Origin of the sequence: Halomonas sp. G11 (assembly GCF_001663515.1) — a bacterium.
GTDB lineage: Bacteria > Pseudomonadota > Gammaproteobacteria > Pseudomonadales > Halomonadaceae > Vreelandella.
This window is the reverse complement of record NZ_LYXG01000040.1, coordinates 1-57,671: the sequence shown is the minus strand read 5'-3', so window position 1 is coordinate 57,671 and position 57,671 is coordinate 1. Positions and strand designations below refer to the sequence as shown.

54 protein-coding genes (1 of these 54 running past the window's edge) are annotated in these 57,671 nt (G+C 59.1%); 45 read left to right on the top strand and 9 right to left on the bottom strand.

The genetic code is table 11. The features are described from left to right. Both ftsZ and lpxC read left to right on the top strand, forming a co-directional pair. Positions 1–509, top strand: partial view of a cell division protein FtsZ gene (gene ftsZ / locus ADS46_RS14005; protein ID WP_066321058.1) — the end only. Its footprint begins 664 nt before the window's first position; only the last 509 of its 1,173 coding nucleotides appear in the window; its start codon lies off the left edge, out of view; it ends in the stop codon at positions 507–509. A 136-nt stretch (positions 510–645) separates the two neighbouring features. Then, complete coding sequence (gene lpxC / locus ADS46_RS14000; protein WP_066321057.1) at positions 646–1,557, top strand: UDP-3-O-acyl-N-acetylglucosamine deacetylase; 912 nt, start codon at positions 646–648, stop codon at positions 1,555–1,557. Between the two features lie 75 nt (positions 1,558–1,632). Here the strand turns inward: lpxC and ADS46_RS13995 are convergent, their stop codons facing one another. Continuing rightward, positions 1,633–3,645, bottom strand: a complete 2,013-nt coding sequence (locus ADS46_RS13995; RefSeq protein WP_199825244.1) for a CocE/NonD family hydrolase — start codon at positions 3,643–3,645, stop codon at positions 1,633–1,635. 4 nt (positions 3,646–3,649) lie between these two features. Next, positions 3,650–4,954: an ATP-grasp domain-containing protein gene (locus ADS46_RS13990; protein ID WP_066321055.1), complete on the bottom strand. Its 1,305-nt coding sequence runs from the start codon at positions 4,952–4,954 to the stop codon at positions 3,650–3,652. Between the two features lie 162 nt (positions 4,955–5,116). Between ADS46_RS13990 and ADS46_RS13985 the strand changes: the two genes are divergently transcribed. Then, on the top strand, positions 5,117–5,560 hold the full coding sequence (locus ADS46_RS13985) for an Hsp20/alpha crystallin family protein (protein ID WP_066321052.1): 444 nt from the start codon (positions 5,117–5,119) through the stop codon (positions 5,558–5,560). A 213-nt stretch (positions 5,561–5,773) separates the two neighbouring features. Then, positions 5,774–7,003, top strand: a complete 1,230-nt coding sequence (locus tag ADS46_RS13980) for a hypothetical protein (RefSeq protein ID WP_082926091.1) — start codon at positions 5,774–5,776, stop codon at positions 7,001–7,003. A 45-nt stretch (positions 7,004–7,048) separates the two neighbouring features. Here ADS46_RS13980 and ADS46_RS13975 read toward each other — a convergent pair whose 3' ends face one another. Continuing rightward, positions 7,049–7,540, bottom strand: coding sequence for a DUF721 domain-containing protein (locus ADS46_RS13975; RefSeq protein WP_066321051.1), 492 nt, complete (start codon positions 7,538–7,540; stop codon positions 7,049–7,051). A gap of 157 nt (positions 7,541–7,697) precedes the next feature. Between ADS46_RS13975 and ADS46_RS13970 the strand changes: the two genes are divergently transcribed. From ADS46_RS13970 to ADS46_RS13955, 4 genes are all read left to right on the top strand, one after another. Beyond that, positions 7,698–8,063 (top strand): hypothetical protein, encoded by a 366-nt coding sequence (locus tag ADS46_RS13970; protein ID WP_066321050.1) that lies wholly within the window; start codon positions 7,698–7,700, stop codon positions 8,061–8,063. Between the two features lie 70 nt (positions 8,064–8,133). Continuing rightward, a complete protein-coding gene (gene secA, locus ADS46_RS13965) occupies positions 8,134–10,875 on the top strand; it encodes a preprotein translocase subunit SecA (protein WP_066321049.1) in 2,742 nt (913 codons plus the stop codon). 29 nt (positions 10,876–10,904) lie between these two features. Then, complete coding sequence (gene argJ, locus ADS46_RS13960) at positions 10,905–12,134, top strand: bifunctional glutamate N-acetyltransferase/amino-acid acetyltransferase ArgJ (protein ID WP_066321047.1); 1,230 nt, start codon at positions 10,905–10,907, stop codon at positions 12,132–12,134. Positions 12,135–12,232: 98 nt separating this feature from the next. Then, entirely contained in the window at positions 12,233–13,189 is a 957-nt protein-coding gene (locus tag ADS46_RS13955) for a Nudix family hydrolase (protein ID WP_234346838.1), read from the top strand. A gap of 74 nt (positions 13,190–13,263) precedes the next feature. Here ADS46_RS13955 and ADS46_RS13950 read toward each other — a convergent pair whose 3' ends face one another. Both ADS46_RS13950 and ADS46_RS13945 read right to left on the bottom strand, forming a co-directional pair. After that, positions 13,264–14,166: a carbon-nitrogen hydrolase gene (locus ADS46_RS13950; protein ID WP_066321045.1), complete on the bottom strand. Its 903-nt coding sequence runs from the start codon at positions 14,164–14,166 to the stop codon at positions 13,264–13,266. Next, complete coding sequence (locus ADS46_RS13945; RefSeq protein WP_066321043.1) at positions 14,163–15,239, bottom strand: agmatine deiminase family protein; 1,077 nt, start codon at positions 15,237–15,239, stop codon at positions 14,163–14,165. Before ADS46_RS13945 ends, ADS46_RS13950 begins: the two co-directional genes overlap by 4 nt. 205 nt (positions 15,240–15,444) lie before the next feature. Here ADS46_RS13945 and ADS46_RS13940 point away from each other — a divergent pair, with 205 nt between their 5' ends. Next, positions 15,445–16,686, top strand: coding sequence for a lipoprotein-releasing ABC transporter permease subunit (locus ADS46_RS13940; RefSeq protein WP_066321041.1), 1,242 nt, complete (start codon positions 15,445–15,447; stop codon positions 16,684–16,686). Between the two features lie 10 nt (positions 16,687–16,696). Further along, positions 16,697–17,401: an ABC transporter ATP-binding protein gene (locus ADS46_RS13935; protein WP_066321040.1), complete on the top strand. Its 705-nt coding sequence runs from the start codon at positions 16,697–16,699 to the stop codon at positions 17,399–17,401. On the opposite strand, the gene ADS46_RS13930 is transcribed toward ADS46_RS13935, so the two are convergent. After that, entirely contained in the window at positions 17,398–17,949 is a 552-nt protein-coding gene (locus ADS46_RS13930; RefSeq protein ID WP_066321038.1) for a DUF2062 domain-containing protein, read from the bottom strand. The genes ADS46_RS13935 and ADS46_RS13930 overlap by 4 nt on opposite strands. A 97-nt stretch (positions 17,950–18,046) precedes the next feature. Here ADS46_RS13930 and ADS46_RS13925 point away from each other — a divergent pair, with 97 nt between their 5' ends. From ADS46_RS13925 to murB, 7 genes are read left to right on the top strand one after another with little or no spacing between them, the layout of a single operon-like run. Continuing rightward, positions 18,047–20,317: a DNA internalization-related competence protein ComEC/Rec2 gene (locus ADS46_RS13925; RefSeq protein ID WP_066321036.1), complete on the top strand. Its 2,271-nt coding sequence runs from the start codon at positions 18,047–18,049 to the stop codon at positions 20,315–20,317. 56 nt (positions 20,318–20,373) lie between these two features. Then, complete coding sequence (gene msbA, locus ADS46_RS13920; RefSeq protein WP_066321034.1) at positions 20,374–22,110, top strand: lipid A export permease/ATP-binding protein MsbA; 1,737 nt, start codon at positions 20,374–20,376, stop codon at positions 22,108–22,110. After that, positions 22,107–23,102, top strand: a complete 996-nt coding sequence (gene lpxK, locus ADS46_RS13915; protein WP_066321033.1) for a tetraacyldisaccharide 4'-kinase — start codon at positions 22,107–22,109, stop codon at positions 23,100–23,102. Before msbA ends, lpxK begins: the two co-directional genes overlap by 4 nt. A 16-nt stretch (positions 23,103–23,118) precedes the next feature. After that, positions 23,119–23,328 carry a Trm112 family protein gene (locus tag ADS46_RS13910; RefSeq protein ID WP_066321031.1) on the top strand — a complete coding sequence of 70 codons (210 nt, stop codon included), beginning with the start codon at positions 23,119–23,121 and terminating at the stop codon, positions 23,326–23,328. Next, entirely contained in the window at positions 23,329–24,105 is a 777-nt protein-coding gene (kdsB, locus tag ADS46_RS13905) for a 3-deoxy-manno-octulosonate cytidylyltransferase (RefSeq protein WP_066321030.1), read from the top strand. It abuts the gene before it with no gap. A 3-nt stretch (positions 24,106–24,108) separates the two neighbouring features. After that, a complete protein-coding gene (locus ADS46_RS13900) occupies positions 24,109–24,576 on the top strand; it encodes a low molecular weight protein-tyrosine-phosphatase (RefSeq protein ID WP_066321028.1) in 468 nt (155 codons plus the stop codon). After that, positions 24,573–25,589: a UDP-N-acetylmuramate dehydrogenase gene (gene murB, locus ADS46_RS13895; RefSeq protein WP_066321027.1), complete on the top strand. Its 1,017-nt coding sequence runs from the start codon at positions 24,573–24,575 to the stop codon at positions 25,587–25,589. Before ADS46_RS13900 ends, murB begins: the two co-directional genes overlap by 4 nt. Before the next feature lie 81 nt (positions 25,590–25,670). Here murB and rne read toward each other — a convergent pair whose 3' ends face one another. Further along, complete coding sequence (gene rne / locus ADS46_RS13890) at positions 25,671–29,036, bottom strand: ribonuclease E (protein WP_066321026.1); 3,366 nt, start codon at positions 29,034–29,036, stop codon at positions 25,671–25,673. Between the two features lie 663 nt (positions 29,037–29,699). On the opposite strand from rne, the gene ADS46_RS13885 reads away from it, so the two are divergent. Genes ADS46_RS13885 through sppA form a run of 3 tightly spaced genes read left to right on the top strand, consistent with a single transcriptional unit; the run spans position 29,700 to position 32,414 of the window. After that, positions 29,700–30,641 (top strand): RluA family pseudouridine synthase, encoded by a 942-nt coding sequence (locus tag ADS46_RS13885; RefSeq protein WP_066321025.1) that lies wholly within the window; start codon positions 29,700–29,702, stop codon positions 30,639–30,641. 9 nt (positions 30,642–30,650) lie between these two features. Then, positions 30,651–31,301 carry an HAD family hydrolase gene (locus tag ADS46_RS13880; protein WP_066321024.1) on the top strand — a complete coding sequence of 217 codons (651 nt, stop codon included), beginning with the start codon at positions 30,651–30,653 and terminating at the stop codon, positions 31,299–31,301. A gap of 3 nt (positions 31,302–31,304) precedes the next feature. Continuing rightward, entirely contained in the window at positions 31,305–32,414 is a 1,110-nt protein-coding gene (sppA, locus tag ADS46_RS13875; protein ID WP_066321023.1) for a signal peptide peptidase SppA, read from the top strand. Here the strand turns inward: sppA and ADS46_RS13870 are convergent. After that, positions 32,402–33,016 (bottom strand): Maf family protein, encoded by a 615-nt coding sequence (locus tag ADS46_RS13870; protein ID WP_066321021.1) that lies wholly within the window; start codon positions 33,014–33,016, stop codon positions 32,402–32,404. The two genes, sppA and ADS46_RS13870, sit on opposite strands and share 13 nt — an antisense overlap. Before the next feature lie 155 nt (positions 33,017–33,171). Here ADS46_RS13870 and ADS46_RS13865 point away from each other — a divergent pair, with 155 nt between their 5' ends. The 15 genes from ADS46_RS13865 (at position 33,172) to ADS46_RS13795 (ending at position 46,162) form a co-directional block, all read left to right on the top strand. Further along, positions 33,172–33,699 carry a YceD family protein gene (locus tag ADS46_RS13865; RefSeq protein WP_066321228.1) on the top strand — a complete coding sequence of 176 codons (528 nt, stop codon included), beginning with the start codon at positions 33,172–33,174 and terminating at the stop codon, positions 33,697–33,699. A gap of 34 nt (positions 33,700–33,733) precedes the next feature. Then, complete coding sequence (gene rpmF / locus ADS46_RS13860) at positions 33,734–33,904, top strand: 50S ribosomal protein L32 (RefSeq protein ID WP_027335444.1); 171 nt, start codon at positions 33,734–33,736, stop codon at positions 33,902–33,904. Positions 33,905–33,946: 42 nt separating this feature from the next. Continuing rightward, positions 33,947–34,969, top strand: coding sequence for a phosphate acyltransferase PlsX (gene plsX, locus ADS46_RS13855; RefSeq protein ID WP_066321020.1), 1,023 nt, complete (start codon positions 33,947–33,949; stop codon positions 34,967–34,969). A gap of 132 nt (positions 34,970–35,101) precedes the next feature. Next, on the top strand, positions 35,102–36,061 hold the full coding sequence (gene fabD / locus ADS46_RS13850) for an ACP S-malonyltransferase (protein ID WP_066321018.1): 960 nt from the start codon (positions 35,102–35,104) through the stop codon (positions 36,059–36,061). A 55-nt stretch (positions 36,062–36,116) separates the two neighbouring features. Next, the gene (gene fabG, locus ADS46_RS13845; protein ID WP_066321017.1) at positions 36,117–36,860 is read left to right on the top strand and encodes a 3-oxoacyl-ACP reductase FabG; all 744 of its coding nucleotides are present in this window, start codon (positions 36,117–36,119) and stop codon (positions 36,858–36,860) included. Between the two features lie 124 nt (positions 36,861–36,984). Beyond that, positions 36,985–37,218 (top strand): acyl carrier protein, encoded by a 234-nt coding sequence (gene acpP / locus ADS46_RS13840; RefSeq protein WP_008956801.1) that lies wholly within the window; start codon positions 36,985–36,987, stop codon positions 37,216–37,218. Between the two features lie 197 nt (positions 37,219–37,415). After that, complete coding sequence (gene fabF, locus ADS46_RS13835; protein WP_066321015.1) at positions 37,416–38,654, top strand: beta-ketoacyl-ACP synthase II; 1,239 nt, start codon at positions 37,416–37,418, stop codon at positions 38,652–38,654. A gap of 6 nt (positions 38,655–38,660) precedes the next feature. Beyond that, on the top strand, positions 38,661–39,464 hold the full coding sequence (gene pabC, locus ADS46_RS13830; RefSeq protein WP_066321014.1) for an aminodeoxychorismate lyase: 804 nt from the start codon (positions 38,661–38,663) through the stop codon (positions 39,462–39,464). 21 nt (positions 39,465–39,485) lie between these two features. Then, entirely contained in the window at positions 39,486–40,496 is a 1,011-nt protein-coding gene (mltG, locus tag ADS46_RS13825) for an endolytic transglycosylase MltG (protein ID WP_066321013.1), read from the top strand. A gap of 18 nt (positions 40,497–40,514) precedes the next feature. Next, positions 40,515–41,168, top strand: coding sequence for a dTMP kinase (gene tmk, locus ADS46_RS13820; protein ID WP_199825242.1), 654 nt, complete (start codon positions 40,515–40,517; stop codon positions 41,166–41,168). Then, on the top strand, positions 41,159–42,145 hold the full coding sequence (locus tag ADS46_RS13815) for a DNA polymerase III subunit delta' (protein WP_066321011.1): 987 nt from the start codon (positions 41,159–41,161) through the stop codon (positions 42,143–42,145). Before tmk ends, ADS46_RS13815 begins: the two co-directional genes overlap by 10 nt. Positions 42,146–42,163: 18 nt before the next feature. Next, the gene (locus tag ADS46_RS13810; RefSeq protein ID WP_066321010.1) at positions 42,164–42,499 is read left to right on the top strand and encodes a PilZ domain-containing protein; all 336 of its coding nucleotides are present in this window, start codon (positions 42,164–42,166) and stop codon (positions 42,497–42,499) included. A 19-nt stretch (positions 42,500–42,518) separates the two neighbouring features. After that, positions 42,519–43,364: a TatD family hydrolase gene (locus ADS46_RS13805; protein ID WP_066321008.1), complete on the top strand. Its 846-nt coding sequence runs from the start codon at positions 42,519–42,521 to the stop codon at positions 43,362–43,364. 39 nt (positions 43,365–43,403) lie between these two features. After that, positions 43,404–43,979 (top strand): DUF1285 domain-containing protein, encoded by a 576-nt coding sequence (locus ADS46_RS13800; RefSeq protein ID WP_066321007.1) that lies wholly within the window; start codon positions 43,404–43,406, stop codon positions 43,977–43,979. Beyond that, the gene (locus ADS46_RS13795; RefSeq protein WP_066321006.1) at positions 43,976–46,162 is read left to right on the top strand and encodes an ATP-dependent helicase; all 2,187 of its coding nucleotides are present in this window, start codon (positions 43,976–43,978) and stop codon (positions 46,160–46,162) included. Before ADS46_RS13800 ends, ADS46_RS13795 begins: the two co-directional genes overlap by 4 nt. A gap of 66 nt (positions 46,163–46,228) precedes the next feature. On the opposite strand, the gene ADS46_RS13790 is transcribed toward ADS46_RS13795, so the two are convergent. Next, a complete protein-coding gene (locus ADS46_RS13790) occupies positions 46,229–47,893 on the bottom strand; it encodes an electron transfer flavoprotein-ubiquinone oxidoreductase (protein ID WP_066321005.1) in 1,665 nt (554 codons plus the stop codon). A gap of 426 nt (positions 47,894–48,319) precedes the next feature. Here ADS46_RS13790 and ADS46_RS13785 point away from each other — a divergent pair, with 426 nt between their 5' ends. The 10 genes from ADS46_RS13785 to ADS46_RS13740 form a co-directional block, all read left to right on the top strand. Further along, a complete protein-coding gene (locus ADS46_RS13785) occupies positions 48,320–49,069 on the top strand; it encodes an electron transfer flavoprotein subunit beta/FixA family protein (protein ID WP_066321003.1) in 750 nt (249 codons plus the stop codon). Between the two features lie 70 nt (positions 49,070–49,139). Continuing rightward, positions 49,140–50,066 carry an electron transfer flavoprotein subunit alpha/FixB family protein gene (locus ADS46_RS13780; RefSeq protein ID WP_066321001.1) on the top strand — a complete coding sequence of 309 codons (927 nt, stop codon included), beginning with the start codon at positions 49,140–49,142 and terminating at the stop codon, positions 50,064–50,066. A 213-nt stretch (positions 50,067–50,279) separates the two neighbouring features. Then, positions 50,280–50,891 (top strand): superoxide dismutase, encoded by a 612-nt coding sequence (locus ADS46_RS13775; RefSeq protein ID WP_066321000.1) that lies wholly within the window; start codon positions 50,280–50,282, stop codon positions 50,889–50,891. Between the two features lie 254 nt (positions 50,892–51,145). Then, entirely contained in the window at positions 51,146–51,367 is a 222-nt protein-coding gene (gene nrdH, locus ADS46_RS13770; protein ID WP_066320999.1) for a glutaredoxin-like protein NrdH, read from the top strand. A gap of 7 nt (positions 51,368–51,374) precedes the next feature. Then, complete coding sequence (gene nrdI / locus ADS46_RS13765; protein ID WP_082926089.1) at positions 51,375–51,809, top strand: class Ib ribonucleoside-diphosphate reductase assembly flavoprotein NrdI; 435 nt, start codon at positions 51,375–51,377, stop codon at positions 51,807–51,809. 56 nt (positions 51,810–51,865) lie between these two features. Further along, positions 51,866–53,971 carry a class 1b ribonucleoside-diphosphate reductase subunit alpha gene (nrdE, locus tag ADS46_RS13760; protein ID WP_082926096.1) on the top strand — a complete coding sequence of 702 codons (2,106 nt, stop codon included), beginning with the start codon at positions 51,866–51,868 and terminating at the stop codon, positions 53,969–53,971. A gap of 30 nt (positions 53,972–54,001) precedes the next feature. Next, a complete protein-coding gene (gene nrdF, locus ADS46_RS13755) occupies positions 54,002–54,973 on the top strand; it encodes a class 1b ribonucleoside-diphosphate reductase subunit beta (RefSeq protein WP_066320997.1) in 972 nt (323 codons plus the stop codon). Positions 54,974–55,026: 53 nt separating this feature from the next. Beyond that, complete coding sequence (locus ADS46_RS13750; RefSeq protein WP_066320996.1) at positions 55,027–55,425, top strand: NUDIX hydrolase; 399 nt, start codon at positions 55,027–55,029, stop codon at positions 55,423–55,425. A 241-nt stretch (positions 55,426–55,666) separates the two neighbouring features. After that, positions 55,667–56,452: a DUF3450 domain-containing protein gene (locus tag ADS46_RS13745; protein WP_066320994.1), complete on the top strand. Its 786-nt coding sequence runs from the start codon at positions 55,667–55,669 to the stop codon at positions 56,450–56,452. Continuing rightward, positions 56,449–57,671: MotA/TolQ/ExbB proton channel family protein (locus tag ADS46_RS13740; RefSeq protein WP_066320992.1), on the top strand; the 1,223-nt coding region annotated here is incomplete at its 3' end. The genes ADS46_RS13745 and ADS46_RS13740, both read left to right, overlap by 4 nt.

Here is a 57,671-nt window from a genome sequence, read left to right as displayed (position 1 = left end):
TGGGCATGGCGATGATGGGCACCGGCGGTGCGACTGGTGAGAACCGTGCTCGTGAAGCCGCCGAAAAGGCCATTCGCAGCCCGCTGCTGGAAGATATCGATCTGCACGGTGCGCGCGGCATCCTGGTCAACATCACAGCCGGTCCAGACCTCTCGATTGGCGAATTCAACGACGTGGGTGCCACGGTACAGGAATTTGCCTCCCAGGAAGCGACGATCGTCGTGGGAACTTCCATCGACATGGAAATGTCCGACGAGCTGCGTGTCACAGTCGTGGCGGCAGGCTTGGACGGTGGTCAGCCGAAAGCGGCAACCCGTGAGCCGGCTCGCCGTGCGGCAGAAACCTCGGCAGATTACCGCAAGCTGCAACAGCCCACGGTAATGCGCCAGCAGGCAAACAGCCGTGCCGAAGCTGCCGAAAGCACGTCTGCACGCCCTGAAAAGCGTCGCGCTGCGGATGCTGACGATTATCTGGACATCCCCGCGTTCCTGCGCCGCCAGGCGGATTGATACAAGCTATCAGGTTCATGCTACCGGCAAACGAGAGTTTTATTGGTCAAAACTCTCGTTTGCTGTTAAAGTGAACACTGTTTGATAACTTTCATCCCTTGCGGTTATCCCCGTTATTAGAGTTCGACCACTGCCCATGATCAGACAACGCACCTTACAAAATATCATTCGTGCCACCGGAGTGGGTTTACACTCGGGTAAAAAAGTTCATCTGGCTTTGCGTCCGGCGCCCGCTAATACGGGGATTGTGTTTGTCAGAACGGATCTGGAGCCAATGGCCCAGGTGCCTGCCCGCGCAGAGTTGGTTGAAGATACCAAACTGTGTACTGCACTCAGCTATCAGGGTGTCAAAGTGGCGACTGTCGAACATTTGATGTCGGCGTTTGCTGGATTGGGCATCGACAATGCGTATGTCGATGTCAGCGCCCCAGAAGTGCCTATCATGGACGGCAGTGCAAGCCCGTTCGTCTTCCTGATTCAATCGGCGGGTATTCTGGAGCAGGAAGCAGCCAAGAAGTTTATTCGCATCAAGCGTCCGATCAGCGTGACAGAAGACGATAAAGAGGCGACCTTTCTGCCGCATCAGGGGTTCAAGGTTTCCTTTGCCATCGACTTTGATCACCCGGTGTTCGACCAGCAAAAGCAAACGGCACTGATCGACTTTTCGACGACCTCCTTCGTTAAAGAAGTCTCCCGGGCGCGTACCTTCGGGTTTATGCGTGACCTTGAATTCTTGCGCTCGAACAACCTGGCATTAGGCGGAAGCCTGGATAATGCCATCGTTGTCGATGACTATCGAATCGTCAACGAGGGCGGGTTGCGCTACGAAGACGAGTTCGTCAAGCACAAGGTGCTGGATGCCATTGGTGATCTGTACCAGCTGGGTCATAGCCTGATTGGCGAGTTCCGCGGTGTTAAGTCGGGTCACGCATTGAACAATCAATTATGTCGCGAGTTACTTGCCCAGCCCGATGCCTATGAAATTGTCACCTTTGAAGAAGAAAAAGCGGTTGCGCCGATTTCCTACTCGGCCCCCGCCATGGCATAGTCAGCCTTGCTGGATGGATCTTCCCAAAAACGCACCGCTCAGGCGGTGCGTTTTTCGTTCATGGACCGCAATGATTTAAAGGAAGCGTCTTGGGATGGATTTTGAAAAGTTGCGTGAAAACACTCGCCGGTTGTTCTCGTAAGCATCAAGCTCAGCATCTATCTGGAAACGTTCGCTGTCCGACGTGAGCAAAGTGCGCGTCCGGGTGCGTACATCCCAATCTTGTCGCTGCAGTTGACGCTCGGCCACCACCTCGCCGCGTATTGACTGGAAGTCGTCGCCTTCATGTGAGTAGAGTTCCCGAGTGCGATCAGTAATCACCAGATCGATATCCTCAAGGTGATAGCGCCCCTCGTCCTTGATGACTTCAAGGGTAGAGTGATTGGTTTGTAGATCCCGGTGAATCAGCCAGCGGTGTTCGCCAGGTTCCAGTTGGGTTACTGGCGGCGGTGTCGGTGCGGTCGGCGCTTCAAAGGCTACTTCGTCATCCTCTGGCTGCGGATGGCGAGTCGGCAGCCACAGGCGACACTCCTGAGTATGCAAGGTTAACTGGCTTGGTTCTGGTGATGGCCAAGCCAGTGGCCAATAGGAACTGGATACCGCCAAGCGCAGGCTGTGACCGGCGGGGAATACCTGACCAAGATCGTTGAGTTTTACCCGGATGCGGTAGAGTTGGCCCGGTACCAGGGGCTGGGCGCGATCATGGCCGGCCCAGTGGTTGAGGTTATACAGGCCATAGGTACAGCGGGTGGCCTTGCCATCAGGCGCTACGTCGGAAAGTCGCACTGCAACCATGCCGACCGGCTTATCGCAGGCAAGCACAAGGTCTACCTCCGGGGCGCCCAGCAGCGTTAGATCCTGTTCCAAAGGCTGGCTGTCGAACACCAGCGAACCACCGTCTTCCTCGCGCTGGTCATGGGGTAAGTCTGGGCCTGCTGCGTAGGAACACCATTTGCCAGCAAAGAAGCCTACGCTAAGGGGTGACTGCACGGTAAGCGCGGCGGTTTCTTCAGGTTCCCCCTGCTTTTGGATCAGCCGCCCGGGGGCCAGTCGAAAAGGCCAGGTTACCACATTGCTAGACGGCCACTGGTGCTCAGCCACCCAACGACCAGGACGATGCCGGTAATGGGCGCTGGGTTGCATGCTATCCTGTACCCAGGCGCGCAGCTTGGGTTCGCGGTCAATGCCAGTGTCGCGATCCTTGAGCCAGCGATCCCACCAGCGTAGTAGTTCCTGTTGAAAAGCGATGGCCGGACCAGGCACGCCCTGGTGGGGATATTTGTGGCTCCATGGGCCGATCAGGCCGAGCCGAGGAACCTTCAGATGCTCGAGTAGCCGGAAGACGGCGTTGGTATATCCATCCGCCCACCCGCTGACCGCCATGACCGGACAGCGGATGGCATCATAGTTCTCGCAGACGGAGCCGTGCTGCCAATAGGCGTCGCGCTGCTGATGGGACAACCATTTCTCCAGCCATAGGCCGCTACCTTCCAGGCGCTGATGCCACAGGTCTCGCCATTGAGAACCGACCAGTTGCGGATCCGGCGGCAGGCTGTTGAAAGCGAACATCACCGATGCCCAGGAAAGGTTGTCGCCGAGTAGGCAGCCGCCCATGTAATGCACATCGTCCGCATAGCGGTCGTCGGTGGCTGACACTGCCACTACCGCCTGTAGCGCCTTTGGGCGGCGTGCAGCAATCTGCAGGCCATTGAAGCCACCCCATGAGATGCCCAGCATGCCGACCCGGCCATTACACCAGGGTTGTGCGGCGAGCCAGTCGATCACCGCCTCGCCGTCGTCAAGCTCTTGTGGCAGGTATTCGTCACTCAGTACGCCGCTCGAATCACCGCTGCCACGAAGATCTACCCGTACGCTGGCGTAGCCGTTGGCGGCAAACCAGGGGTGCATGGTCGCATCCCGTGTTCGGGTGAAATCACGCTTGCGGTAGGGGATGTACTCAAGGATCGCTGGTACGGGATGCTGTTCGGCGTCTGCTGGTAACCAGATACGGGCGGCCAGTTCCACTCCGTCTTTCATGGGAATCGAGACATGCTCGAGCTGACGCACACGATGTTTGGCTTCCATCATCACCTCATTCATAGTTGGTAGCCACGCGTTGTGAGAACCTGAAGCCCAGTATCTGCATGGCTTCATGAAAGTGGCGGGTCAACTCCTCGCGGCTGTTACCTCCAAGGAAGAGGTCGCCGAGTTCGAAACTGTAACTGTCCTGGTTGGGCAGGTCGGACAGCTCCATGCCTTCATGGACATGGCTGAAAAACAGCGCATCGGGGAAACGTTGACGCAATCTTGCCAAGTCACCTTCTGTGGGGGCCCGGGTAACCCTGGCGGGGGCATAGACCCGGGGCATGAACTTGGCAGCATAGCGCCAGCGGCCTGCGCCGCGCCGGAAGCGAGGTTCACGGCCCAGTGCCACATCGATGGCCACCTCGTGGTGAGAGGCGCCATCCACCAGCGCGAACAGGGGGGAGTGGGACTTGGAAATGCGCGGGTTGATCTCCAGAAGACGTAGCTTGTCGAGTTCCTCGTCCCATAAAAACTCGATATTGAAGGGCGTATGACGAAGTCCCAGGTGCCTTACTATGCGGCAACTGGCCTCTTCCATGCGCTGGCCTACTTCTTCGGGCAGGTCCGACGGATAGTGATAACCGACGAAGCTCACCTGATTGGGCCCGCGCAGGGAGTCGATAATCGCGTAGGTTTGCGGCTCACCGTCTAGCACATAGCCTTCCACCGTCGTGCCGCGTCCGCTGATGATGCCTTCGGCGATGCAGAACTTGCCGTTCAACAAGGCGCGACGCTGCCCCAAATGGGCGCGTTGCATCAGCGTGTTGAAGGGGGCGGCGAACTTGTCGATACCGGCGCGAATCTGCTGCAAGGCGTGTTTGAGATCTTCGCGTCCATCCACCCGGAACCCAAGGGTGCTGGAGAATGCCACAACCGGTTTCAGCCAGAAGGGATAGGGTAACGGTGGATCGTCTGCTACGGCATCATCACGGGGGTCGACCAGCGCAAACGGCGGCAACAGTTCGGGAATGATTTCTTCCCCGACCAGGCGAGTGGCATATTTGTTTTCGCATAGCAGTACCGATTCCAGCGATGGGCCGTTCAGCCCCAATTGCGCCTGCAGCAAGGGGAGCAGGCTGGTGGTGGGAAAATCCCAGTGGCCAATTATCGCGTCCACGCCGCCTTCAATTTCCGACAGTTCCCGCTGGGCACTGTGCAGAAACTCCTCAATGGGATAGCGATCGGGATTGACGATATGGTGGTAGGGGATCAGGCCGTGAAAACAATAGTTGTCGGCACCACGTACGTCTTCCAGAAGCTGGCGATGGAAATCGTCGAGCCCGATCACGGCGATATTCTTGCCATCACTCATGGTGTCCTCCAAGTGTTTTCCTGGAAAGACGAGGCTTAACTCCCTATTTAATAGGTTAAAAAAAGCTTGAATTCAAGGGCGCGTAGGGGGTTGAAAATGGCGTTGTCGCCTCTATCTGAGTAGGTGTACAGATAGAGTGAAAGCTAAAGGAGGTGAAGCTCAATGGCACGTTTACCTTCCATTCGTGATCACGAACCAAGCAGCTTGCTGCGTCAGTTCAGCAGCGAGATAGAACGGCTCTTCGATCAGGATCGACCCGGCATTCCTTCTCTCTCAGGGCAGTGGAGTCCGGCAGTGGATATCCGTGAGGAGCCCGAGGAATATGTGATCGAGGCCGAAGTGCCGGGTATCGATCCCAAGGATCTGGAAGTAACGCTTGAAAATGGCGTGTTGACACTTCGTGGACAACGCCAGGAAGAGAATGAGAGTGAACGCAACGGCTTCCGTCATGTGGAGCGCTCATATGGCGCTTTCGTACGGCGATTCACCTTGCCGGGAGCCGCCAGTGACGAAGATGTGGAGGCCCGCGCTGACAAGGGCGTACTGAAATTACGCATCAAGAAGAAAGAGCAGAGCGGGCAGCGCCGCATTGAGGTACAAGGCTAAGCTGGAACTGTGACTCACTCAGCGGGAAGCCCTGGCTTCCCGTTTTTTTGTCAGCATACAATGGCCTGACCCAGATTTTGGGCGGTATACAGGTATTAGGTTCAACTGCATAGGTCGCACCTTCGTTTTGACTTGGGTCTTGTAGACGCGCGGAGTGCTTGCGCTTTTTTAAATAGCTTTCTGATGCATTCACCATGGGGTTAAGGAGTGCTTATGTCCTGGCTTATTGGCGACACTCGGAGGCCACAGCCAAATGGAAGCCAGGAGGGCGACGCACATCGAAAGGTGGTTGGTCTGGTGCCTGCCCCAGAAATGCCCGCCGAAGTTTCCCGACGGATAATCGAACGGCTACCTCCGCTTTTGGCCGATTATGTCGACGATCGGCTGAGTTGGGAGGTGGAGCTGATCGTTGATCCTTTGATCGGTGTTGCAGAGGATTCTACGGATATCGTCGGGAATCTTATCAATTATAAATGGCATCGGCAGTGGGACTATGTCATCTGCATTACCGATCTACCGATCCGCAAGCGCAAGCGTTTCGTGGTCGCTGAGGCCAGCAAGGCAAATGGCGTTGCGCTAATTTCATTGCCAACCTTTGGCGCTACCACCATACGCCGTCGTCTTTGCGAGGCGATACTGCAACTGGCCAACGAAATGCATCATGGAAGCTCGGTCGAGGCCCGCACTCGCCAGTCGTGGCATACTGCGAGATCCCAAAAGGTACATGAGAGTCTGCGTGGGCAGGGGGCCTGGCAACTGCTGGGAACGCATCTTTACGAGAAGCTGTTTCCGATTCGTCGGCTCACTCTGACCAGCGAGGAGCACACCATCGACGTGCGCTTCATCGCCGAGACCTGGATCAACGGAAACTTGCGCATCCTGGCTGGCATGGTGCGCGCCAACCGGCCCTGGACCATTTTCCCCGCTTTCAAAGGAGTTATTGCCGCCGCGTTCGCAACCGGTACCTATGGCCTTGTGTTTCCCAATCTTTGGCAGCTCAGCGATCACTATGCTTGGCCCCGCCTTGTCTTGCTGATGATGGTTGCCATGCTGGCCATGATCGCCTGGATCATTCTTGCCCATAATCTTTGGGAACCGCCCCAAAAGGCCTCGTCGCCATATCTTGCGCGCCTCTATAATGCCGTTACCGTGCTGACATTAAGCGCTGGTGTTGCCTTTTATTATATGATTCTGCTGATTTTGTTCTGCATAGCAGCGCTTGTCTTTGTTCCGTTCGACATGCTGGAAGCCAAGCTCGGTCACGGGATAGATCTCTTGGATTACATTGTGCTTGCCTGGCTCACGACCTCGGTGGCCACTTTTGTCGGCGCGCTGGGGGTAGGGTTGGAAGACGAGGAAACAGTCAGAAATGCTACTTACGGTTATCGCCAGCGACGTCGCAACCAACGAAAAGGCGAGGGTCGAAATGACTTGGCTGAATAAAGGGCCCGAGTGCCTTTTCTATACTGTCGAGCTGAGCTATCCGGTTCAGTGCTTCTGGTTGTTCTCATTGCCGCCCTCATGGTCCTGAGCCGCATGTGAGGCTAACCTTTCCAGAGCTTGTTTGAGCGCGGGGTGGTCGGTGTCTTCGGCGCACTGGCTGAGTGTTTTGCCCGCTGAACTCGACAGAGAGCGGGTGTTGCGCAGGGGAGGCTTGATGGTTTTTACAGGACGTACCTTGAAGGTAAACCCGGTGACGCCCTCGAATCCCGGCAACTGATGGATAAGGCCCAGCAGCCGGTCCTGCTCGTAGCGCAGCCAGGTTAACCATTGGGCCTGGCCGCTGATCAGCGTCAAACGGCCGTCGCGAAACCCGCCAACATAAATATGCTCGCGCATTGCCTCGGGCAGGTGGGCCTGCAGGTGCCGCTGCGCCTGATCGATAAGCGAAGAGAGGCGCATAAGCTTTCCGATATCGCCCGACTTGCCCATCAAACGACTGATGGGCTGTGCCTGAGATCGCTTAACCTTTATACTCATACGCTTGATTCCTAAGGTATCGCTTATTGCCCTATGCACAGGTACCTTGCCTTTACACAGGTGCCTTATTTAGATGCTTACCGGCAAAGGTGATGTCGGGCACACGTCAGGTTGCCCGACCCGTAAAGCCTAACACGCTCAGGAGTTTGTCCACAGCATGTCGCAAGCGTTGAACATTGCCTCGGTATTGCCTCGGCGTCAGCGTCGCCATAGCCTGGCACGGTGGTGGCTGGCAGGCCTGTTGGTTGGCTGCTTATTGCCGACCAACCTGACCTACGCGGAAGCGCTACGGGGTGGTGAGCGCAGCGTGGTGGCGTGTATTTGGGTACCCGCCGTATTGCGCGCGCGGACGCGCTTGATGGCAACCCGGCGTCGCGCGCTGCGGCGCTTCTGGGTTGTGGTGAAGCCCTTAGTGTCGCCTAAACCTTTTGCATTCAAGCGTTTTGTTAGTGTGCTAGTGGCCGCACATGATGTATTCAGTCGTCGTGGCCCCCCTCAGATTCCCCCGTTTTACGGCCGATAGACAGTCAACCTTCTTCATCAATGGAACGGGGTGACCCTGCCAAGGGCGCTCGTGGCTAGTTGGAAACTACATGATCAATAATTTATTACGTAAGGTCGTCGGTTCAAAAAATGACCGTGATGTGAAACGCATGCTCAAAAGCGTGCAGCACGTTAATGCGCTGGAAAGTGAGTTCGAGGCATTAAGCGATGCCGAACTGCAGGCCACCACGGCAACATTGCGCCAGCGACTGGCGGACGGCGAATCGCTGGACAGCTTAATGCCGCACGCCTTCGCGATGGTTCGTGAAGCCAGCAAACGCGTCATGGGCATGCGTCACTTTGATGTGCAGATGGTTGGCGGGATCACCCTGCATCGTGGCCGTATCGCTGAAATGAAAACCGGCGAGGGTAAGACCCTGGTGGCAACGCTCGCTGTTTACTTGAATGCGCTACCGGCGAAAGGCGTTCACGTGGTGACGGTGAACGACTACCTGGCCCGCCGTGATGCTGAATGGATGCGCCCGCTGTATGAGTTTTTAGGGCTCACCGTCGGGGTTATTTTCAGCGGTCAGACCAGCGCCGAAAAGCGTCATGCGTATCACTGCGATATTACCTACGGCACTAACAACGAGTTTGGTTTTGATTATCTGCGCGATAACATGGCCTTTTCGCTTGAAGATAAAGTCCAGCGTGAGTTGCACTACGCGATTGTCGATGAGGTGGATTCGATCCTGATCGATGAAGCGCGTACGCCGCTGATTATTTCAGGTGCTGTGGACGAGAATACCGATCTGTACAAAGTGGTTGACCGTCTGTCGCAGCAGTTGGAAAAAGGCGAAAAGTCCGAGGACGACGAAACGCCGGTCACGGGGGATTTCGTCCTCGAGGAAAAGCAAAAACAGGTTGAACTGACCGAGCAGGGCCACAATAAGGTCGAGGCACTCATGCGTGAAGAGGGGCTGCTGGGGGAAGATGACTCCCTGTATGCGGCTCAAAACCTCAACCTGCTTCAGCACATGCACTCGGCGTTGCGAGCTCGCTATCTCTACCACCGTGACGTTGACTATATGATCTCCGACGATCAGGTAGTGATCGTCGACGAACACACCGGGCGCTCCATGCCGGGGCGCCGTTGGTCGGAGGGTCTGCACCAGGCTGTCGAAGCTAAAGAGGGCGTCACCGTTCAGCGCGAGAGCCAGACCCTGGCCTCGACCACCTTCCAGAACTACTTCCGCCTCTACGACAAGCTCGCCGGTATGACCGGTACGGCCGATACCGAGGCCTTCGAATTCCGCCAGATTTATGGGCTTGATGTGGTGGTGATTCCCACCAATCGGCCGTTGAAGCGTAAAGACCTCAATGATTTGGTCTACCTGAGCGCGGAAGAGAAATACGAAGCCATTATCCAGGACGTCAAAGTACAGACTGAGGCGGGTCGCCCTGTGCTGGTGGGTACGGCCTCCATCGAAACCTCCGAATACATTGCGCACCTGATGCGTGAGGCCAATCTCGCGTTCAACGTTCTCAATGCCAAGCAACACCAAAGTGAAGCCGAGATCATTGCCCAGGCGGGGCGTCCTGGGGCGGTAACGATCGCCACCAACATGGCGGGCCGGGGTACCGATATCGTGCTGGGGGGTAACTGGGAAGCTGAAGTGGCCAAACTCCAGCAGCCCAGCCAGGCGCAGATTGATGCCCTGAAAGCAGAATGGCAGGAGCGTCACGACGCCGTTCTGGAAGCCGGCGGTTTGCACGTGATCGGCTCCGAGCGCCATGAGTCGCGGCGGATCGATAATCAGCTGCGCGGCCGTGCCGGGCGCCAGGGTGACCCTGGGTCCACCCGCTTCTTCCTGTCCCTCGAAGACAGTCTGATGCGACTGTTCGGGTCTGACCGCGTCAAGCGTCTGATGCAGGCGATGGGCCTGGAGCGTGGCGAAGCCATCGAGCACAAGATGGTCTCCAATGCCGTGGAGCGAGCGCAGAAGAAAGTCGAGGGGCGCAACTTCGACATTCGTAAACAGCTCCTTGAATACGATGATGTGGCCAACGACCAGCGCCGGGTCATTTATCAGCAGCGTAACGACATACTGGCCGCTGATAACGTGGCAGACGCTGTTGCGGGTATCCATGAAGAAGTCATGGAAGAGGCCATCAGCGACTTTGTTCCGCCGCAAAGCCTGGCCGAGCAGTGGGACCTGCCGGGCCTGGAAGCGCACCTGAAAACCGAATTCAACCTGGATGCGCCGGTCGTCGAATGGGCAGAAGCGGATCAGCGCTTCAACGAAGAGAAGCTGCGCGAACGCCTGCACACCATGCACCGGGAAGCCTACGCCGCGAAAATCGACGCCGCCGGTGAAGCGCTTATTCGCCGGTTTGAAAAGCAGGTGATGCTGCAGGTTCTCGACACCCGCTGGAAAGAGCACCTGCAATCCATGGATCACCTGCGTCGCGGTATTCACCTGCGTGGCTATGCGCAGAAAAACCCCAAGCAGGAATACAAGCGTGAAGCGTTTGAGCTTTTTCAGCAGTTGCTGACGAACATCAAGGCAGACGTGACACGGATTCTCAGCCATGTACAGGTCCGCCAGCCGGAAGAAGTGGAAGCCCTGGAGCAGAAGCGTCGTGAAGCGCTGGAGCGTGAAAAAGCCACTGCTGCCAGCCGCCATGACGACCCGGACGCTGCCGCGGCCGACGAAACCGACGCGCCTAAAGAGGCACCTGGTGCCGATGGCCGTCCCGTTCGTCGCGAAGGCCCCAAGGTTGGACGCAATGACCCCTGTCCGTGCGGATCGGGCAAAAAGTATAAACAGTGTTGCGGTAAGCTCGACTAAGTGCAAACGCCACGCTTAAGGAGATTTACATGGCGGTAGGATCAATACCCTTCCCCCCGATGCCGACTCTGGACGGGGTGCGTTTGGGTTCGGCCATGGCCGGGATAAAAAAGCCAGACCGTCGTGATGTCGTGGTCATTGAGTTGCCCGAAACGTCGACGGTGTCAGGGGTGTTCACCCGTAATGCCTTCTGCGCCGCTCCGGTGAAAGTGGCAAAGGAGCACTTTCAGCGTAGCGCTGAAAACGGTCAAGCTCCTCGCTACTGGTTGATCAATACGGGCAATGCCAATGCAGGCACCGGTGACGCTGGCCTTAAGGACGCCCGTGACAGCTGCACCTCGGTTGCCGAGCAGGTGGGTGCCAACCCCTATGCCGTGCTGCCGTTTTCCACGGGCGTGATCGGCGAGCCAATGCCCATGGCGCGCCTTCTTGACGGCATTCCTGTGGCGCTTGGCGATTTGGCAGGTGATGGCCAGGCCTGGCAGCACGCGGCTGAAGGTATTTTGACCACCGATACACGTCCCAAGGGGGCGAGTGTGACCTTGGCGATCGGTGACCGCGAGGTTGTCATCAACGGAATCGCCAAAGGCTCGGGCATGATCAAGCCCAACATGGCCACCATGCTGGGCTTTGTAGTGACGGATGCGGGAATCGATCAGGCATTGCTGGATCGCCTGCTGCGCGAAACGGTCGATCGCTCGTTCAACTGCATTACCGTTGACAGCGATACCTCGACCAATGACGCCTGCATGTTGGCGGCAACCGGCACGGGGTTGCGCATTGAAAACGATGCGCATATCGACATCTTTCGCAACGGTTTGCAGCGGGTAATGACGGAGTTGGCGCAGGCCATAATTCGCGATGGTGAAGGTGCGACCAAGTTTGTCACCTTGCAGGTCGACCAGGCTCGTAGCCGTCAGGAAGCGCTTGATGTGGCCTTTACCGTTGCCCACTCCCCCTTGGTCAAGACGGCACTCTATGCGTCTGATGCCAACTGGGGGCGTATTCTTGCCGCCGTTGGTCGGGCGCCGGTCGATGCGTTCGACGTTGAAAAGGTCATCATCGAGCTTGGCGATGTGCGCCTGGTGGAAAACGGCGGTCGAGCGGCAGGGTATACGGAAGAAGCCGGTAGCCAGGTGATGGCCAACGATGAGATTACCATCCGCATTTGTCTGGGGCGGGGAGACGAGAATGCCACAGTGTGGACGTCGGATCTCTCCCATGACTATGTATCGATCAACGCTGATTATCGTAGCTAAGCGACAAACGCTCGTCGCCGCTTCGACGTCAACAGATCTTAACAGCGATATAATACCGCTATCGCTCAGCGGGTGTGCACACAGTGGATAGAGACGTAATGAATATCATGGTTAAACGACGGGTTCATGTGGCAGCCGCTGCCATTATCAGTGCTGACAAGCAGCAGGTGTTGATTGCCAGGCGGCCTTCGAACGTTGATCACGGCGGACTATGGGAGTTTCCCGGCGGCAAGCTGGCCCCCTACGAAACCGGGTTGGAAGGCTTGAAACGCGAATTGCACGAAGAGCTGGGCGTCGAAATTATCAATGCGCAACCATTGATCCGGGTGCATCATGAGTATTCTGACAAACATATACTGCTGGATGTCTGGCAGGTGCATGCCTTTGCAGGTGAACCCTTTGGCCGCGAAGGCCAGGCTGTTCGCTGGGTCCCCATGGAGGAACTGGTCAACTACCCGTTCCCGGCAGCAAATTTGCCCATCCTGCGGGCTGTCATGCTACCGACCGAATACCTGATCACCGGTGAAGAAGCCGATGAAGCCCGTTTTGATGCACGGCTGACCCGGGCGTTAAACGAGGATAACATCCGGCTGGTCCAACTGCGCGCCAAGCAGCTGACGCACGATGCTTACGTGGCAAGGGCGCAGCGCGCGCTGACGCTGTGTCGCGAGGTGGGGGCGCGGTTGCTGCTCAATGGCGACCCCTCGCTGCTCGATCAGGTGGATGCCGACGGCATACATCTGACCAGCGAGCGCCTTATGCAGCTTGAGCGTCGGCCGATTGCGGAAAACAAATGGCTGTCGGCGTCGACCCATGACCCCAGGCAGTTGGAGCAGGCGGCTGCGCTAGGCTGTGACTTCGTCTCGCTGTCGCCATTGCGCACCACGCCGTCGCACCCCGATGTAGCCCCCATCGGCTGGCACGATTTTCAGCAGTGGGTGGAGCGCGCTGGCATGCCGGTCTTTGCGTTGGGCGGCATGACGCGTTTTGATGCCAATCACGCCCGCGCCGTGGGCGCCCAGGGGATTGCCTCCATCCGCGATTTCTGGAAATAGGCAGGGCATCAAAAACGCCTGTCTGGTTAATCCCAGGCAGGCGTTTTGCCTAACAACAGAAGGGCGTCCGGCGGCTAGTCCCTGAAGCGGCGGGTCAGCTCGCCATAGGCATCGATCCGACGGTCGCGCAGGTAAGGCCAGATACGCCGCGTGTTCTCACTGCGGGCCATATCGACCTCCACGACCAACTGCTCAGACGTCTCTCCGGCTCTTGCCAGCAGTTCACCCTGTGGCCCGCAGATAAAACTGCCTCCCCAAAACTGGATGCCTGCACCCACGCTAGACGGATCGGCCTCAAACCCAACCCGGTTGGCGACGACCACGGGTAACCCATTGGCGACGCCGTGAGCGCGCTGGATGAGCGTCCAGGCGTCCTGCTGACGGGCCTTCTCGGCAGCGTCGTCGTTGGGGTCCCAGCCGATGGCGGTGGGGTAGAGGAGCAGCTCGGCGCCGGCAAGGGCCATCAGGCGCGCGGCTTCGGGATACCACTGATCCCAGCAAACCAGCACGCCCAGACGGCCCAGAGAGGTGTCTATCGGCGTAAACCCCTCGTCGCGGGCGGCGTCGTGATCGCCGGGGGTGAAGTAGAATTTCTCGTAAAAACCGGGGTCGTCGGGGATATGCATCTTGCGATACTGGCCCACGCGGCCCTCGGCACGGTCATATACCACCGCGGTATTGTGATAGAGCCCGGGCGCGCGGCGCTCGAACAGCGAGCCGACGAGTACGATGTCCAGCTCCCGGGCCAACTCGGCGAGCCGTTGGCCCGTGGGCCCGTCCAGCGGCTCGGCCAGGTCGAACACCGAGGGGTCTTCGTATTGGCAGAAATAGTGCGTGGCATGCAGTTCCTGGAGCAATACCAGCTGAGCACCCTGCTGCACGGCGTCGCGAATGCCCGCTTCACTGGCGGCCAGACTTTGGGTCTTGTCGGGCCAGGCTTGCTGTTGCACGATGCCGACGGTGACGGGGCTTTTCATGATGATTCCTCCGCGGTCTGATGAGCAGTGGCGAGCGTGCCTTGGGGGAGCTGCATGGTTAAACAATGCAGGCTGCCGTGTTGGCGAATGACGTGACTGCACTCGATGGGAATGAGCGTATGTTCGGGAAAGGCGACCGCCAGAGCGTTCAGCGCAATAACGTCGGCGGGGTCCCCGTAGGTGGGTACCAGTACAGCCCCATTGATGATCAAAAAATTGGCGTAAGTGGCAGGCAAGCGGCGACCATCGTCGGGTGCATAGCAGGCCTGAGGCCAGGGCAGCGGAATTAGCCGATAGGGCTCGCCATTACGCTGCCGAAACGCCTTGAGCTCCTGCTCCATCGCTTGCAGGGCTGGGTAGTGAGGATCCGTCGGGTCGTCACAGCGCACATAGGCGATGGTTGTCGGGTTGCAAAAACGCGCCAGGGTATCAATGTGGCTATCGGTGTCGTCGCCTTCCAGATGGCCATGAGCCAACCACAGCACGCGATCTATCCCTAAGTCTTCCTCAAGCTGTTGTTCCAGCTGCCGCCGGGTCATCTGCGGGTTGCGGTTGGGATTGAGCAGGCAGGCCTCGGTGGTGAGCAAGGTGCCGTCGCCGTCCGTCTCAATCGCGCCGCCTTCCAGCACTAGCTCCCGAGGGCTGACGGGGCAGTTCCACACGCCTTCCTCGGCAAGCCGCTGGGTCAGCCGATTATCGCGATCGGCAGGAAATTTGCCGCCCCAGCCGGTGAAGGTGTAATCCAACAGTTGCAATGTCCCCGTTTCATCGGCGACGGTAATCGGCCCGTGATCCCGTGCCCAGGTGTCGTCGCTGGGCGCGACACACAGCCGTAACTGACCTTCGGGTACTCCATAGGCGTCGAATGTCGCTGCCAGGCGTGTGCGCGTGGCGTCGTCAGGCACGCTGATGAGCACTCGCTGATGGCGGGTCACGGCGATGACAATACGCTCGAGTGTGCCTTCAATGCCGCCCAGGAGTGCCTGCCAGTCGCCATCCGGGCATGGCCAGGTGAGTTGAATGCCATCCTGAGGATGCCACTCGGGTAATAAACGATAGGTCGAAGTGGTCAACGTAAAGCCGCTCGCAGCGAAGATAAAAGAGGGCGCGTCGGGCGCCAGTCGAATCGGCGCAATGTAGGGGCTGGCGCGAAAAGTTGCAAGTATAGAGAATCATGAGGGAACGCTGGCGGCGGATGTGCCTCTAAAGCCCGCTTACACATATGCAGCGATGCTAAAAAAACCGTACCATGAGCGCTGACTTATAAGGAATGACGCCATGCTTGATCGTTTGCCTTTTCTGGTGGGGCTGCGCTACGTGCGCGCTAAACGCCGAAACCATTTTATTTCGTTTATATCGCTGACTTCCATGCTGGGACTGATGCTGGGCGTGGCGGTACTGATTCTTGTTCTGTCGGTAATGAACGGGTTTGACCACGAGCTGCGTACCCGAATCCTGGGTATGGTGCCGCACGCCAAAATCGAAGCTCGCGAGGGCATGGTGGAGTGGCAGTCGCTGGCCGAAAAGATTATGCAGCGTGACCGCGTCGAGGGTGTCGCCCCCTACGTCGAACAGCAGGGCATGTTTTCGGTGGGCGGCAACAATGAAGGCGCCATGGTCAACGGTATCCATCCCGACTGGGAAGATAAGGTATCGATTATTGGCGAGCATATGCAGCGAGGCGAGTTAAGCGACCTGGTGCCGGGCGAGTGGAATGTCGTGCTGGGATCCATGTTGGCCCGACGCCTGGGCGTCGATGTGGGCGATCGCGTGACCTTGCTGGTTCCTGAGGCCTCGATTACCCCGGCGGGCGTATTTCCGCGTCTCAAACGCTTCACCGTCAGCGGCATCTTTAGCGTTGGTGCCGAGCTTGACGCTAACTTAGCTTACGCTAATATCGAGGACATGCAGACGCTTGGCCGTCTTGGTGATGCGATCGGCGGGCTGCGTCTTGAACTGGACGACCTGTTTGTCGCCGGTAGCGAAACACAGGCTATCCTCAACGAACTGGGCCCTGGCTATCGAGGCAGTGACTGGACCTATTCACAGGGCAACCTTTTCCAGGCAATCCAGATGGAAAAACGCATGATTGCGCTGTTGTTGACGGTCATTATTGCGGTCGCCGCCTTCAATATTGTGTCCACTCTGGTCATGGTCGTCACCGACAAACGGGCCGATATCGCCATACTGCGAACCATCGGTGCCACCCCGCGTTCGATCATGGGGATTTTTATCGTGCAAGGGTTGGCTATCGGTTTTATCGGGATTGCCTTGGGCGTCGCTGTCGGTGTGTTGCTCGCCCTGACGATTTCCGATCTGATCGGCTGGGTCGAAGGCTTCATGAATATCAAATTCCTCGATGCAGGGGTCTACTTCATCAGTGACTTGCCGTCGCGTTTATACTTTGAAGATGTCCGAAACATTGTGATGGCCGCCTTCGGGTTGACGTTCCTGTCCACGCTTTACCCGGCTTGGCGTGCTGCACGTGTCCAGCCTGCCGATGTGCTGCGCTATGAATAAGGAAGCCAACATGTCTGAGACGACATCGAACAATGCCCCTGTAATGCTTAAATGTGAAGGCTTGACCCGCACCTACAGTGAAGGGCCGCAGGATTTAACCGTCCTCGATACGCTTGACCTGCAAGTGCATGCGGGCGAGCGCGTTGCCATTGTGGGTAGCTCAGGGTCGGGCAAGACGACACTGCTTAATTTGTTAGGCGGCTTGGACCGGCCTACTGCAGGCGATGTAGTGATCGCGGATCAACCGCTGGCGGGGCTGAATGAGACGGCGCTGGGGCGGTTTCGCAACCGTTATATCGGCTTTGTCTATCAGTTCCACCACCTGCTTGCCGAGTTCACGGCGGTAGAAAACGCCGCGTTGCCGTTGATCATTCGCGGGCAAGCGAAAAAAACGGCCGAGCAACGCGCCATGCAGATCTTGTCGCGGGTGGGCATGCAGGACAGGGCCGATCACAAGCCGGGTGAATTATCCGGTGGGGAGCGTCAGCGGGTGGCCATTGCCCGCGCGCTGGTCACGGACCCCAGCCTGGTATTAATGGATGAGCCCACGGGCAATCTGGACCAGACCACGGCCGCCACCATTCTGGCGCTAATGGATGAGCTGGCGCGCGAAAGCGCCTGTGCCTTCGTGATTGTCACCCACGACATTGGCCTGGCGGGTCATCAGGATCGGATGATGAAACTGGATGGAGGAAAGCTCGTACAGCAGCCTTAATCGTCGAATTCGGCTTCGATCCGGGCACGCCGCTGCCGTCTCTTTTGGCGGCGGCGCTTCCAGTGGTGGGAAACGTGCCAACGCCAGATCAGGCGCACGGCAATATTGGCCATTACGGCCAGGACCAGGGCCGATACCAGAGAGCCAAGCAGCAAAGCGGGCATGATGTTATGCATTTGCTCGGCCAGCCATTGCGTCGAAAGGCGGGAAGGCGCCTCACGTGCAGGCGTATCCAGAAAAAAGGTCCCAATCCAATAGTTACCGTAAAAGAATAGCGGCATGGTCAGTGGGTTGGTAATCCACACCAGGCCAACCGCGAGGGCAAGGTTGCAGCGGCTGAAGCGAGCACCTATGGCCGCGACCACCATTTGGCAGGGAATCGGCAGCATAGCGCAGAAAAGCCCCACACTGAACGCATTGGCGACGCTGCGTCGCGTCAGTTGCCACAAGCGCGGGTCGGCAATCAGCGGCGCCATGAAACGCAGCGACCGCTGACGCTTTAGCGTATCGGGCTTGGGCATATAGCGTTGGAAGAAACGGCGAGGCATGTCGGACACTCTTGCCTATGAATGCCGCCCATTATCCATAAGGGACAGGGTTTCGGCTACGCCAAGGCGGCGATAAGGCAGGGCCAGGGAGGGCAGTATGCGCATTGGGCTTGCGATGCCCGTTGCAGTGGCCGTAATGGCGGGAGCTGTTCTTGGCCGTTGGCTGGGGCCAGCCGGTAATACGCTGCCAGTGACCTCGGCGCTGGGTATTTTGCTGCTTGTCCTGGCAACAGTGCGTTTGCGCTATTGCCTTTGGCTGGCGATCGTCTGCTGGGGAGTGGTGGCCATCCCATCCCAGTGGGCGCGTCAACTGCCACCCGGCCTTTCCGGCGAGGATGTTCGGGTTGACGGGCGTATTATACAGACCCAGCAGATAAGCGGTGGCCTGCGTCTGTTAGTGGAAGTGGATCGCTGTGAGGCCCCGGACCTTCGGCCAGGCTGCGAGCGCCTGCAAAGGGTGCGGGTCAGCGCATACGCCCCGGAGCCGCCATTGCCTAAACCAGGCGAGCGCTGGGTGATGACGCTGCGTCTGCGTCCGCCCAACGGCTTTATGAACCCCGGTGCTTTCGACTATGCCCACTGGCTATGGCGTGAGGGTATCGATGCGACCGGCTATATCCGCCAGGAACCTTCTGCTCAGCGGCTAACCGCTGCCCCTTTCTCACTGCGCCACCAAGCACATGCCCTGCTGGAAAAGCAACCGCTTTCGCCGCGCACACGGCGTTGGCTTGCGGCGCTGACGCTCGGGCTGGGAGACCAGCTCACCCGGGATGACTGGAAGCTACTCAACGCCAGTGGTACGACCCATCTGGTCGTGATCTCCGGTTTGCACGTGGGGTTGGTCGCTTCTTTCGTCTTGCTGTTAGCCCGCGGAGCCGCGCGCAAGCTGACGCCGGGCAACTGGCGCCTGAGGGCGTGGCCCTGGTGGCTGGCGGGCTCGGCGGCCTTCGGTTATGCGGTACTGGCGGGCATGGAGCCACCGGCCATGCGCGCCATGATCATGAGCGTTGTGGGTCTCTGGGTGTTGAGTGGTCGCCACGCACCGGGGCCCTGGCAAGGCTGGTGGCTGGCACTAGCCGCTGTACTGGTGATCGATCCCGTTGCCCTTTGGCAACCCGGGTTATGGCTGTCGTTTCTGGCCGTTGCCTGGCTGATCATCATTTGGCAAGGCAGGCCACGCCCGCAGGGCCTGCGCGGATGGTGCTGGGCCGTGCTGCGGTCCCAATGTCTGCTGGCCCCGCTAATGGCGGCGGCGGTGCTCATCGCGTTTGGCCGGGTAGCGCCAGCGGCTCCCCTGATTAATCTGGTCGCCGTTCCCTTCATGAGCCTTTTCATGGTGCCGCTGGCGCTGCTGGGTTGGTTGCTGACGCCAGTGCCTTACGCGTCGACGGTGGTCTGGTGGTTATTCGAGCAGGGATTGGGGGGCTTTTACAGTGCCCTGGAAGTGGCAGTGGTGCATTGGCCGTTATGGGAACCGCCGCGCTACCTGCAATTGCCGTGGGCAGTGGGGCTTCTTGTGATGGCGTTATGCTGGGGGCTGCCCGGCACGGCAAGGTGGCTGAAGCTAGGGGCGCTTATCATTGTCATGTGGGTGCCTTTTTGGCCAGCGTCGTCACGCCCCGCAGGCGATGACTTGCTTATCACCGTTTATGATGTGGGGCAGGGCCAGTTGATAGAACTGCGGAGCGCCCATCAGCGGATGTTGGTGGACACGGGGCCGCGTTATCGCTCGGGGTTCATGCCGCTTGAAACCCTGTGGCCGCCGGGGCAGCATTTCGATCAGGTGCTTGTCAGCCATAGCGATAGTGACCACGCAGGGGGCGTGCAGGCGCTTCGCGACCAGCACCAGGTGGATGAATGGCGTGCACCTGCCCAGGAACCTATTGCGGTGCAACGTCTTGACTGTCAACGGGGCGATGAGTGGCAACGGGATGGCGTGCATTACCGCGTATTGTGGCCCAACGCGGACCAGGGCGAATCCTCCTCCAATGACCGGTCGTGCGTGCTGTCGGTTCAGATGGGCCAGCAGCAGGTGTTAATCACCGGCGATGCCGGTCGACAGGTCGAGCGGCGGTTGATCGGAGATCTCAGATCGCCCGTTACGGTATTGGTCGCGGGGCACCATGGTAGCGCCTCGAGTTCGGGGCTGCAGTTCGTGCGGGCGGCCGATGCCCGGCATGTTATTTTTAGTGCCGGGCGCGATAACCCCTTTGGTCACCCCAATGACGACGTTGTGCGGCGTTTTCGCGAGCAGGGGAGCTGTTTATGGAATACTGCCCAAGATGGCGCCGTCCAGTTACGCCTCTCCCCTGATGCCCCGCTTGAAATAAATTCCCTGCGCGGGTCGGCGCCTCGACAGCGGTGTTGATGCGCAGCGCCATCAGGTAGAATCCTCCCACTGCACGCTATTGCTTAGGAGCTCGTGTGACTGACTCAGGCTGGATCCTCTATAAACGTTTATTAAGCTATGTAAAGCCGCACTGGCGTGCTTTCAGCCTGGCGCTGGTGGGCTTTGTCATTTATGCCGCGTCAAGCACAGCGCTGGCGGAAATGATGAAACGCCTGATTGACGGCATCCAGAATCCCGACGCCTCCTTCCGGCTCTTTCTTCCGTTATTCGTCATCATCATGTTTTCCGCGCGGGGTATCGGGACTTTTCTGAGTACCTACTTCATGGCCTATGTCGGGCGCTATGTGATCCATACGCTGCGCTGCGATGTCTTTGCCCACATGCTCCACCTGCCGGGCATGTTTTTTGATCACCATTCCAGCGGTCATCTGGTGTCCCGGGTGACCTACCATGTGGAACAAGTGGCGGGTGCTGCGACCAAGGCGTTTACCATCCTGCTACGTGAAGGCTTGTTCGTGATTGGCCTGCTGGGCTATTTGCTATGGACCAACTGGATGCTGACGCTGCTGTTTTTAGGCGTCACGCCGATTATCGCAGGCGTGGTGAGCTACGCCAGTAAACGCTTTCGCAGGCTTTCCAAGCGCATTCAGAACTCCATGGGCGACGTCACCCATGTGGCCTCTGAAGCGCTTTCAGGCCATCGGGTGGTTCGCACCCATGGCGCGGAAATGTATGAAAGGCAGCGTTTCGAGCGCGTCAGTGAAGAAAACCGTCGCCAAAGCATGAAGGAGGCGATGACACGTGCCATCAGTTCACCGGTCATCTTGATTCTGGTGGCGATCTCGATGGCCATTCTGGTCTGGCTGGCCATGGCACCCTCACTGATGGCCAGTATGACGCCGGGTGAGTTTGTTGCCTTTATTACGGCCGCCGCCCTGATGATCAAGCCGGTTCGACAGCTGTCGGAAATCAACAGCGAAATCCAGAAAGGGATTGCCGCCGCCTCCGAACTGTTCGGCCTGCTGGATATGGTTCCCGAAAGCGATAGTGGAACATATCGGGTCGAACGGTTAGCGGGGCGCGTCAAACTTGAAAATGTCAGCTTCCGCTATGCCGAAGATCAGCCCTATGTCCTTCAAGATATCAATCTTGAGGTGGCAGCCGGCGAGATGGTAGCGATCGTGGGGCGGTCCGGCAGCGGCAAGTCGACCCTGGTGAGCTTGCTGCCGCGCTTTTACCACCCCAGTGAGGGGCGTATCACCATCGATGATGTGCCACTGGAGGACTACGCGCTACGTCCCCTGCGTCAGCAAATGGCGCTGGTCTCACAGCAGGTCACGCTGTTCAACGCCTCGATTGCCGATAACATTGCTTACGGCGTGGATGATCCAGACCCTGCGGCCATCAGGTCGGCGGCTGAAGCGGCCTACGCCGACGAATTTATCGACCAGCTTCCCCAGGGATATGACACGGTGGTGGGGGAAAACGGCGTGATGCTGTCAGGCGGTCAACGCCAGCGGTTGGCCATTGCGCGGGCGATTTTCAAGGATGCCCCGCTGCTGATTCTGGATGAGGCCACCTCTGCCCTGGATACCGAATCAGAGCGTTATATCCAAAAGGCGCTTGAAGATGTCTGCCAGGGGCGCACCACCCTGGTGATTGCCCACCGGTTGTCCACCATTGAGCGCGCGGATCGGATCATCGTCATGGATCAGGGGCGCATTGTTGAACAGGGCAGTCATCAAACCCTGCTGGCGGCAGGCGGTGCTTACGCGGCGCTGCACCAGTTGCAGTTTCAGGAGCCCCAGTGAAGCTTGCCGACCGCTGGCTTGCGGGTGCCTACCAGGGCAGCCGCTGGCTGAGGCCTTTGCAGCCCTTGGGCAAGCTGTATGAAAGGCTGATGCTGCGTCGGGCGCGCCAGTTTCATACCGGCAGGCGACCCGCATGGCGCGCGCCGGTGCCGGTCATCGTTGTGGGTAATATCACCCTGGGCGGTACGGGTAAATCACCGCTGGTGGCATGGCTGGGAAACCGGCTGGCAGCACAGGGCTGGTCGCCGGGTATCGTGTCACGCGGCTACGGCGGCAGTGCCGAACGCTACCCGCTGCGGGTGACGCCGACGACACCGGTAAACGAGAGCGGCGATGAGCCGCTGATGCTGGCCCATCAGACAGGGCTTCCGGTCGTGGTCGACCCGCAGCGAGCCCGGGCGGCGGAGACCCTTGTCCGGGCCGGTTGCGACCTGATTATCAGCGATGATGGTTTGCAGCACCTTGCGCTGGCGCGCGATATTGAACTGGTGGTGATCGATGGCGCACGTGGACTGGGGAATGGCCATTGCCTGCCCGCAGGGCCGCTGCGTGAATCGCCAGACCGGTTGAAGGGCGTCGATGCCGTGATCGTGAATGGCGATAACGCTTGTGAGCTGCCGGTAGAGGGCGTCACCATGCACCTGAGGCCATGCGGCTGGCGCAGGCTTTGCGATGGTCAGCGGTTTCCGCTGGCGCCTTTACCGTTCAAGGCCCCGGTCAACGGCCTGGCTGCCATCGGCAATCCCCAGCGCTTTTTTGCAACCTTGATATCACTGGGGGTGACGGGTGAGTGGCATCCGTTGGCGGATCACCAGCCGCTGAACGAGGCGCTGCTGAACCGGTGGAGAGGTCGTCCACTGGTGATGACCGCCAAGGATGCCGTGAAGTGTCAGGCGTTCGCCCCGCCGGATAGTTGGGTTCTCGATGTGGAAGCCGTGCTTCCACCTGATTTTGAGCATTGGCTGACAGACAAACTGTCAGCGCTTACCTGAGACAGGAGAAACGCTCATGGATAAGGAACTGCTGGCCATGCTGGTCTGCCCGCTGTGTCAAGGCAAGTTGAAATTCGACCGCGAGGCCCTGGAGCTACACTGTGTTTACGATGGCCTCGCCTATCCGATTGAAGACGGCATTCCGGTGATGTTGCCAGAGGCGGCACGTGCGCTGGATGTCGATGAAAAACTGACGCCGTCACCAGGCCGCACAGGAGAGGGGTGAATGGCGTTGTCGTTTACCGTGGTGATTCCCGCCCGCTATGGCTCAAGCCGGTTGCCGGGCAAGCCACTGCTGGATATTGCGGGAGAGCCGATGATCGCCCATGTCTGGCGACGCGCCTGCCAGAGCCGCGCCAGCCGTGTCGTGGTGGCCACCGACGATGCGCGTATCAAGACGGCCATGGCGCCTTACGGTGCCGAGGTCGTCATGACGCGCGAGGACCATGCCTCCGGGACCGACCGGCTCGCCGAGGTGGCCGATCAGTTGGCGTTGGACGAGTCGGCGCTGGTGGTCAATGTTCAGGGCGACGAACCCTTGATTCCCCCGGCGCTGATCAACCAGGTGGCCGAACGCCTGGCGGACGACGATCAGGCTTCCATTGCGACACTGGCGGAACCGATTACGGATATCGATTCGTTGTTCAACCCCAATGTCGTCAAGGTGGTGCGTTCGTTTCAGGGGCGGGCGCTGTACTTTTCCCGGGCACCGATTCCCTGGGACCGTGAACATTTTTCGCAGCCCCCCGCGGTACTCGGCACGGATGCGTGGCTGCGCCATATTGGCCTTTATGCCTATCGGGTCAGCTTTCTGCATGCCTACTGCGACTGGCCTGCGTCGAGCCTCGAGCAGCTCGAGCAGCTCGAACAGCTGCGCGCACTGCAGTATGGCCATACGATCCAGGTTGCGCTGGCCTGTGACGTGAACCCGGCCGGGGTCGATACCGCTGAGGATTTAGCCCGTGTACGCGCGCTTTTGGCGCCAACACAGCAGAAGGAGTGAACCGTGAAAGTGCTGTTTGTCTGCTTAGGTAATATCTGTCGGTCGCCCACTGCAGAAGGGGTATTTCGCCGCGCGCTGGAACGCGCCGGGTGGCAGGATCGCGTGGTCGTCGACTCCTGTGGCGTGGGGCGTTGGCACCTGGGTAATGCACCTGACCCACGCGCCCAGGCAGCGGCCGAACAGCGAGGTATCGACATCAGTGGTTTAAGGGCTCGCCAATTGCAAGCGCAGGATTTCACTGAATTCGACTATGTACTGGGGATGGATCGCGACAATCTTCGCGCCATGTTGGCCATGAAGCCTACTCACGCCAACGCCCATGTGGGGCTGTTTCTGGATTTTGCCGACCTGGCGGAAAGCGAGGTGCCGGACCCTTATTACGGTGGTGATGAAGGCTTCGAGCGGGTATTCAATCTCCTGGAGGCCGCTGCCGAAGGTCTGGTTGCGCATATCCAGCGTGGCAAGCAATGAGCGCACTGGCAGTCCAGCGCGAAGTCGACCTGAGCGGTGCCAACACGCTGCGTCTTCCGTGTGTGGCCGAACGGTACGCGGCGCCCCGAACATTGGTTCAATTGCAGCAGGTGCTTGCCCAATCCAGGCGAGAAGGGTGGTCGGCAACCGTGCTGGGCGGCGGCAGTAATGTGCTTTTGCCCGCACGGCTCAGCGGCATCGTCATTCGACCATTGCTTGATCAGTGGTGGCTCCAGACGCAGGGCGATCAACTGCTTGCGCATGTGGGGGCGGGCGTGAACTGGCACCGACTGGTCATGTCGCTGGCAGCGTCCGGGTTATGGGGTACCGAAAACCTCGCCCTGATCCCTGGCGATTGCGGTGCAGCCCCGGTGCAGAATATCGGCGCTTACGGCGTTGAGCTGGCGGATAGGTTGCACGCGGTGCAGGTGCTTGATCGGGCGACCGGTGAAGTGCGCTGGTTGAGCCGCGATGCCTGCCAGTTTGGCTATCGCGATAGCATCTTCAAAGGCGCACTGGCGGAAACGGTCATTATTACCCGGCTGGTGCTGCGACTGTCCCGTGAGCCCTTGGTGACGCTGGGTTATGGGGACCTGGCAACCCGGGTGCCTGAATCGCCTACGCCCCTGGAAGTGGCCAAGGCGGTATGCGCTATCCGCCGTGAAAAGCTACCGGACCCCGAAGAACTGGCCAATGCGGGCAGCTTTTTCAAAAATCCGTTCGTGACCGATCAACGGGCCGCGGCGCTACGCCAGCGCTATCCTGACATGCCGTGTTTTCCTCAGGGTAACGGGCAGACGAAGTTGGCAGCAGGCTGGTTAATCGACCAGTGTGGCTTAAAGGGATTTCGTCAGGGGGCGTTTGCGGTCCATGAACGCCAGGCGCTGGTACTGGTTCATTTCGGCGGCGGCAATCGCAAAGGCCTGCTGGCGTTGGCCAATACGGTCGCTGAGCGGGTCGCTGAACGCTTTGCCGTCAGGCTAACGCCCGAGCCGCGTCTGATCAGCGCTTGATCCGTTTCCGTTGCACACAAAAACGCCCCGCCGTTAACCACGGCGGGGCGTTCGTTTTATGCCACTTGGCTGACTCAGTCGTTAGTCAGCGTTCGTGTCGTTTGCCCGCTGCTTGCGTTTCTCGCGCGGGTCGTTATGTGCCCGGCTGCGACGACGACGCGGTTTTGCGGCTTCTTCAGTGCCTGCTTCGCTATTGGGCGCCGCCTGCTGGGCAGGGGTTGCCTCGGGCTGCGATGACGTTTCGGCCGCTGGTTCAGTGGCTGGTGCCTGCTCAGGCGAGACCTTCTCTGCAGCGCCTGATTCAGCAGTGTCATCTTTGGCTTGCGCTTCAGGACTCGCTTTAGCAGGGGCTTCAGCACTTACTTCAGGTGCGTTTTCGTCAGAAGTACTTTTTTCAGCAGTGCTTCCTTCAGAAGTGCTTTCTTCAGAAGAACTTTCTTTAGAGGTGCGTTGCTCAGGTGCCTTCTCCGATGCCTCAGGCGCTGACGCGACTTGCTCGCCATCGCTATCCTGCGGCGTCTGCGCTGTCGGCTGCTTGCTTACCTCAGCCGTATCATCGCTGGCGGCTGGCTTGGAGACGGCTTCAGAGGCGTTGTCAGGCGCGTCTGCATCGGCAGCTGGTGCGGCAGCCTGCTCCGTTGCTGTCGTCGGGGACGTGTTAGCGCCCGCTTGATCAGCAGTGGGTTCAGACTTGGGCGAGTCTTCCGTTGTTGGCGCCTGGGTGGTTGGCGCTTCAACGGCCTCGGCATGTGTAGAAGCCTCCTCTGATACAGTCGCTTGGTCCTGCGACTGCACCACGCCGGTGTCTTCATTCGATGCTGTATCGCCGCCTTTCGAGCGCGAATCGCGCTTCGGCTGACGACGTTGCTGCGTCGACTTGCGGGGTTTGGCCGCATTATCGGCAGGGCTTTCAGCCGTTGTGGTCGACGCCTCGTCGACGGAATCAGCGGTGCTATCTGCTGAAGAGGAGGTTGCTTCCTGTTCAGCGGGCGATTGCTTGGCCGTTTCCGCTGGCGCAGCGGCCGTTGGCTGAGTTGCCTGCGGTGCAGTCTCGGCGGTCGCGTGGTTATCTGCTTGGCGCTCGTTGCCGTTGCCTGTCACTGCGTCGTTTGACGCATTATCCGCCTCGCTGGGCGCCTTGGCGGCTTCTTCCTGAAGCTTTAGCTGCTCGGCTTCGGCCTTCGGGTTGATGGCCTGCTGACGCGTGCGCTGACGTGGGTTATTGCGCGTGCGCTTGGGCTTGCCGTCCTCCTGCTTGGCCGCCGACGTATCGGTGTTGGCCTTGGCAGCGTTTTTAGCGTCACTGGCATTCGCCTCACCGGCATTGCGCGAGGTGTCACGGTTCGATTCCCGACGGGCTTTGGGGGGTGCGCTTTTGCCTGCCGTTTCGCTGTCGCTGCCCTTGGCAGAACTTGCCGGTGCCGTGTCTTTCTGACGGTTTGGCTTTTTGTCATTGCCCTGGGCGACGTTGCCCTCATCCTGCTGGGGATGGCGGCGACGGTTGCGGGTCCGGCTGGGGCCGTTACGCTTTTCGTCGGTCTCGTTGCTGGCGCTGCTGCGCTGGGCATTGCCCGTATTGCTCTTGGCTGCACTATCGCTGCGCTGCCGGTTGTTGGGTTGCGACTCTTCACGACGAGAGGAAGAGGCACGCTCGGTTTTGCGCGGCGCGGCCGGTTCTGACGGGGTCTTGGTCTGCTCAGTGGACGCGGGGCGCTGCTCATCGCTGCCGAGCAGTTTGGCAAATCCGCGCATGAAGCGACCCAGCATGCTGGCGCCGTCGGTGTTGCTTGCGGGTGCTGGGCTTTCCGGGCTTGGCTCGTGCTGCAACGAGGCAGGCGCAGGTGCGTTGTGGGCAACGCTTTTAACCGCCGCTTCAGCGCGCTGGGCAGGAGGCACAAAGCTTGGCGCCGGTTCTTTGCCGATGTCGCTATCCGTGGATAGCTCAAAGCTTGAGAGCGTCTGGCTGTCGTCTTCGTCAAGGTGATCATCGCGCAGACGCTGAACGTCGTAGTGCGGCGTGTCCATGTCCGGGTTGGGCAGCAGCACCACGCGAACGCCCTGGCGGGATTCGATATCGGCCAGCACGCTGCGTTTTTCGTTGAGCAGGTACGTCGCCACAGGGACAGGCAAGATGGCGCGGATCTGCGCGCTGCGCTCTTTCATGGCCTCTTCTTCGATCAGGCGCATGATGGATAGCGAGAGCGAGCGTACATCGCGGATGGTGCCCTGACCGTTACAGCGCGGGCAGACCACGCCGCTGGTTTCGCCCAGCGACGGGCGCAGGCGCTGGCGGGACATTTCCATCAGGCCAAAGCGCGAGATGCGGCCGATCTGCACCCGGGCGCGATCCAGCTTGAGGGCATCGCGCATGCGGTTTTCGACTTCACGCTGATTGCGCGCAGGGCCCATGTCGATAAAGTCGATGACCACCAGGCCGCCAATATCGCGCAGACGCAGCTGGCGGGCGATTTCATCGGCGGCTTCCGAGTTGGTCTGCAGCGCGGTTTCTTCGATATCGCTGCCGCGGGTGGCGCGAGCCGAGTTGATATCGATGGAGACCAGGGCTTCGGTATGATCGATAACGATCGAGCCGCCCGACGGCAGTTTTACTTCGCGCTGGTAGGCCGTTTCAATTTGCGATTCGATCTGAAAGCGCGAGAACAGCGGTACTTCATCGGCGTAAAGCTTGATCTTCTGCTGGTAAGACGGCATCACCTGACGAATGAAGGCGAGCGCTTCCGCGTGTATCTCAGGGCTGTCGATCAAGACTTCGCCAATATCCTGGCGCAGGTAATCCCGCATCGCGCGGATGATCACGTTGGATTCGCGATAAATAAGGAAGGGCGCGGCGCGTTTGCCCGCTTCGGTCGTGATCGACTCCCAGACCTGAACAAGGTAGTCCAGGTCCCACTGCAGTTCTTCAGGGCTTCGGCCGATGCCAGCGGTGCGCACGATCAGGCCCATCTTGTCGGGCACGGTAAGATGGCTCATGGCCTCTTTCAAGTCGCTGCGCTCATCGCCCTCGATGCGGCGTGAGATACCGCCGGCGCGGGGATTGTTGGGCATCAGTACCAGAAAGCGTCCGGCCAGGCTTATAAAGGTGGTTAACGCCGCGCCTTTATTGCCACGTTCCTCCTTGTCGACCTGGACAATGACTTCCTGGCCTTCTTTGAGGACCTCTTTAATACTCGGGCGGCCGGAAACATCCTTGACGAAATATTCCCGCGAGATTTCCTTTAGCGGCAGAAACCCATGACGTTCGGCACCGAAGTCAACGAAGGCCGCTTCCAGTGAAGGTTCAACGCGGGTGATCTTGCCGCGATAAATATTGGCTTTTTTCTGTTCTCGTGCGCCGGACTCGATATCAAGGTCATACAACCGTTGTCCATCAACCAGAGCGACGCGCAGCTCTTCAGGCTGGGTCGCATTGATCAGCATTCTTTTCATAATGTCTCGCATAGCGTAGCGTGCCGACGAACCACCTTGGGGTGATGTGGCGAACCGCTGGGTGCTGCGTGCTTGTGCTCGGCGCATAGCGATGCTGACGCATTTTACCAGGAAGGCATGACCGCCGACCTGGCTAATTAGGCGTTGAGTACGTGGCGGAGGCAAGACATGTTTCGGTGGCTGTCACGTCCATCCGGCCCTGCTGACACCGCCAACACCTGGCATTCATCGATTCACCAACACCGTCATCGGCACGGTGTTGAACTTTGTCGTCTTAAGCAGGCAGCGCGTTGTGACGTTTCAGCCTGGCTACTTAGGACGTGGCGTTTTAAGCGATTGCCCACCGTTCAGGGTTGGGCACAATCTTCTCTGCCGTATTGAAAACGGGCGGCAGAGTTACTGCATTTTTTTACGGCGAGGGGTGGGTAATGCGTACACTGAGCCACGCCTCTTGCTTCGGCCTGCGTGTTAGTCGGGCAGGCGCTGGCCGATTATCATGTGGATACCATCAATTAGCTAATGACAACGCGATGCTATCAATGATCTCTATCGGCCGGTAAGCGCTTTGGAATATAACAGTAAAGCAAACGACCAGCAATTGACGCATTGGTGTTGGGTCTACGGTAGAATGCCGTTTTAGCCTATCAGCAGGAGTGCGCGGCAATGGCCGAAGGGCGTGAAGTACAGTGGGTGGAAATTGCCCAGGAACAATCTGGCCAGCGAATTGATAATTTTTTGATGACCCGCCTTAAAGGCGCGCCGCGTGCGTTGATTTACCGGATCGTGCGCAAGGGCGAGGTGCGCGTGAATAAAAAACGCATCAAGGTCGATTACCGGCTTCAGTCCGGCGATCTGGTGCGCATTCCACCGCTACGCCTGGCACCCCGCGAAGCCGTCAAGGAAGTCAGCGATAATTTGCGTGATCTGCTGGTCGGCAGCGTTATCATGGAGGGGCCGGACTGGATGGTGCTCAATAAACCGTCAGGGCTCGCGGTTCATGGCGGTAGCGGGGTGAAAATCGGCCTGATCGAAGCACTTCGTCAGGTGCGCGACGACCTGACGTTCTTGGAACTGGTTCACCGTCTGGATCGCGATACCTCGGGCTGCCTGCTGCTGGCCAAATCCCGGGATGCACTTGTCACCCTGAACGAGTCGCTGAAAAAGCACGGCATGGACAAGCGCTATCTGGCATTGGTGGCAGGCCGCTGGCCAGCACGCAAGACCTACGAAAGCGCCCGTCTGGATCGCTATGATGCGGGCAACGGCGAGCGGCGCGTCAGGGTGGACCCCAATGGTAAGGTGTCGCGCACCCATTTTGCGGTTGTCGAGACGTTTGCAAAAGCCACCCTTATCGAAGCCGAGCCGGTGACCGGGCGGACGCATCAGATCCGTGTGCATGCCGCGCATGCCGGTCATGCGCTGCTCGGGGATGACAAGTATGCCAATCGAGAGAGCGGTCTGCTTACCAAGCAGCTCGGGCTTGCCCGGCTTTTCTTGCATGCCCGCTCGCTGACGTTCCCCGAGCCTTCCAATGGACGCCCCGTCACGGTCAAGGCGCCGCTGCCCGAGGCGCTGGAAAATGCGCTTGATCGCGTGCGTCGATAAGGAGCTCCCATGCGCTATGAACTGGTTATCTTTGATTGGGACGGCACACTGATGGACTCGGTGCCGCGTATCGTGTCGTGCATGCAGGCGGCGGGGCTCGAAGCGGGGTTGGGGACGCTTCCCCAGCCGGATATCGAGAACATCATCGGGCTGGGGTTGCCTGAAGCCATTGAAACGCTTTGCCCGGGTATATCGCCAGAGCAGGCCGAGCGTCTTCGCCAAGCCTACGCGCATCAATTTGTGCATGTGGATACCACGCCCATGCGATTTTTCGCCGGTGTAGAAGATCACCTGGCGCGGCTTCGGTTAAATGAGGTGCAGAAACTGGCGGTCGCGACGGGTAAAAGCCGCCGTGGGCTGGACCGGATTTTCCAGGAGACAGGGAGCCTTGACTGGTTTCACGCCAGCCGCACCGCCGACGAGACACGCTCCAAGCCTCACCCGCAAATGCTGCAGGAATTGCTCGACGAACTCTCGATTCCTGCCGAACGGGCGGTCATGGTAGGGGATACCGAGTATGACCTGGAAATGGCGCGCTTACTCGGCATGCCCCGTGTCGGCGTCAGTTATGGCGTTCATTCCCCTGAGCGCCTGGCGGCCAGCCAGCCGCACGAGATCGTGCACAGTGTTGATGAACTTTTTACATGGCTACAGGGATAAATGATGAAGGACGATGATTCGCGCAGCGACATGGAAAACGATACATCGCCATCGGCCGAGCAGCAGAAGACGGAAGATCGTTGGACCCAGGGCCCCGAAGTGCCGCCTAATAAACAGCGGCATGAGGAAGCGGGGCATCCCGATGACGACGCCGATACGCTGCGTGAACGCCAGCGGTTGGCGCAGATCGAGATGATGGATCACTGGATTGGCGGTGTGTTGGCAGAGCAGCGGCGCTCGCGTCGTTGGAAGCTGTTTTTTCGCCTGTTGATGCTGAGCCTGTTCGCGGTGGCGCTGGGGCTGGGCATATACCGGTTCTATGCCCCGTCGGAAGCGACGCCCGCTGCTGCACACCTCGCCAGGGTGGATGTTAACGGCGTGATCGCCGAGGACGCGCCAGCCAATGCCGAGCGGATCATTGAAGGGCTGCGCAACGCCTGGGAAGCCGATAGCGCCAAGGCCGTGGTGCTTCATATCAACAGCCCGGGCGGCAGCCCTGTGCAGTCACAGCGGGTTTATGCGGAAATCATGCGGCTGCGCGAATCGGGGGATAAACCCATCGTGGCCGTCATTGAAGACATCGGTGCTAGTGGCGCTTACTACATTGCCGCCGCTGCTGACGACATCGTGGCGTCACCGGTGAGTCTGGTGGGTTCCATCGGGGTGATTTATTCCGGCTTCGGGCTGCAGGAAGTCATCGATCGGGTGGGCATCGAGCGGCGCGTGTTGACCGCCGGGGACAACAAGGCCTTTCTCGATCCCTTTCAGCCGTTTGATGACGAAGACGAAGAATTCTGGCAGAGCGTGTTGAACAGTACCCACCAGCAGTTTATCGATGACGTAAGAGCGGGGCGCGGTGATCGTTTGGGTGATGATGAATCCTTGTTCAGCGGCCTGGTATGGAGTGGCGAGCAGGCCCAGGCGCTGGGGCTGATCGACCAGTTGGGTAGTATCGATGATGTTGCCCGTGAGTACGGCGATGAGGTCGAGTGGCAAAACTACACGCCGAGCCTGGACCCGTTTGATCGGCTGACCCGGCGCTTCACTCGAACGGCCGCTCAGCTTCTGGGGGTCGACACATCCCCTTCGCCGCTGCGCTTTCAATCACCCTGAAGAAGGTTTTTGCCAAGCGGGTCGAGGCCCGCTTGGCGCAGCATGTCGCAAAGGGCGATCAAGGGTAGGCCTACCAGGGCGTTGGGGTCGTGCCCCTCCAGGCGTTCGAACAGCGCGATGCCCAGGCCCTCCATGCGAAAGCTGCCTGCACTATCTAGCGGTTGTTCTTTAGCGACGTAAACGCTTATTTCCTCTCGGCTTAGCTGCCGGAAGACCACCTCGAAGGGCTCTACGTGAACGCGGTGCGTCTGATGGCGGGTATCGAGTAGTGCCAGACCTGTCAGGAAGGTCACCCGTTGGCCGGAAAAGCGGTTGAGGTTATGTTCGGCGCGCTCGCTGGTACGGGGCTTGCCAAGGATGTCGCCCTCGAAGACGGCAACCTGATCAGAGCCGATAATCAAGTGGTCGTTAAACCGTTCGGCCACGGCGTTGGCTTTGCTTAACGCCAGTCGATGAACCAGCTGGTGCGGTGTTTCTGCATCTCTGGGCGTTTCATCGATATCGGGCGAGCAGCATTCATAGGGCATCTGCAGGCGGTCGAGAAGCGCGCGGCGCGAACGCGAACTTGAGGCCAGGACAAGCGCAGGCGTTGTATGAGGCATGCAGTTTTCCTCCGTGAGGTAAGTGTCGTTTGCGGTCAATGGGTATGATGGGTGCCCAGTTTACCCAAACTGGGGGCTTATCCTACCGCGCGACCATAAAGAATTGCGTCCTTGGCTTTGACACCAGCATGGGGAGTGCCTATCATTGCGCGCCTATGTTGACCTCACAACTCCCCAGCCGGGTTGAGCCTTATAAGCTTGCAGCCCGCCGCGAACGACTCGAAGGCCTGGTAGCGCTCGATAAGCTGCCACGCCTCGCCGAAGAAGCCGGACTCCAATCGGGCGACTGCCACGTCGTGCTCGAATTTGGTGTCGATGCTCAGGGGCGACGTGAAATTCGTGGTCATATGCAAGCGACACTGGCGCTGCCTTGCCGCCGTTGTCTGGAGCCGCTCAGCCAGCACGTTACCAGCGATTTCCTGTTAGGGATGGTCGCTGATGAAGGCTTGGCCGGAGAGCTGCCAGCCAGTCATGAGCCGGTGCTGGTGGAACATGAACAGCTGGACTTGCTGACGGTCGTTGAAGATGAACTGATCCTCAGTCTGCCCCAAGTGGTTTACCACGAGGAAGCAGAGTGCCACGTTTCGGCAGAGCAACTGGTCAGCAAGACAGAAGGCGGGGAGCAGGAAACAACCCCCGTCAATCCTTTCGCGGTGCTTAGCACGCTGAAAGGCAAGAAGTAAGCACCCATAATCCGACAGACCCTGGAGTACTCCCATGGCAGTTCAAAAGAACCGTAAAACTCGTTCCAAGCGCGGTATGCGTCGTAGCCACGATGCGCTGACCGCCCCGACGCTGTCTCAAGACAAAGAAACCGGCACCACCCACCTGCGTCACCACGTTTCGCCGGATGGTTTCTACCGCGGTCGCAAGGTGGTTGACGCGTAAAGCGTCTCTGCCGATCGATACGACTAAACGAATGGGTGCTTTGTGCGCCTAGCAATTGATGTGATGGGGGGCGACCAAGGTCCTCACGCGCTGATTGAAGGGGCAGCCAGGGCCGTTATCGAAACCCCTGGTCTAGAGCTTATTCTGTTTGGTCCGCATCAGCAGATCAGTGCTGAGCTTTCGCGTTTGCCGCGGCCTTTGGCTGCGGCAACGTCACGTTTATTGGTCCGTGATGTGGCTCATAGCGTGGCGGCGACGGCGACGGCTGCCTGGGCGTTGCGCCGCGGGCAGTCGACCAGTATGGCGCAAATGCTGCGTTGCCTGGCCCAGGGCGATGCCCTGGCGGGTGTCAGCGTTGGCAATACGGCAGCCCTGGTGGCGCTGGCCCGGCGCGAGCTGGGCATGCTGGCGGGTATGTCACGACCGGCTATCAGTACGGCCATTCCTGCGCGCGGTGGGCGGCGCTGTTATTTGCTGGATCTGGGCGCCAATGTTGACTCGCCGGCGAGCCGTCTGGTCGAGTTTGCCCTGATTGGTGCGGCAATGGCAGAGCAGGTGGACGGCATCGCGCGCCCGGGCGTGGCATTACTCAACGTTGGTGCCGAGTCAACCAAAGGCAGTGCCAGCGTGCGCGAAGCCGACAGATTGCTTCGCGAATCGGCGGACAGCTTGCCATTTGCCTACCTGGGTTATGCCGAGGGCGGCGATATCTTTCAGGGCGAACTGGATGTGATTGTCTGTGATGGTTTTGCAGGCAATGCCGTTCTCAAGGCCAGCGAGGGTTTGGCCGGCATGCTGGTCGAGCGGGTGCAACTGGCGTTTGCGTCGCGCCTGAGAGGGCGCCTGGCGAGCTGGATTGCCAAGCCCGTGTTAAAGCACTTAAAGCAAGAACTGGATCCGGTACGCTACAACGGTGCCAGTTTACTAGGCTTGCAGGGTATCGTGGTGAAAAGCCACGGAGGTACCCGTGCAGATGGCTTTTACTATGCCATTCGCCGCGCGATGCAGGAAGTCGAGCACAACCTGCCCGAGCGGCTTGCCAAGCGCTGGTCCTTCAATGAGTAGCGACTGTTTTATTGGTGCAGTGATGGTGTCATTGCATCGCAGGTTAGCGGGTTATGGTGAGCAGCAGGATGTGCCCATGACCGCGTCTATCGCTCAACTGAGCAAATGCCTACAAGAGCAAAGGTGAACGACATGTCTCAACCCCTTGCCCTCATTTTTCCCGGGCAGGGCTCTCAGCAGCTTGGAATGCTGCGCGAGCTTGCCGAGCGTTACAGCGTGGTGGGAACGACCTTTGAGGAAGCGTCGGATGCGTTACGCTACGACTTATGGAAAGTCGTTCAAGAGGGGCCAGAAGCCTCGCTAAATGCTACCGAATGCACTCAGCCAGCGTTGCTGTCCGCCAGCATAGCGATATGGCGTGTCTGGCAGGAGCTTGAAGGGCCGCGCCCGACGGTCATGGCAGGGCACAGCCTGGGTGAATACAGCGCCATGGTCTGTGCCGGTGTGCTGGGGTTTGCCGAGGGCGTTAAATTGGTTCGCCTTCGCGGTGAGGCCATGCAGCACGCAGTGCCAGCGGGAGAAGGCGGTATGGCCGCCATTCTGGGGCTTGATAACGCCTCTGTGGAGGCCGCCTGTGCCAGCGCAGCGCAAGGGGGCGTCGTGTCAGCCGTCAACTACAATGCCCCGGGCCAGGTGGTGATTGCGGGCGACAAGGCAGCCGTCGAGCGGGCGATTGTGGCGTGTCAGGAAGCGGGCGCCAAGCGGGCGATGCCGCTACCGGTTTCCGTACCTTCCCACTGCAGCCTCATGCGCCCGGCAGCGGACCGCCTGGCGGCGGCGATGCAGGAAATCGAGCTGCGTCCGCCGCGCTACACGGTCATTCAAAACGTAGACGCCGAGGCGCATGCTGACGTTGACACGCTGCGCACACGGCTGATCGAACAGCTCTATCAACCCGTGCGCTGGAGCGACTGTGTCGAGGCGATGGCTGCCCAGGGGGCTAACGTGTTTATCGAGTGTGGCCCTGGTAAAGTGCTGACCGGCTTGAATAAGCGTATTGTGCGTGGCAGTAAAAGCCTGGCGGTCAACGATCCCGATAGCTTGGATGCTGCACTTGAGTTGGCCCGCGACGCGTTGGCGGATGATGCATGATAAGTGGTGATTTTCCGCTATCCTTGCTTATTTACATGGTGAAAGGCAGTACCTTATGACCCAAGAACGTAGAGTAGCGCTTGTTACGGGTGCCAGTCGTGGCATCGGCCGGGCGGTCGCTTACGAATTGAGCCGCCAGGGACGTATTGTCGTTGGTACAGCGACGAGCGATGCGGGGGCGGCCAAGATTGATGCCGACTTCGCAGATCAGGGCATTGAAGGGGCTGGCTTATGCCTCGATGTCACCGATCAGGCGAGCATCGATGAAGTGTTGAAAACCATTGCGGAGCGATTTGCTGCGCCGACTATTCTGGTCAACAATGCCGGCATCACCCGCGACAATTTATTGATGCGCATGAAGGAAGACGAGTGGGACTCGGTGATGGACACCAATCTCAAATCCGTTTACCGCGTCAGCAAAGCGTGTTTGCGAGGGATGACCAAGGCGCGTTTTGGGCGTATTGTGTCGATCAGCTCGGTGGTGGCGACCATGGGCAACCTGGGCCAGACTAACTACGCGGCGGCCAAGGCGGGCATGGAAGGCTTTAGCCGAGCGCTGGCCCGTGAGGTCGCTTCGCGGGCCATTACGGTCAACTCGGTGGCCCCGGGGTTTATTGCCACTGACATGACCGAAGCGCTACCTGAAGCGCAGCACGAAATGCTGCTCAAGCAGATTCCGCTGGCGCGCCTGGGTTCGCCGGATGAAATTGCCGCTGCTGTGGGGTTTCTGGCCAGTGATGCGGCAGGATACATCACCGGCGAGACGCTGCATGTCAACGGCGGCATGAATATGCGTTGATGGCCTTGAGTTTGGCGGTTGCGTCAGCTCAAGGGCGTCTATAAACTACCCCGCAGCTTTTGGCTTGCGGTTCCCAAATAGCTGGTTATCCAAAACGGCTAATGTGAATGACTGGAGTACGTTGATGAGTACTATTGAAGAGCGCGTAAAGAAAGTAGTGGCTGAGCGCCTGAACGTTAAAGAAGAAGATATCCAGAATAGCTCTTCTTTTACTGAAGACCTGGGTGCTGACTCGCTTGACACAGTTGAGCTCGTCATGGCGTTGGAAGAAGAGTTCGATACGGAGATTCCGGACGAAGAAGCCGAGAAAATCACCACGGTTCAAGAAGCCATCGACTACGTTAACGCCCATCAGTAAGGCTTAGTTGATGCATCGAACCCGGGTAGGTGGCTTGATGTCTACCCGCATTAAAAAGCCGTCCTTCCAGGGGACGGCTTTTTTGCTTTGCGGTCGCACTGAATATAACGTTCAATCTCCGTTATACTAGCGGCAACTTTGACGACTGATAATGACTCACAAGGGTCGAGTCACCATGGATGCCTGGAGGAAGGTTGATGGCGCGAAGAAGGGTAGTGGTAACCGGGCTAGGCCTGGTGACCCCAGTTGGAAATACGGTCCAGGAATCGTGGGCCAATATTGTGGCCGGGCAGAGCGGTATCGCGCCGATTGAGCATTTCGATACCAGCGGCTTCAACACGCGGTTTGGCGGGTCGGTCAAAAATTTTGACATCAGCCCGTATCTGAACCCCAAAGATGCCCGCAAGATGGACTTGTTCATCCAGTACGGCATGGCCGCGGGCGCTCAGGCGATTCAGGATTCAGGTCTTGAGTGCACCGAAGCCAACGCTGACCGCATCGGTGTGGCGATTGGGTCCGGCATTGGCGGGTTGCCCATGATCGAGCACAATCACGATGCGTTGAATAAAGGCGGAGCGCGCAGGATTTCGCCCTTTTTTGTCCCAGGGTCCATCATCAACATGATCTCGGGCAACATGGCGATTCAGCACGGCTTCAAAGGGCCCAATATTGCGATTACCACGGCCTGTACCACGGGGACGCACAATATTGGCTATAGTGCGCGCACCATCGCCTATGGCGATGCCGACGTGATGGTCTGCGGTGGCGCGGAAATGGCCACGACACCGCTTGGCCTGGGCGGGTTTGCAGCCGCCCGCGCGCTGTCGACCCGCAATGATGACCCCCAGGCGGCCAGCCGTCCCTGGGATACCGATCGTGACGGCTTTGTGTTGTCTGACGGGGCCGGTGTGCTGGTGCTTGAAGAGTTCGAACACGCCAAGGCCCGCGGCGCAACCATCTATGCGGAACTGGCCGGGTTTGGCATGAGCGATGACGCTTACCACATGACGTCGCCACCCGAAGATGGCAGTGGTGCTGCGTTGTCGATGAGTAACGCCATCAAGGACGCGCAGATAGATCCTGCCGAGGTGGACTATATCAACGCTCATGGTACCTCGACGGCATCAGGCGATCTCGCTGAAAGCCGAGCCGTCGAGAAAGTCATGGGGCAGGCGGCTGAAAAAGTGGCCGTCAGTTCGACCAAGTCGATGATTGGCCACCTGTTGGGAGCGGCTGGGGCCGTGGAGGCGGTGTTTAGCGTGCTGGCTATCCGTGACCAGATCGCACCGCCCACGATTAACCTCGACAATCCGCAGGAAGGCTGCCGACTGGACTACGTCCCGCACACGGCTCGTGACATGCGCATCGATGCCGTGCTGTCGAACTCCTTTGGCTTTGGCGGTACCAACGGGTCATTGCTGTTCAAAAAGGTGTAAGCCGGTATGAGCCAGCCCTGGGTACCTTTTGACGACCGCGGGCTGGCCTACGGCGACGGCGTCTTTGAAACCGTTCTGCTGCGCGATGGTCAGCCGGTGCTCTGGCGGCAGCATCTGGAGCGGCTTCAGTCGGGCTGTGAGCGTCTGAAAATCGACCCGCCATCGCCAGCCGATTTGGCGGGTACCTGGCAAGCAACACCCGCTGCCGGGTGGGAAGTGCTCAAGATTATCGTCACCCGGGGGAGTGGGGGTCGCGGCTACGCGACGCCTGACGTGGCGGTGCCCCGTCTTATGAGCCGTCGTGTGCCTTTTCAGCCAGATCCGTCGGCCTGGGCACAGGGCGTCAGCGTACGTATCTGTGCGTTACGCCTTGCCCGGCAACCCCGCTTGGCGGGTATCAAGCATCTCAACCGTCTTGAAAATGTGCTGGCTCGCCAGGAATGGCAGACAACGGACTACCGTGAAGGCTTGTTGGCCGATGATCACGGCCTGGCCGTGGAAGCGACCAGCATGAACCTGTTTTGGGAAAAGGGCGGGCGCATCATGACGCCGGCGCTGGATCAGTGCGGTGTTGAAGGCACGCTGCGCGCCGCGTTGATTGACGCGCAGCTCGTGACCGTCGCCCAACTGCCGATAGACGAGGTCGCGGCGGTTGACCGGCTGTGGCTGGCCAACTCAGTGCAGGGCGTATGGCCGGTCAATGCATTGTGGACGGCGCAAGGCGCACTCCTGCGTCACTGGGGGGTGTCCAAACATGATCCCCTGCAAGCGCTGGCCCACCCGTTGCTCGGTTACCCAGCGACGCCTTAACGTATTGAATATTGAGGTCTTATAGTGAAACGCTTGGTGGTGGCACTGGCCATGGTGGTAATGGTGGGCGTTGCTGGTGTCGTCGGTGGTTATGCTTATTGGCAGCAGCGGCTTGATGCGCCGCTGACGATTGATGAACCCACGCTGTATCAAGTGCCCTCGGGTGCCGGTCTCAACCGCGTTGTCGGCGAGTTGGAGGCGCAAGGCATAATTGAGGATGCCTGGGCTTTCCAGCTGATGACGAAATTGCAGCCGCAGGATTTGCCGGATTTGCGCACCGGGGAATATCTTCTCGAGCCTGGCATGACCGGCATGGAGCTTCTGGCGCTGTTCGACAGTCACGATGTCGTGACCTATCCGCTGACCTTCCCCGAAGGATGGACCTTTGCCCAGATGCGTGAGCAACTGGCTGCAGCTCCCAAGCTTGAACAGCGCACGGCGGATATGAGCGATGAGGAGGTCATGGCGCTGCTTGGTCGTGAGGGAACCTATCCGGAAGGCTGGTTCTTCCCCGATACCTATCACTATCACCTGGGGATGAGCGACGTCGATATCCTGCGTCAGTCGCTTGAGCGTATGGAGCGCATACTTGAAGAGGTATGGGCGGAACGCGACGACGATCTGACCATCGACTCGCCCTATGAAGCGCTGATCATGGCATCGTTGATCGAACGCGAAACCGGGGCGCCTGAAGAACGGCGTGAAATCGCGGGCGTTTTCAAGCGGCGGATGGAAAGGGGCATGCGGCTGCAAACCGACCCGACGGTTATCTATGGCATGGGGGAGCGCTATGAGGGACGGATTAGCCATGCCGATTTGCGCGAGGCCACGCCCTACAACACCTACGTGATTGATGGGCTGCCGCCGACGCCTATCGCGATGCCGGGTCGGGCTTCGCTGGAAGCCGCCGTGAACCCTCTACCGGGCGATACACTGTATTTTGTCTCGCGGGGCGACGGCACCCATAAGTTCTCGAGCACGCTGCGGGAGCATAACAACGCCGTGAACCGTTATATCCGCAACCGTGACTAATATTACCCAGAGGCCATGATGACGAAGCACGGTCGCTTTATCACCCTAGAAGGCGGTGAAGGTGTAGGTAAGTCCACCAATATGCAGTTCGTGGTGGCCTGGCTGGAAGCTCAGGGAATCGAAGTGGTGGCCACGCGGGAGCCTGGTGGAACGCCTCGCGCGGAAGCGATTCGCCAACTGCTGTTGGATCCTGCCCCCGAGGAATGGCTGCATACTGACGCTGAGCTGCTGCTCATGTTTGCCGCCCGCGCCCAGCATCTGGCCGAAAAGATTCTGCCTGCGCTGGCGCGGGGTGCCTGGGTGGTCTGTGATCGCTTCACCGACGCGACATATGCCTATCAGGGTGGCGGCCGTGGGATTCCGGTCGAGCGTATCGCAGCGCTTGAGGCGTTTGTGCAGAAGGGGCTGGCGCCTGATCTGACGCTATTGCTGGATATGCCACACGGCGCTGCCAAGCAACGCCTGGAATCACGTCTGCGCGACCAGCATACCCAGCGGGACCGGTTTGAAAAGGAGCAGGCAGACTTCTTTCAGGCCGTCCGTCATGCCTACCTGGCGAGGGCCGAACAAGCGCCGGAGCGGTTTGCCGTGATCAACGCCCACCAGTCCCTGACGGAGGTCCAGTCCGATATCTGTGACACCCTGGCCCGGCGAGTCGCGTTATGGGACTGAGCGGTGTACTGCCCTGGCATGAACCCACCTGGCGCCAGCTATGCCGTCTTGCGGACACCGGGCGAATGCCCCATGCGTTGCTGTTCAGCGGCGAGCATGGCGTCGGCAAGCAGCGCCTGGCGGAGGCACTGATTGCCCGGACGATGTGTGCCGCCCCGGGCGAGCAGGCCTGTGGCCAGTGCCGCAGCTGTCAACTGCTGGCCTCTGGCTACCATCCCGATTTGCTGCGCATTGCGCCGGAAGAAGGCAAGCGCCAGATTCGCATCGATACCATTCGTGACGTCAATCGCTTTGTCTCACAAACGGCGCAGCAGGGTGGCTACAGGGTCATCGTTATCTCGCCGGCTGAAGCCATGAACGTGGCGGCTTCAAACGCGCTGTTGAAAAGCCTGGAAGAGCCGGGCGATCAAACATTGTTTATCCTCTTGGCGGACGTGCCCTCCAGAGTGCTGCCCACCATTCGCTCGCGCTGCCAGCAGTGGCCGCTACCCAGCGTTGCATTAGCCGATTGCCTGGGCTGGTTGACCGAACAGTTGGCAGGCGAGGACGAAGCGCGCTTCTGGTGGCAGGTGTCAGGTGGACTGCCGTTGCGCGCGGTCGAGCTCGCCGCTCCCGAGGCCCGCGCCTTGCGACAGCAGTTGCATGACTGTTTCGAACAGCTGGTGCGGGGCGGGGAGCCGGTGTCTGAAGCCGCGCGGCTAGACCGTCAGGCGATAGATGCGATTTTATGGTACGGTATCGCCTGGCTCGAAGACCTGATCAGGCTGGGGCTGTCCGGCTCCACCTCCTCCCTGCGCAATCCCGATTTACTTCCGCTTTACCGTCAAGCGGTGAAAAATGCCCGGGTACGGGACTGGTTTAAACTGCTGGACTATGCCCGCGAGCAGCGCCGCCTGCTCGCTGTTGGTGCCAATCCCAATCCGCAGCTTGTGCTGGAAGCGTGGCTGGTACGCTGGTCGGCATTGCTCCGCTCCTAGACCGACTGACGAGGTGTTATGGCAACGCAAAAAGCGCTCTCCCTCACGGTGCCCGATGTGCCCACGTTATTGTCGGCCTATATGCCGTTTCTCGACCGCGGTGGCATGTTCATCCCCACGCGCGGCTACTATGACCTGGGCCAGACCGTCTATTTACTGCTGACACTGCCGGGGGAGAGCGAGCGTCTTTCGCTAAGCGGCGAGGTGATCTGGGTGTCTCCCGACGGTGTCACCGGGCGGCGCATGCCGGGTATCGGTATTCACTTCAACGCACAGGACTACCGAGTACGAGACCGTATTGAAACGCTTCTGGCGGGGCAGCTGGACAAAGCGGCGCCCTCATTTACTCTTTAACGCCCACCACGAGAGCGACATGTTTGTTGATTCCCACTGTCATCTGGACCGCCTATCCGACACCACGCACAACGGTAGCCTTGCGGCAACGCTCGAGGCCGCCCGCGGCGTTGGCGTCAATCAGTTTCTTGCCATCTCCGTGACCCTTGAGGACATGCCCAAGCTTGCCGACATTGCCAGAGAGCACGAGGATGTCGTCATATCGGCGGGGCAGCATCCCCTGCATGACGCACCGGTCGAACCCAGCGTCAGCGACATCCAGGAAGCGGCCGAGCAGTTCGGTGCGGTGGCCATCGGCGAGACGGGCCTTGACTACCATTATGCGGACCGCGTGCCGGTGGCGGTGCAGCACGAACGTTTCAAGCGCCACCTGATCGCCGCGCGTGAGCTCGAACTGCCCGTGGTGGTGCATACCCGCGATGCCAAGGAAGACACCCTGGCCTTGCTGCGTGAGCACAGCGACCCGCGAGTCGGCGGCGTGCTCCACTGCTTTACCGAGGATATCGAGATGGCGCGTGAAGCTGTGCGCCTGGGGTTCTATATTTCATTGTCGGGTATCGTCACCTTCAACAGTGCCGAGTCGCTGCGCGAACTGGCAGGCCAGTTGCCCCTTGACCGACTGCTGATTGAAACCGACAGCCCCTACCTGGCGCCGGTGCCGTATCGCGGTAAACCCAACGAGCCTGCCTGGGTGGTGGAAGTGGCCGAGTGCATTGCCGAAGCGCGGGGTATCAGCGTGGATGAAGTCGCCATGCAGACCACGGCCAATTTCTATCAGCTCTTTCGTGATGCCGTCCCCGACGCGCCCGAACAGGTTCGGCAGGCGTTGGCAGAAGCGGGGCTATTGGCTAAGACTAGTGGTTGAATGATGAGCTAAACAGGCAAGCCAGGGCGAGGTAACACGATGAATATAGACCGATTGCTCGATTATCGTCAGGGCGCTTCCAGCATACCGCCACTCGATGACTGGCAGCCCGCCCTGTCAGGCGATATGGACATACGCATCGATGCCCAGGGCGGCTGGTGGCATGAAGGAACGCCTTTTGCCCGTGCCAGCGTCGCGCGGTTGCTGTCGACCTTGCTGCGTCATGATGCCGAGGGCTATTGCCTGGTAACACCTATCGAGCGCTGGCGTATCAAGGTGGATGATCGGCCGCTGGTCGCCGTGGAAGCCGATTTTCATGACGATGCGTGGTGGTTGACCACGCAGTTTGACGACGTCGTGCGCCTTGATGCCGAGCACCCCTTGACGTTGAGCGAGACGCCCCAGGGAGATCAGGTGCCGGAAATTGCCGTACGTTTCGGGCTGGCAGCCAGGTTGCATCGCCATGTCTACTATCAGCTTGCTGAGGTTGCCGAATTACGCGATGAAGGGGCCGGTCGTCAGGCGCTGAGTGTCTACAGCGCCGGTCACTGGCACCCCATCGGCTACCTGGAAGGGCATGAGCTTGATGGGCTATCACCCAGCGAGGGGTCGTGAAGCTAACCGCTGAACAGCAAGCCGTCATTCACCACGATGAGGGCCATGCCCGTGTTGCTGCGGTGGCCGGTGCAGGTAAAACCACCACCATGGCTGCGCGGGTTCATTACTTGCTCAGCCGTGGTGTACCGCCCAAGCGCATTCTGGTGCTGATGTTTAACCGCTCCGCCCGGGAAGATTTTCAGCGTCGCCTGGCCAGTATGGCGCCATCCGGCCAGGCGCTACCTGACGTTCGTACTTTCCACTCGCTGGGTCACCGGCTGACGCAAAGTCTGTGTCGCTGGGGCGTCCTGGCGCCGCGTCGCCTGTTGTCGGCGGAATGGCAGCTCGAGCGTTTGCTTCGCCAGGCCAGCCTGAATGTGCTCAGCGATGCCGTTGAGCGCCGCGATGCGGCGCTGGAAGGCGATCGACTCGAGACGCTGGCCCATTTTTGCGGTCTGGTCAAAGCCGAAATGCTGCCCCCCGAAGCCCTCTTTGAACGCCTCAATTACGACCCCGATACGGACTATTTCCCCGCCGCCTTTAACGAGGCCGAACGCCTGTTGCGTAGTGAAGGGGTGATGACCTATGCGGATCTGCTTTATCGTCCGCTGCAAGCCCTCGAAGCCGATGGCGCCTTACGCAGCCGGGTAGAGGGCTTTCTCGATCACGTGATCATCGATGAGTATCAGGATATCAATGCGGCCCAGCAGCGCCTGCTGGCGGTTCTGGCGGGTAAGCGGGCATCCGTGATGGCGGTGGGCGACGCCAATCAGTGTATCTACGAATGGCGCGGCGCGCGGCCGGATACCATGCTGGAAAACTTTACCGCCACCTTTGGCGAAGCGACCGATTACCCTCTCTCGACCACGTTTCGCCACGGCCATGCCCTGGCGCTGGCAGCCAACCATGCGATTGCCGCCAACCAGCGTCGGCCGGACCAGCTATGTTTGGCCGCGCCCCACAATCCGGATACCCGCTTGTCCGTGGGGCAGGGTGGTCGGCAGCTGTTGGATGCGTTGATCGACTGGCAGGCGCAGGGCCGCGTGTTGAACGACGTGAGTCTCCTGGTGCGCAGCTGGGCGCTTTCGGTGCCCTTTCAACTGGCGCTTCTGCAGGCTGGCATCCCCTTTCGGCTGGCCCGCGAAGACCGCTTTGTGTTTCGCCTGCCGCTGGTTCAGGCGCTGGCCGGGTATTTAAAACTTTCCCGTCGCCCGACATTGCTGCAAGACCCCGAACAACTCACCTTGCTGCTGGCCCAGCCCACGCCATTCGTGGCCCGCGAGCGCCTGCAGCGGCTGGCTCGGTATCTCGCCAGCCGTCAAGCATGGCCGGAAAATCACGACCCGGTGATCAGTGATTTAAAGCCCATCCAGCGGCGCACGCTGAAAAAACGCTGGACCTTGCTGTGCGAACTGCCGCAGCTCAGTGCATGGCCGCCCGCCAAGCTCCTGCAGCACGTCGTGGATACCATCGAAGCCGAGAAAACCCTGAAACGCGCTGCCGCCCGGCGCGATAAAGGCGAAGAAGACGTGCGCTTGCTGGACGTGTTGATCGAGCAGGCGCAAAGCGTTTCGGACCCGGATTCGTTTATCGAGCTGTTGGAGCGCCCGGTGGAGAATCAAGCAGCGGGGGTTTTGATCAGCACCGTTCACGGCGCCAAGGGGCTTGAGTGGCCCTTCGTCGCCGTGGCAGGCGTCAACGAGGAAGATTTTCCTTATTACAGCCGTGACAACCCGCTCACCGACGACCGCCTGGAAGAAGAGCGGCGGCTGTTTTACGTCGCGATCACGCGCTCGAAAGAACGGCTGCTTGTGCTTCACGATGGCGGGGCGCATCGGCCCAGTCGTTTTATTACCGAAAGCGCCTGGCAGGACAGCATGCAGGTCGCCGCCTGCCTGGCTGGCGACAACACGCCGTCGAAGACGCTGAGGGTCACGTCGCCATCGCTCGTGGGGCGTTACCTGAGCCAGCTAGGGCGTGATGACATCGAGTTGGCAGCGCCCGAGGTTCAAGCCCCACAGGCGGCCTACACCACAAGCGCGTTCTATCCTGGCCAGCGGTTGCACCATGCGGTGTTCGGCGAAGGCGAAGTGGCCACCGTGGAGGGTAACCCAAGCGACCCGGTGATCGATGTGCGCTTCGATCAGGCAGGTCGGCGACGGCTGATTGCCAGCCGGGCCCCCATCGAACGGCTGGCCTGATAAAGAAAATGCCCCAGTGATGGGGCATTTAGCTTCATTGACATGCGTGGTGTGCCACCGAAGTCGCTACATGTTCGGGTAGTTGGGGCCGCCGCCGCCTTCTGGTGCTACCCAGGTAATATTCTGAGCCGGATCCTTGATGTCGCAGGTCTTGCAGTGGATGCAGTTCTGGAAGTTGATCTGGAAGCGTGGCTTCCCTTCGTCATCCTCGACGACTTCATAGACACCTACCGGGCAGTAGCGCTGGGCGGGTTCGGCATACTTGGGCAGGTTGTCGCGAATCGGTAGGTCTGGATCGTCCAGGCGCAGGTGGCAAGGCTGGTTTTCTTCGTGGTTGGTGTTGGACAGGAACACCGACGATGGCTTGTCGAAGGATAGCTTGCCATCGGGCTTGGGGTAGTCGATCTTCTCGCACTCGTCGGCGGGTTTCAGAGCCCCGTGATCGGTGGTCGTGTCGTGAAGGTTGGGGAGCTTGTTGCCCAGTAGTTGATTGGCAAAATTATACGCGCCGCCGCCGACAGTGCCGTATTTATGAATGGCCGGGCCAAAGCTGGCGCTGTCTTTCAGCTCTTGATAGGCCCAGCTGGCTTCCCATTTGTCGGTGAAGCTCGTCAGTTCCTGGGCGCCTTCGTCGCCGTTCTTGATCGCTTCAAACACGCTTTCTGCCGCCACCATGCCCGACTTCATGGCAGTGTGCAGGCCCTTGATCTTGGCAAAGTTGAGCGTGCCCGCATCGCAGCCGATGAGCAGGCCACCTGGGAAGGTCATTTTAGGCAGGCAGTTGAAGCCGCCTTTGGTGATCGCCCGGGCACCGTAGGCAACGCGTTTGCCGCCTTCCAGGTATTGGCTGAGTACCGGGTGGTGCTTCATGCGCTGGAATTCGTCGAAGGGTGACAGCCAGGGGTTCTGGTAGCTCAGGTCCATGATCAGCCCGACCACTACCTGCTGATTTTCGGCGTGGTAGAGGAACCAGCCACCATGTGCATTGTTGCCCAGCGGCCAGCCAGAGCCGTGCAGGACGACGCCCGGTTCATGCTTGTCGGCAGGCACGTCCCAAAGCTCCTTCAGGCCGATACCGTAGTGCTGTGGGTCGCGTCCGGCGTCGAGGGAAAAGTCCTCGATCAAGCGTTTGCCAATATGGCCGCGGGCGCCTTCGGCAAACAGGGTGTATTTTGCGCGCAGTTCCATGCCGGGCATGTGGCTATCTTTTGGCGAGCCGTCGGCGGCCACGCCCATGTCACCGATGAGGATGCCGCGTACCGCACCGTCTTCAACGATGGCTTCCTGGGCGGCAAAGCCCGGGAATATCTCCACGCCCAGGGCCTCTGCCTGTTCGGCCAGCCAGCGGCACAGGTTGCCCGCGCTGATCACGTAGCGGGTAAGGTCGCCGCCGGTATTATGCATGCTCTTGGGCACCAGCGCGTTGGGCAGTTTCTGCGCCTTGTCAGCATCTTTCAGCAGGTAAACATCATCGCGGATGGCGGGCGTGTTGAGGGGCGCGCCGCGCTCTTGCCAGTCGGGAAACAGCTCATTGAGGGCGCGGGGTTCAAACACGGCGCCGGACAGAATATGCGCGCCGACTTCCGAGCCTTTTTCAACCACGCAGACGGTCAGTTCCTGCTCCGCGTCGTTGGCCTGCTGCATCAGGCGGCAGGCCGCCGCCAGTCCTGATGGGCCAGCCCCGACGATGACCACGTCAAAGTCCATCACATCGCGTTCAACGTTATCCACCTGGTGTCTCCTTACTCTCATAAGGGCCATTGTTTACAATGACTAGCGATTGGGAACTAGCTTATAAAAACATGGCCTTAATTTTAAACGGTCGTTTGCTTCTGGTTATCCTTCATAATAGGCATAATACCTGTGTAAGGTCACGCCTACGATGCTAAATGGCGATTTCACATTTAGCGACGATGAAGGGCGGCCCATCCAGTGATGGGGATTCGACCAAGGCCGTAAGCAACGCCTATTGTTGCAGGCAGGTAGGCTATGGCAAATTAAAAAGGTTTTTTATTTGCATGCCTATCAAACGCTCGAATGAATTTGATGCGGCCAGCCTTTCCGGGCCGCAATGTGATATCCGAAGCTTCTCAAGGTGCCTGCCAGGTGGGTGCCATCCAGGGTTAACGGCTTCACCACAAGCCAAGCGAGGAACCTATGAAAGTACTTGTCGCGGTGAAACGCGTCATCGACTACAACGTCAAAATTCGTGTCAAAGCGGACCATTCTGACGTCGACCTTACCAACGTCAAAATGGCCATGAACCCCTTCTGCGAAATTGCCGTGGAAGAAGCCGTGCGTCTGAAAGAGAAGGGCGTTGCGACGGAAGTGGTCGCCGTGACGGTGGGCCCCAAGGCCGCCCAGGAACAGCTGCGCACCGCGCTGGCGCTGGGGGCGGATCGCGCCATTCATATCGAAACTGACGAGCGCGCCGAATCACTGGCCGTCGCCAAGCTGCTGGCCAAGGTGGTTGATGAAGAGCAGCCGGGCATGGTGATTCTCGGCAAGCAGGCCATCGACACCGACAATAACCAGACCGGCCAGATGCTTGCCGCCTTGACCAACCTGCCCCAGGGCACCTTTGCGTCAGAGGTGACCGTCGATGGCGACAAGGTTCACGTGACCCGGGAAATCGATGGCGGCCTGCAGACGGTTGCCTTGACGCTGCCGGCGATCGTCACCACCGATCTGCGCCTCAACGAGCCGCGCTACGCCAAGCTGCCGGATATCATGAAAGCCAAGAAAAAGCCCATGGACGTGAAGACCCCCGCCGATCTGGGTGTCGAGGTGGCGTCCAAGGTCAGCCTTTTGAAAGTCGAATCCCCGGCGGAGCGCAAGGGCGGTATCAAAGTGGCCTCGGTAGACGAGCTGATCGACAAACTGAAAAACGAAGCCAAGGTTCTTTAAGGTCGGTTCTTTACAACCCGTACTTTGAGACGAGTTCTTCGAGACAAGCGCTTTGAAAGGAGCTGATTTTATGAGCATTTTGGTACTTGCCGACCAGCATGAAGGCCAGCTGGCGGGCGCCACGGCCCACGTCGTGGCCGCGGCTAAAGCCATTGGTGGCGATATCGACGTTCTTGTCGCCGGTGAAGGCGTTCAGGCGGCGGCCGAGGCGGCGGCCAAGCTTGACGGCGTAAGTAAAGTACGCGTTGCGGATAACGCCGTTTACGCCCACCAGCTTGCCGAGCCCATGGGCGTACTGCTGGTCGAACTGGCCGATGGCTACACCCACGTACTGGCCAGCGCCTCCACCACCGGCAAAAACGTGCTACCGCGTCTGGCGGCCTTGAAAGACGTCAGCCAGCTTTCCGATGTTCTTGCCGTGGATAGCGCTGATACCTTCAAGCGCCCGATTTACGCGGGTAACGCCATCGCGACCGTCAAGAGCGACGACGCGCTGAAAGTCATCACCGTGCGTACCACCGGCTTTGATGCCGTGGGTGATGGCGGCAGCGCCACCATCGAAGCCGTTGATACCGTGGTCGACAATGCCCAGTCCAGTTTCGTCAAGCAGGAGCTTGCCGAGTCGGACCGCCCGGAGCTTGGCGGCGCCAAGGTGGTGATTTCCGGCGGCCGCGGCATGGGCAACGGCGAAAACTTCAAGCTGCTCGACGGCATTGCCGACAAGCTGGGGGCGGCGATTGGTGCTTCCCGCGCCGCGGTAGACGCAGGCTTCGTGCCCAACGATATGCAGGTCGGCCAGACCGGCAAGATCGTGGCCCCGGAGCTGTATATCGCGGTGGGGATTTCCGGCGCCATCCAGCACCTGGCCGGCATGAAGGACTCCAAGGTGATCGTCGCGATCAACAAGGACGACGAAGCGCCGATCTTCCAGGTTGCCGATTATGGCCTGGTGGGCGATCTGTTCGAGATCCTCCCGGAGCTGGAAAGTAAGCTGTAACCAGTTGAAATCGTGAGATTAAAAGCCGACTTCGTGTGAAGTCGGCTTTTTTATATGAGCTGGGTTAGATAAACTGCCGTTAGTTGACTAAAATACTGGGGCAAAAGCGAAATCGGCCCCTTGCGGTTGAAAAAGCAATGAGGTGACCACACCTAGTCATTGAAACCGGATATTGCTGAACGCAAAGAAAGCCACTGAAAGGAGATGATCAATATGGCACACACACTTCCAGAGTTACCCTACGCGTACGATGCGCTAGAACCGCACATTGATGCGATGACCATGGAGATCCACCATTCTCGTCACCACAACACCTATGTCACCAACCTGAATGCCGCGCTGGAAGGCACAGGTCTCGAAGACGTGCCGGTTGAAGAACTGATCTCCAATTTGGACCGTGTCCCGGAAGACAAGCGTCAGCCCGTGATCAATAACGGCGGCGGCCATGCCAACCACTCCATGTTCTGGCAAATGATGTCGCCCAATGGTGGTGGCCAGCCGCAAGGCAGCGTAGCCAAGGCGATTGATGCTGAGCTGGGCGGTTTTGAAGCCTTCCAGGAAGCGTTCAAGAAAGCAGCGCTTGGTCGCTTTGGTAGTGGCTGGGCCTGGCTATCCGTGACACCCGAGAAAAAACTGGTCGTTGAAAACACGCTGAACCAAGATAGCCCGCTAATGCACGGCAATACGCCGGTGCTGGGCCTGGATGTCTGGGAGCATGCGTACTACCTCAAGTACCAGAACAAGCGTCCTGACTATGTCGCCGCTTTCTTCAACGTAGTGAACTGGGAAGACGTCGAGCGTCGTTACCAAGCGGCCATCGCTTAACACCTATTCGCGCTACGTATGACGCCATCAGATGGCGTCTGCTTGAAAACCGCCTCCTTAATCGGGGGCGGTTTTTTTTTGCTGTCGTGAATAGTATTGGGCAATAGCTGTCAATATCCTGTGGATGAAAAATACCACATATGCTTGAATTGATTTTCAGATGGTCTATATATAGTATGCGTTGTAGCTTCTAGAGAGGGCGGGCACAAGATATGCCCTACCCGAAAAATGCCGCTATGAAAAGGGAAATGACCATGGAAATTCAAATTTATAGCAAGCCAGCCTGTGTGCAATGCACCGCTACCTATCGCGCGCTGGACAAGCAGGGGCTTCCTTATACCGTGATCGACATCACCGCCGAATCGGGTGCCCAGGAAGAAGTTGAAGCGCTGGGTTATCGTCAGTTGCCGGTCGTCGTTGCCGGTGAAGACCACTGGTCAGGCTTCCGTCCAGACCGCATCCAAGCCCTGGCGTAAGTTACCCATGCTGACAGATGGACGCACGCCCTCCATGGTCGGCAATCTGGTGTATTTTTCCACCAAATCGGGCAATACCCACCGTTTTATTGAAAAGACAGGTTTGGCTGCCCAACGCCTGCCGCTCAGTCGGCAAGCGCCGGTCCCCCAGGTGGATCAGCCTTACATTTTGGTAACGCCCACCTACGGTGGCGGCCAGGCCAAGGGCGCGGTACCGGGCCAAGTGATCCGGTTTTTGAATGACGAACATAATCGCCACCTGATACGTGGGGTGATTGCCGCGGGTAATACCAACTTTGGCGACGCGTATGGCCTGGCGGGCCGCATCATTGCGGAAAAATGCCAGGTACCGTTGCTTTATCGATTCGAACTGTTTGGCACTGACGAAGACGTCGCCAAGGTCCGTGAAGGAGTAGAAGAGTTTTGGAAACGACAACCCTAGCCTCGAGAAATGTCACTGAAACGCAACGGCCTGCGGCGGCAAGCGACGGTCGCACCATGGATTACCATGCGCTGAACGCCATGCTGAATCTTTACGGTGCCAACGGTGAGCTGCAGCTGGATAAAGACCGCGAAGCCGCACGTCAGTACTTCCTGCAGCACGTCAATCAGAACACCGTGTTTTTCCACTCCCTCGAAGAGAAGCTCGATTACCTGGTCGAGGAGCAGTACTACGAAGCGGACACGCTGGCCCAGTATGACTTTTCTTTCGTGAAGGCGCTGTTCGAGCAGGCGTATGCCTACAAATTCCGCTTTCCGAGCTTTCTTGGCGCCTTCAAGTATTACACCAGCTATACGCTGAAGACCTTTGATGGCAAGCGCTACCTCGAGCGTTACGAAGACCGCGTTTGCATGGTGGCGCTTGCCCTGGCACGTGGCGATGAAACCCTGGCCAAGTCGCTGGTCGATGAAATCATCAGCGGCCGTTTCCAGCCGGCGACCCCCACCTTCCTGAACTGCGGTAAGCAGCAGCGCGGTGAACTGGTGTCGTGCTTTTTGTTGCGTATCGAAGACAACATGGAATCGATCGGCCGCTCGATCAACTCAGCGCTCCAGCTGTCCAAGCGGGGCGGCGGCGTTGCCTTCCTGCTCAGCAATATTCGCGAGTCGGGCGCGCCCATCAAGCGCATAGAGAACCAGTCGTCGGGCATCATTCCGATCATGAAGCTGCTCGAGGATGCGTTTTCCTACGCTAACCAGCTCGGCGCGCGCCAGGGTGCCGGTGCCGTGTACCTGAACGCTCACCATCCGGATATCCTGCGCTTCCTGGATACCAAGCGCGAAAATGCCGATGAAAAAATCCGCATTAAAACGCTCTCGCTAGGGGTGACGATTCCCGATATCACCTTTGAACTCGCCAAGCGCAACGAGGACATGTACCTGTTCTCGCCCTATGACGTCGAGCGGGTCTACGGCGTGCCGTTTGGCGATATCAGCGTGACCGAGAAGTACCACGAGATGGTGGCAGACGCGCGTATCCGCAAGCAGAAAATCAACGCGCGTGCCTTCTTCCAGACCCTGGCCGAGCTGCAGTTCGAGTCCGGCTATCCGTACATCATGTTCGAAGATACGGTGAACCGCGCCAACCCCATCGCGGGCCGGATCAACATGAGCAACCTGTGCTCGGAAATCCTTCAGGTGAACACGCCGACGGATTACGACGAAGACCTGGGCTATCGGCATATCGGCCAGGATATCTCCTGCAACCTGGGGTCCATGAACATCGCCAAGGTGATGGACTCGGGCGACATTGGCACCAGTGTCGATGTGGCCATTCGCGGGCTGACCGCGGTATCGGAAATGAGCAACCTGAGCAGCGTGCCCTCCATTGCGGAAGGTAATGCCAAGTCCCGGGCGATCGGTCTTGGGCAGATGAACCTGCACGGTTTCCTGGCCCGTGAGCATATCTATTACGGTTCCGACGAAGGCCTGGACTTTACCAATCTGTATTTCTATTGCATCGCCTATCACGCGCTGCGGGCGTCAAACCGGCTGGCGATCGAGCACGGTGACACCTTTGCGGGCTTTGCCGACTCTACCTACGCGTCGGGTGAATTCTTCGACCAGTACACCGACCAGGCCTGGGAACCGCGTACCGAAAAAGTGCGTGGACTGTTTGAGCGCAGTGGTATTGCCTTGCCGACCCAGCAGGACTGGCAAGAGCTGAAAGCCAGCGTCATGGCGCACGGGCTATATAACCGCAACCTGCAGGCCGTGCCGCCGACGGGGTCGATTTCCTACATCAATCACTCGACGTCCAGTATTCACCCGGTCGCGGCCAAGATCGAGATCCGCAAGGAAGGCAAGCTGGGGCGGGTTTACTACCCGGCACCGTTCCTCAACGAAGCCAATTTCGATTATTTCCAGGACGCCTATGAAATTGGTCCTGAAAAGATTATCGACACCTACGCCGAGGCGTCCAAGCACGTCGACCAGGGCCTGTCGCTGACGCTGTTCTTCCCGGATACCGCCACCACGCGGGATATCAACAAGGCGCAGATTTACGCCTGGCGGAAGGGCATCAAGACCCTGTATTACATCCGTCTGCGCCAGAGCGCGCTGGAAGGTACAGAGGTTGAAGGCTGCGTATCCTGCACGCTTTAAGCGCCCGACGACTTTCAAGAGAGTGACGATATGAACATGATGCAACGTTTATCGCGGGTCGATGCGATTAACTGGAACCGTCTGCAAGACGATAAAGACCTCGAAGTGTGGAACCGTTTGACCAGCAACTTCTGGCTGCCGGAAAAAGTCCCGCTGTCCAACGATATCCAGTCGTGGAATACGCTGACGGATAAAGAGAAACAGCTGACCATCCGCGTGTTCACCGGCCTGACGCTGCTGGATACCATCCAGAGCAGTGTCGGCGCCCCGGTGCTCATGGAAGACGCGCGCACGCCCCACGAAGAGGCGGTGTATACCAATATCGCCTTTATGGAGTCCGTTCATGCGCGCTCCTACAGCTCGATTTTCTCGACGCTGTGCACCACCCGCGATGTCGACGATGCCTTCCGCTGGAGCGAGGAAAACCCGACCCTGCAGGCCAAATCCGAGCTGATCCTGGGCCGCTACCGCTCAGACGATCCGCTGATGCGCAAGGTCGCCAGCGTCTTCCTGGAGTCGTTCCTGTTCTACTCCGGCTTCTACCTGCCGATGTACTGGTCAAGCCACGCCAAATTGACCAACACGGCGGACCTGATCCGCCTGATCATCCGCGACGAGGCGGTGCACGGCTATTACATCGGCTACAAGTTCCAGCAGGACCTGGCCGAGGCAACGCCGGAGCGTCAGCAGGAAGTCAAGGACTACGCCTACGAGCTGCTGCTGGAGCTTTACGACAACGAAGTCCGCTATACCGAGTCGCTGTACGACGAGGTTGGCCTGACCGAGGACGTCAAGAAGTTCCTCCACTACAATGCCAACAAGGCGCTGATGAACCTCGGCTTCGAGGCGCTTTTCCCCAGCAGCGAAACGGATGTGGACCCCACGATCATGGCGGCGCTATCACCCAATGCCGATGAGAACCACGACTTCTTCTCCGGTTCAGGGTCGTCCTATGTAATCGGCAAGGCGGTGGCCACTGAAGACGATGATTGGGCGTTTTAATACCGCTATTCGCGGATGATGCTGATCAAGGTTCAGGACGAGAGGAGCGGCGAATGCCAACCAACCCAGCTAACGTATTGGAAATAGCCGCTGCCGTGGTGAGCGACCCGGAGGGTCGCTTGCTATTGGTGCGTAAGCACAATACGTCTTTCTTCATGCAGCCCGGCGGCAAGGTCGATGCGGGTGAGACCGCGCTTGGGGCACTATGCCGTGAGCTGGAAGAAGAGCTGGGATTACACGTCAATGAGGATCAACTGATCCCGATGGGTGTTTACAGCGCGCCTGCGGCTAACGAGGCGGGTGTGATGCTGGAAGCGCATTTGTTCAGTTTAGTGATTGACGAGCCGGTCGAGGCGGCGGCTGAAATAGCCGAAGCGAGGTGGGTGACCCGGGAAGAGGCCTGGCAGCTTCCATTAGCACCGCTGACAAAAGAGTATGTCGTGATCAGTTAACCAGGCGTGTTTGATATCGCGCCGGTTGTTAACAAGATAGACGTTGATACGGGAGCCCTGGCGGCTCCCGTTTTTATTTTGTAGCAGGCTAAAATTAACTGAACGCTAATGATAAATATTGTCATTTATTTTGTAGATGGTAGGCTATGGGCACTCGATATGAAACGCAACTCGTTCTTATATTTGATGTGTTCTCTATAGCGGCAGGGTGACTGCCAGTGATCAGTGACGGAGAGTCGATGTGCTGAACAAGCCTTTCTTTGCCCTGGGGGGCTGCTGGTTGGCGTGCATGCTGGCCAGCGGTTCGCTAATGGCAAGTGACGAGACGCTCGAGCAGGCCAGTCAAGGTATTGATGCCCAGCAGCTTCAAGCCGAACTTCAACAGCAGATAGATAGCGCCGATGAACAGACCCGGGCGGCGCTTCAGGAGCTGCGCGAGCTTGAGCGCGATACGCGCCAGCTTGAATCGCAAAATGCCTCGCTGACGGGCCGGTTGGCCGAGGAAGCCGAGCGGCAGGCGCGACTGACTGCCGCGCTGGACACCCTGGCCGACACCCGCGCCGCGCTGCCGGACATCGAGCAGAGCATGCAAGCTCAGCTTACCCAATGGATCGAACGCGATCTGCCGTTTCTTAAAGAGCAGCGGCTGGCCCGGATCGAAACCTTGCAAAACGACGAGGGCGCGGAGCCCGCCGAGCAGATTGAAAGCATGCTGGATATCTGGCGCACGGAGCTGGATTACGGCCGAGAAATGGATACCTGGCGGGGGCGTTTGAGCTTGGCCGATGATCAGCAGCTGGAAGTGGACTTCCTGCGCATCGGGCGTATCGGCTTCTACTACCTGACGCCCGATGGGCGCCAGGGCGGTGTATGGAATGCCGATGACGGCGAGTGGCAGTCACTGGGCACTGAGCACCTACAGGCAGGGCGTGACGGGCTGCGGATGGCGGAAGATCAGCGGGCGCCGGATATCCTGACGCTGCCGCTGTCCATTACCGTATCGGCCGACCAGGGAGAGCAGCCATGATACGCGATCTCAAGAAATGCCATCGTTATGTGATGGTAGCGCTGCTGATGGGGCTGACAAGCTTGAGCCCGTTGGCGAACGCGCAGTCGCAGGAGACAACTTCGCTGCGTGAGGCCCGCGAAGCCGCTGAAATTCGTGACCAGCAGCGCTTGATCGAGCTGCTGGACGACCAGGCGGCGCTTGAAGAGGCGCTGGAGCAGGCGCGGGATCGCCAGCAAACCGCCCAGGCGCGTCACGATGCCCTGCAGGCACAGGATGCCGCGCAGTCGGTCGAGGCGGAGCGCCTGGCGGCGCGTCAGTCAGAGCAGGGCGAAGCGCTAAGCAATCTGCTGGATGCCCTCAACCAGCATAGTAACGAGGTGCGTAACGCACTGGGTGAAGATAGCTGGCTGACCTTGAATGAAGACGTGTTGCCGCCAAGGCTGAGTGACGTCAACGTGCTCGAGCGGGAAGTGCTGGAAGACGTGGTCGACAGGCTGGCGATGCTGACGCGGAACACCGGCAATGCAGAGCGGCTTGAACGCCCCGTTGCCGATGCCAGTGGCGAAATTTCTCTTCAGAACGTCGTGCGGCTGGGGGATTTCGCCGCATTTACCAACACCGATTTACTGCGCCAGGACGAGGAAGGGCATTTGACGGTGCTGCCCCGGACACCAGCGGAAATAGCCGATTATCTGGCTGCTTATCATCAGGGCGAGACGCGCGTGATGGCGATGGACCCAACCCGAGGTAGCGTGATCGATGCCCTGGCGCAGCGTCCCACCCTGATGGAGCGTTTCCATCAGGGCGGATACGTCGGCTATGTGGTCGTTGCTCTGGGGGGCATTGGCTTGTTGGTTGCCTTGCTGCAATACCTGTATCTGCTGGTTACCAGTCAGCGAGTGAATCGTCAGCTGAAAAGCCCCGACCAGCTCAAGGGTCATAATCCCCTTGGGCGCGTCCTGCTGCGCTTTGAAGGCATGGACAAGCATCAGACGCCGGAAGCATTGGAAGCACGCCTGGATGAGGCGGTGCTCGCCGAGCTGCCTCGTCTGGAACGCGGGCAGCCGATTGTCAAACTGCTGGCGGCCATCGCGCCCCTGCTGGGGCTGTTGGGGACGGTCACCGGCATGATCGTGACCTTCCAGGCGATCACGGTGTTTGGCACCGGCGACCCGCAGCTCATGGCGGGTGGTATCAGCCAGGCGCTGGTGACGACCGTTCTTGGCCTGATTACCGC

Excerpts from the sequence above, each read along its gene's own strand:
- nrdF (WP_066320997.1), top strand. The coding sequence starts at position 54,002 with ATGAACATGATGCAACGTTTATCGCGGGTCGATGCGATTAACTGGAAC.
- ADS46_RS13995 (WP_199825244.1), bottom strand. The coding sequence starts at position 3,645 with ATGATGGAAGCCAAACATCGTGTGCGTCAGCTCGAGCATGTCTCGATT.
- ADS46_RS13785 (WP_066321003.1), top strand. The coding sequence starts at position 48,320 with ATGAAAGTACTTGTCGCGGTGAAACGCGTCATCGACTACAACGTCAAA.
- ADS46_RS13865 (WP_066321228.1), top strand. The coding sequence starts at position 33,172 with ATGTTGACCTCACAACTCCCCAGCCGGGTTGAGCCTTATAAGCTTGCA.
- ADS46_RS13980 (WP_082926091.1), top strand. The coding sequence starts at position 5,774 with ATGTCCTGGCTTATTGGCGACACTCGGAGGCCACAGCCAAATGGAAGC.
- tmk (WP_199825242.1), top strand. The coding sequence starts at position 40,515 with ATGACGAAGCACGGTCGCTTTATCACCCTAGAAGGCGGTGAAGGTGTA.
- pabC (WP_066321014.1), top strand. The coding sequence starts at position 38,661 with ATGAGCCAGCCCTGGGTACCTTTTGACGACCGCGGGCTGGCCTACGGC.
- fabG (WP_066321017.1), top strand. The coding sequence starts at position 36,117 with ATGACCCAAGAACGTAGAGTAGCGCTTGTTACGGGTGCCAGTCGTGGC.
- nrdE (WP_082926096.1), top strand. The coding sequence starts at position 51,866 with ATGGATTACCATGCGCTGAACGCCATGCTGAATCTTTACGGTGCCAAC.
- ADS46_RS13985 (WP_066321052.1), top strand. The coding sequence starts at position 5,117 with ATGGCACGTTTACCTTCCATTCGTGATCACGAACCAAGCAGCTTGCTG.
- ADS46_RS13800 (WP_066321007.1), top strand. The coding sequence starts at position 43,404 with ATGAATATAGACCGATTGCTCGATTATCGTCAGGGCGCTTCCAGCATA.
- sppA (WP_066321023.1), top strand. The coding sequence starts at position 31,305 with ATGAAGGACGATGATTCGCGCAGCGACATGGAAAACGATACATCGCCA.
- ADS46_RS13935 (WP_066321040.1), top strand. The coding sequence starts at position 16,697 with ATGTCTGAGACGACATCGAACAATGCCCCTGTAATGCTTAAATGTGAA.
- ADS46_RS13940 (WP_066321041.1), top strand. The coding sequence starts at position 15,445 with ATGCTTGATCGTTTGCCTTTTCTGGTGGGGCTGCGCTACGTGCGCGCT.
- fabF (WP_066321015.1), top strand. The coding sequence starts at position 37,416 with ATGGCGCGAAGAAGGGTAGTGGTAACCGGGCTAGGCCTGGTGACCCCA.
- acpP (WP_008956801.1), top strand. The coding sequence starts at position 36,985 with ATGAGTACTATTGAAGAGCGCGTAAAGAAAGTAGTGGCTGAGCGCCTG.
- ADS46_RS13930 (WP_066321038.1), bottom strand. The coding sequence starts at position 17,949 with ATGCCTCGCCGTTTCTTCCAACGCTATATGCCCAAGCCCGATACGCTA.
- kdsB (WP_066321030.1), top strand. The coding sequence starts at position 23,329 with ATGGCGTTGTCGTTTACCGTGGTGATTCCCGCCCGCTATGGCTCAAGC.
- ADS46_RS13815 (WP_066321011.1), top strand. The coding sequence starts at position 41,159 with ATGGGACTGAGCGGTGTACTGCCCTGGCATGAACCCACCTGGCGCCAG.
- lpxC (WP_066321057.1), top strand. The coding sequence starts at position 646 with ATGATCAGACAACGCACCTTACAAAATATCATTCGTGCCACCGGAGTG.
- ADS46_RS13925 (WP_066321036.1), top strand. The coding sequence starts at position 18,047 with ATGCGCATTGGGCTTGCGATGCCCGTTGCAGTGGCCGTAATGGCGGGA.
- ADS46_RS13805 (WP_066321008.1), top strand. The coding sequence starts at position 42,519 with ATGTTTGTTGATTCCCACTGTCATCTGGACCGCCTATCCGACACCACG.
- ADS46_RS13950 (WP_066321045.1), bottom strand. The coding sequence starts at position 14,166 with ATGAAAAGCCCCGTCACCGTCGGCATCGTGCAACAGCAAGCCTGGCCC.
- ADS46_RS13780 (WP_066321001.1), top strand. The coding sequence starts at position 49,140 with ATGAGCATTTTGGTACTTGCCGACCAGCATGAAGGCCAGCTGGCGGGC.
- rpmF (WP_027335444.1), top strand. The coding sequence starts at position 33,734 with ATGGCAGTTCAAAAGAACCGTAAAACTCGTTCCAAGCGCGGTATGCGT.
- fabD (WP_066321018.1), top strand. The coding sequence starts at position 35,102 with ATGTCTCAACCCCTTGCCCTCATTTTTCCCGGGCAGGGCTCTCAGCAG.
- ADS46_RS13970 (WP_066321050.1), top strand. The coding sequence starts at position 7,698 with ATGTCGCAAGCGTTGAACATTGCCTCGGTATTGCCTCGGCGTCAGCGT.
- ADS46_RS13880 (WP_066321024.1), top strand. The coding sequence starts at position 30,651 with ATGCGCTATGAACTGGTTATCTTTGATTGGGACGGCACACTGATGGAC.
- ADS46_RS13810 (WP_066321010.1), top strand. The coding sequence starts at position 42,164 with ATGGCAACGCAAAAAGCGCTCTCCCTCACGGTGCCCGATGTGCCCACG.
- ADS46_RS13775 (WP_066321000.1), top strand. The coding sequence starts at position 50,280 with ATGGCACACACACTTCCAGAGTTACCCTACGCGTACGATGCGCTAGAA.
- ADS46_RS13955 (WP_234346838.1), top strand. The coding sequence starts at position 12,233 with ATGAATATCATGGTTAAACGACGGGTTCATGTGGCAGCCGCTGCCATT.
- secA (WP_066321049.1), top strand. The coding sequence starts at position 8,134 with ATGATCAATAATTTATTACGTAAGGTCGTCGGTTCAAAAAATGACCGT.
- murB (WP_066321027.1), top strand. The coding sequence starts at position 24,573 with ATGAGCGCACTGGCAGTCCAGCGCGAAGTCGACCTGAGCGGTGCCAAC.
- ADS46_RS13975 (WP_066321051.1), bottom strand. The coding sequence starts at position 7,540 with ATGAGTATAAAGGTTAAGCGATCTCAGGCACAGCCCATCAGTCGTTTG.
- argJ (WP_066321047.1), top strand. The coding sequence starts at position 10,905 with ATGGCGGTAGGATCAATACCCTTCCCCCCGATGCCGACTCTGGACGGG.
- ADS46_RS13910 (WP_066321031.1), top strand. The coding sequence starts at position 23,119 with ATGGATAAGGAACTGCTGGCCATGCTGGTCTGCCCGCTGTGTCAAGGC.
- rne (WP_066321026.1), bottom strand. The coding sequence starts at position 29,036 with ATGAAAAGAATGCTGATCAATGCGACCCAGCCTGAAGAGCTGCGCGTC.
- nrdH (WP_066320999.1), top strand. The coding sequence starts at position 51,146 with ATGGAAATTCAAATTTATAGCAAGCCAGCCTGTGTGCAATGCACCGCT.
- ADS46_RS13885 (WP_066321025.1), top strand. The coding sequence starts at position 29,700 with ATGGCCGAAGGGCGTGAAGTACAGTGGGTGGAAATTGCCCAGGAACAA.
- nrdI (WP_082926089.1), top strand. The coding sequence starts at position 51,375 with ATGCTGACAGATGGACGCACGCCCTCCATGGTCGGCAATCTGGTGTAT.
- ADS46_RS13750 (WP_066320996.1), top strand. The coding sequence starts at position 55,027 with ATGCCAACCAACCCAGCTAACGTATTGGAAATAGCCGCTGCCGTGGTG.
- ADS46_RS13990 (WP_066321055.1), bottom strand. The coding sequence starts at position 4,954 with ATGAGTGATGGCAAGAATATCGCCGTGATCGGGCTCGACGATTTCCAT.
- ADS46_RS13870 (WP_066321021.1), bottom strand. The coding sequence starts at position 33,016 with ATGCCTCATACAACGCCTGCGCTTGTCCTGGCCTCAAGTTCGCGTTCG.